Genomic DNA, 46,257 nt, shown 5'->3' on the forward strand with positions numbered 1-46,257 from the left:
GACGGCGAACCCCGCCGCGAACGCCAGCAGCGCGAAGATGAAAGCCGTTGTCTCGTTGACCCCGGCGAAAAAGTGCTTCGCGATGATCGCGGCCAGTGAGCCATACAGGTAAAAATCGTACCACTCGAACACCGTGCCAAGGGAGGAGGCAAAGATAACCTTGCGCTCCTCCTTGGTGATGCTGTGCTTGGGCGCACTGCCCGTGGTGGTGGTGTCGATTGCGGCCATGAGTGTTCTCCGTCTATCTCTTGTTGTAGGCCGGAGTACCTCACTACCCTCGCCGCACCCAGGCCCTGGGGCTGATGTCATCGGATTACGGACTGCGTAAAGCAAGCGAACAGGCTGACGGCCTCGCATCGCTGCAAGGTTTCCTAAGCATAATCAGGATCGCGCAGTTATCCACTCGACAGGCCGCTCAGCGCCGTTGCGATTGCGATAGAACCGCTCTGCATCAGTTATTTATACTCAAATGCCAGCTTAATAATATTTTACCGATACCAGGGTGATCCCTAGTCTTGAGCCCAAGAGATGGCAGGCCATAACCGCCTGAATCCCACATCGAAGGGTAGAGAGATGACCACTGAAAAAATAAAAACAGACACGCTGATTGTGGGCGCCGGTCAGGCTGGCGTGGCGATGAGCGAGCACCTGAGCAAACTCGGCGTGCCGCACCTGGTGCTGGAGCGCAACCGTATTGCCGAGCGTTGGCGCACCGGGCGCTGGGACTCGTTGGTGGCCAACGGTCCGGCGTGGCACGATCGCTTTCCCGGTCTTGAGTTCGACGACCTCAGCCCCGACGGCTTCGCCCCGAAAGAGCGGGTAGCCGATTACTTCGAAGCGTACGCAAAGAAATTCAACGCCCCCATCCGTACCGGCGTGGATGTACTGAAGGTCGAACGTAATGTGGGTCGTCCGGGCTTCACCATCGAAACCTCCGAGGGCGTGATCGAAGCCAACCGTGTCGTCGCGGCCACCGGGCCGTTCCAACGCCCGGTCATCCCGCCGATCGCGCCGAAAGACGTGCCGCTCCAGCAGATCCATTCCGCTGACTACCGTAATCCTGCGCAGTTGCCCGAAGGTGCCGTGCTGGTGGTCGGCGCAGGTTCATCAGGTGTGCAGATCGCCGATGAACTGCAGCGCGCCGGCAAGAAGGTCTACCTGTCTGTGGGCGCACACGACCGCCCTCCTCGCGCTTATCGCAACCGTGATTTCTGCTGGTGGCTGGGTGTACTCGGCGAGTGGGATCAGGCCGCCATGAAGCCGGGTCGGGAACACGTGACCATTGCGGTCAGTGGTGCTCATGGCGGGCGCACCGTGGACTTCCGGGGCCTGGCCCATCGCGGAATGACGCTGGTCGGGCTGACCCAGGCGTTCAATGGCGCCGTGGCGACCTTCCAGCCGAATCTGGCCGATAACCTGGCGCGCGGTGACGAGAATTACCTGGCGCTGCTGAATGCTGCCGACGCCTACATCGAACGCAATGGCCTGGACCTGCCGGAAGAGCCCGAGGCGCGGCACACGTTCCCGGACCCGGAATGCGTCACTCATCCGATCCTGGAACTCGACCTGGCCAAGGCCGGTGTGACGTCGATCATCTGGGCCACCGGTTTTGCCACGGATTACAGCTGGCTGAAGGTGGATGCCTTCGATGACCACGGAAAACCACAGCATCAGCGCGGCGTCGCCAGCGAGCCAGGCATTTATTTCCTCGGCCTGCCGTGGCAATCCCGTCGGGGTTCTTCGTTCATTTGGGGCGTCTGGCACGACGCCAAATACGTGGCCGATCACATCGCCATCCAGCGTTCGTACCTGGACTACCACGATGCCGCTCAACGTCAGGCCGAGCCACTTGCGGTCACGGCTAAAACGCCGGTCAGTGCTTAATTCTTTCTTCAGGAGCCACACATGTCCACGCCAACCCATACCCGTATTCGCATGTTCAACACCAAGGAAACCTACCCGAACCAGAGCCTGGACAACGACCTTTGCCAGGCCGTGCGCGCCGGCAACACGGTGTATGTCCGTGGCCAGGTCGGGACCGATTTCGAGGGCAAACTGATTGGCCTCGGTGACCCGCGTGCACAGACCGAGCAGGCGATGCGCAACGTCAAGCAGTTGCTGGAAGAGGCTGGCAGCGACTTGAGTCACATTGTCAAAACCACGACCTATTTGATCGATCCGCGTTATCGCGAGCCGGTGTATCAGGAAGTCGGGAAGTGGCTCAAAGGTGTGTTTCCGATTTCGACCGGATTGGTGGTGTCGGCGTTGGGGCAGCCGCAATGGTTGATGGAGATTGATGTGATTGCGGTGATTCCTGAGTAGTCGGGAGGCCCGAGTTGCGGTATCGCGAGCAAGCTCGCTCCCACAGGGCAAGTCGTCGTGCACACATTTTGTGGCCGCTGCCCATCCCTGTGGGAGCGGGCTTGCCCGCGATGGCGCCCTTTCAGACACGCACCCGTCAAGGCTAACCAAGGAATCAAACCATGACCTTCTCCATCGCCGCCCGTTGCCCCGAAACCGGCCAGTTCGGCATCGCCATCAGTTCCTCCAGCATCGCCGTCGGCGCCCGCTGCCCGTGGCTGCTGCCCGGTGTCGGCGCGGTCTCGACGCAGAACATCACCCTGCCCTCCCTCGGCCCGGAAACCCTCGCCCTGATGGAGCAAGGCCTGGCGCCTGCCGAGGCGCAGGACAAGGTGCTGACGCGCAATGGTTACAGCCAGTACCGACAGATCATCGCTATCGACCATCTCGGCCGCACCGCGCATTTCAGCGGCAGCGAGACCTTGGGCAATCACAATGCCGTATCCGGTGAGCAGTGCGTCGCGGCGGGAAACATGCTCGCGGACCGCGCCGTCATCGAAGCGATGGTCAACGCGTTCGAGCAGGGCGAAGGTCAACTGGCCGACCGCTTGCTCGCCGCCATGAAAGCCGCTATTGCAGCAGGCGGTGAAGCCGGACCGGTGCATTCCGCCGCGATGGTAGTGGTCGGTGAGCTGACGTGGCCGATCATTAATCTTCGGGTCGACTGGGCTGATGAACACCCGATTGGCGAACTGGAAAAACTCTGGGACGCCTATCGCCCACAGGTACAGGACTACATCGACCGCGCCCTCGCGCCCGACAAATCCCCAGGCTACGGAGTCGCCGGAGACGATCGATGAGCACCAGCCTCGACTTGCTGAAAACCCTGGTGGCGTTTGATACCACCAGCCGCGAATCAAACCTGCAGCTGATCGAGTTCGTGCGCGATTACCTCGCGGGTTTCGATGTGCCCTGTGAACTGATCTACAACGAACAGCGCAGCAAGGCCAATCTGTTCGCGACCATCGGCCCCGCGCAACGGCCGGGCATTGTCTTGTCCGGGCACACCGATGTGGTGCCGGTCGATGGCCAGCCGTGGACCCTGGCGCCCTTCGCGCTGACCGAGCGTGACGGCAAGTTGTACGGGCGTGGCACGGCGGATATGAAAGGCTACATCGCCTGTGTGCTCGCCCTGGTGCCATCGCTGGTGCGGGCCGACCTGAAAAAGCCGGTGCACATTGCGCTGTCGTACGATGAAGAAGTGGGTTGCCTGGGCGTTCGATCGCTGCTGTCGGAACTTGAAAAACGCCCGGTGAAACCGATGCTCTGCATCATTGGCGAGCCGACCGAGTTGAAGCCGGTGCTGGGCCACAAAGGCAAGCTCGCGATGCGCTGCGATGTTCATGGCGAGGCCTGTCATTCCGCGTATGCGCCGCTCGGGGTCAATGCGATTGAATACGCCGCTGAGTTGATCAGTGAACTGGGCCGGATTGGCCATCGCCTCAAGGCGCCCGAGCATCACGACGTTCGTTTCGATCCGCCTTTCAGTACGGTGCAGACCGGTGTCATTTCCGGCGGGAAGGCGCTGAACATCGTGCCCGCCGATTGCCGCTTCGACTTTGAAATTCGCGCCCTGCCTTCCCATGATCCCAGCGAAGTTGCGCAGCAATTGCAGGCCTTTGCCGAACAGCAAGTGCTGCCTCGCATGCGCGCGGTGAGTGAGCAGAGCGACATACGTTTCAGCGAGTTGTCGGCCTATCCCGGCTTGGCAACTGATGCGCACAGTGAAGCGGCTGAGTTGATTGCTGCATTCTCCGGTTCCCGAGAGTTCGGCACCGTGGCGTTCGGGACAGAGGGTGGTCTATTCGACGCGGCAGGCATACCCACCGTCGTCTGCGGCCCCGGCAGCATGGATCAGGGGCATAAACCGGACGAGTTTGTCAGCCTTGAACAATTGAATGGCTGCGACGCGCTGCTGCAACGGATGCTGCGATCGATCAGCTAACCCAATCCCTGTAGCAGCTGGCGACCCGTGGTGAGGGGATTTATCCCCGTTGGGTCGCGCAGCGGCCCCAAAGTCTTTACGACTGCTGCGCAGCCGAACGGTGATAAATCCCCTCACCACGGGTCGCCAGCTGCTACACGTTGAGCGGTGTTTTAACTTCCCGGTAAGACCTGAGTCGCCCGCTCCCACAGGTTTTTCGGCTACCCGCCGAGCCAGTTTTTTTAACGTCTATACCAACAAAACTACTAATTTATCTCTCTTCCCCCACCGCACATCATCACTCCAACAAGAAAAGCGTCGTTCGCGCGGCGCTCACCGAAGTACGTAAACGTACTCACATTGCCTTGGAGTTCGTCATGGTCACCTCCGCAACAACGTCCGCCCCGCTCATCGAAAAACACACGATTGGATACGTGCCGCCCGAAGATCGCCATGGAAAGACAAGGGACCTGTTCACCCTCTGGTTCGGCGGCAACATCGCGCCGCTGCCCATCGTCACCGGCGCCCTCGGCGTGCAGCTGTTCCACCTGAACCTGGTGTGGGGCATCGTCGCTATCCTCGTGGGTCACCTGGTCGGCGGAGTGCTGATGGCGCTGCACTCGGCCCAAGGCCCGCAGATGGGCATCCCGCAAATGATCCAGAGCCGTGCGCAGTTCGGCTCACTCGGCGCGCTGCTGGTGGTGCTGATCGCCGGCATCATGTACATCGGCTTCTTCGCGTCCAACATCGTCCTTGCCGGCAAGTCCCTGCACGGTGTGGTCGATACCATTCCGGTACCGGTGGGCATCGTCATCGGCGCCGTGGGATCGGGCATCATCGGCATCATCGGCTACCGCTTCATCCACGTGCTCAACCGCATCGGTACCTGGGTACTCGGCGCCGGCATCGTGCTGGGTTTTGGCTACATCTTTACCCACGTGCAGACCGCCGACTTCCTTACCCGCGGCAGCTTCAACATCTCAGGCTGGCTGGCCACCGTATCCCTCGCCGCGCTCTGGCAGATCGCCTTCGCGCCCTATGTCAGCGACTACTCGCGCTACCTGCCGGCGGATGTACCCGTCGCCTCGACCTTCTGGACCACTTACCTGGGCACTGTGCTCGGCTCCAGTCTCTCGTTCATTTTCGGCGCCGTCGCGGTCCTCGCCACGCCGGTCGGCATGGACACCATGGACGCCGTCAAACTCGCCACCGGCTCCATCGGCCCGTTGATGCTGGTGCTGTTTCTGCTCAGCGTCATCAGCCACAACGCGCTTAACCTCTACGGCGCCGTGTTGTCGCTGATCACCTTGGTCCAAACGTTCGCCTACCGCTGGATCCCCACCGCCAAAAGCCGTGCCGTCATCTCGATCATCGTCCTCGCCGGCTGCTGCTTCGCCGCCGTCGGTGCCTCGGCGGATTTCATCGGCCACTTCGTCGACATGGTGCTGGTGTTGCTCGTGGTCCTGGTGCCGTGGACCGCGATCAACCTGATCGACTTCTACGCGATTCACAAAGGCAAGTACGACATCAACTCGATCTTTCAGGTCGATGGCGGAATCTATGGCCGATACAACCCCCAGGCGCTGTTGGCCTATGCGATCGGGATTGTGGTGCAGATTCCATTCATGAATACACCGCTGTATGTGGGGCCGATTTCGGAGCACATCAACGGGGCTGACTTGTCCTGGTTGGTGGGTCTGTTGATCACCTCGCCGCTCTACTATTGGCTGGCAAACCGCGACACGGCTTACAAACGTCGCCTGTCGAGCGGGAAACTGGCTAACGCGTTGTAAGGGAGCGCACGTCGTTTTCCGGCGCAAAAAAACCCGCAGGAAGATGCGGGTTTTTTTGTGCTTCCAAACTGGGAGTGTCCCCCATCAAGCCATCAAGTGCGCCCGACGGAACCCGTAACCGGCAGATTGCCCAGCAATTTGAGCCCGGTACTCTTCACGAACGTGGCGTAGTCCATCGGCTTTTCGATACGGGTTTCAGCGTTCGGCAACACGTAGGCCCAGGCACGTTGGGACGATGCGTCGTAAACCAGCTTGAACAGGCGAGTCGGGACCCAGACCTTGTTGTTGCCGATGGTAGCGTGGCCTTGGTCAAACAACGGGCCGGTAAAGACAAACACATTGCCATCGGCACGCTTCGCAAACTTTCTGACGTCCGATTCGACTTTGCTCCAGATCTTCCGATTGTTGGTCGGGTCCTGCGGCACCATGTTCGACAGCGCGAAGGATTGGGCCATGGCATTAGGGCTCGGTGCATCGGCCGCCGGCGATTGGTGCCCACGGTCCACGGCCGGGTGCTGGCTGCGATAGTCGCTCAACTCTGCCCGCCCACTCTTGGGGATGCGCGGGTCCGGGTAGAACTGGTTGGTGCGCTCCTCGCCTTTGGCGTCCTGCAACAGAGCTGAATTGAGGCGTTCGACAACGACCATCGGCGTCTTGCTGGTTTGCGAGTACAGCACCGCGAAGTTGTCGGAACACAGGGCCAGGGGTTTCATGGTGGCAGGCACAGTGGCGAGATTGATCGGTTTCGCCGCCGGAAACAGGTCTGCACAGCCATCAAACGAGGCCTGTTTCTGTTTGCTTGAATAGAGGTCCTGCGCCGAGTTCTTGTTGATCGAACCCGAACGGGGCGTGTGTTGCTGGTGCTCGGCGGGCGGTTTCAGGAGATCAAACAGGCTGCGGGCTTGCGCGCCGTTCGAGAGCAAAACAAGGGCCGACAGCCCTACTGCAATTTTGCGAAGGTTCATGCTTTAAATTCTTTGTATTGAATAGAGGAAAAACGTGCGGCGAGTCCCGATGCACGCAGACTCATTGAGGCAGTGGCTAGTTACATTGCGGCGAGCATCCTTTCACTTTCCTTGATCAAACCATCGAAGTAGAACCGGTCGGCTCCAGGTCGGAGGACCGCTGACGATGTGCGGGAATTATTGACCGTGACAAGTCACTTTAGTGCTGAGGTGCATCTGCACGTTGTTCGCCAAGTTTGACGCTTCACCGTTTCTGGTCCCGCGTGGGTCTTGGGCCAGGAAGCATTGTCATCAATAGCGAAGCGACTGTCGTCGAATGAAAAGCACCCATGATTTATGGGCTCTTTAATGTCAGCAATAAAAAAGCTTCTGGCGATTCAGCCAGCCGCACTTGAACCAACGAACGCGTCTGCTGCATCTGAGTGACGCGTCTGCGAGTGCCCAAGCAAGAGAATAACAATATGAAATTCGTGAAAAGTCTTCTCGCTGCGTCAATGCTTATGACGCTTGCCATCGATGCCCAGGCCTCCGTATCGAGTCAGGAAGCCGCACAACTGGGCACCAACCTCACTTTGGTGGGCGCTGAAAAAGCCGGTAACGCCGACGGCTCCATTCCGCCCTACAGCGGTGGCTTGATCACTGCCCCTTCCAGTTTCAAAGCCGGCGACACCATGCGCCCGGATCCTTACGCCGACGAAAAGCCGCTGCTGGTAATCAATGGCAAGAACGTCGATCAGTACAAGAACCTGCTCTCGGCCACCTCGGTGGCGTTGGCCAAGCGCTTCCCCGGTTACCGCATCGACGTATACCCGACCCACCGCACCGCCGCGCTGCCTCAATCGGTGCTCAACAACAGCCGCCGCAATGCCACCGGCGCCCAATCCCTCGAAGGCGGTTTAGCCATCGACAACGTATTGCCCGGCGTGCCGTTCCCCATCCCGAAATCGGGTGCCGAGGCGATGTGGAATTTCCTGCTGCGCTACCAGGGCGTGAATATCCATTCCAAGTACGACTCCTGGAACGTCGACTCGGCGGGCGTGGCAAGCCTGGCGATCACCGGCGAGGCTTTCATCTCCTTCCCGATTTACGAACACCTGTCGAAGCCCTTCAACAACTCCGACATCTACCATCAGATGAAACTGTCCTATACCGGACCGGCGCGGCGAGCCGGCGAGTCGATCATGCTCAAGAACGCCACCAACCCGTTGCACTTTCCCGGCCGCGCCTGGCAGTACCTGCCGGCCCAGCGCCGCGTCAAACAGATTTCGGTCCTGGCCTACGACACCCCCAACCCCGGCACCGCCCGCGCGCTGGAACTGTATGACTGGACGCTGGTGGGCAAGCAGGAAATGATCGTGCCCTACAACACCTACAAGCTGACCTACGCGCGGGATGCCAAGTCGCTGACCACGCCCAATTACCTCTCGCCGGACTTCGTGCGCTGGGAAAAACACCGCGTCTACGTCGTCGAGGGCAACCTCAAGTCGGGCTCAAAACACATCTACCAGAAACGCCGTTTTTACCTGGATGAAGACAGCTGGGCCGCATTGGCGTCCGATCAGTACGACGCGAGCGGTCAGCTCTACCGTGGCTCCTTCGCGTTCCTTAGCCAAAGCTATGACCAGCAAGTCCCGGATGCCACCCCGTTCATGACCTACGACCTGTCGCGCGGCAGCTACAACATCAATGGCGTGGTTGGCCCGCATGGCGGGATTCGGTATATCGAGCCGCTGTCGACGGCGCAATGGGTGCCGGAGTCGATGGCGGGGGCGGGTGTTCGGTAGGTTTCAGTTGGTGGGAGGATGGCTTTTACTGAAACTGATTCCTCAGTGTTTGCTCAGCCTCTAGGATCAAAGAGCATCAATGCTACAGCAGACAAAAGAAGCATCATCCATGCACTTACCAAGATCCTTTTCAATGGTTTCGGAAAGCTTTTTACCTGATCAACGTCGACTCCGCCTTTCCTGCCCATCAGTTCAGGCATCAGCAACACGAATACAATAAAACCTGTCCTAATTACCTTACCTATAAACCCCAAGCCCGATAATGTGTCTCTATGATATTTAACGAAAGGGCTATTCGATAGGAGAGACTCGATCCGTGAGGTGTACGCGTGCGCGAGATAGAAAACAAAAAACAACGAAAATGCCATTGGTAAAAATATAACTACCAATATCAGACCTGGTTCCTCATGACTCACTGTTCTACTGCCCTGTATAGATACTCACCAAATTTTTCTCCACCGGCCCCGCCTTGTTCGCCACCCACATATCCACCTATCGCCCCACCTACGACAACACAGACTAGAGCCCCCGGCCCTCCAGTAACAATCCCTAATGCCACAAAACAACCCCCAAGAGCAATCGCGCCTCCAATGGAGCCGCCCATAGCGCTCCCCATTAGACCTCCAACTAATGAGCCACCGCTTACATACTTGGCCTTTGTACATTCGTTTTCCCGCCCGGTCATACAGGCATTTCTGATCTCTAGGCCGGAGGAAGCAACCGCTAGTGCAGTGCCGATATAAGTACCGCTTTTAATTAATTTCGCAGCCTTGGCCACGCCGTCGACTTTTTCCGCATAGCCGGCAATCTCCCCGGTATGCAAAAAGCTCTTGGTCGAAATTCCCAGCATTCGTTTTATCGAGCTTTGATAACGAAGTCCTGAGCCATACGACGCTGCTCTGGCAAGCTGCTGATCCAGCTTGCCGAAAACGATCGCGCGTTCGGCTATAAACTTTTTCCTGGCAGCCAATGATTCAGTGCGCAAAAACTCCTTGTGTAGCGCCTCGATCTCTTCCAGGGTTTTCCCTATGGCCGCCATATGCCTGCTCCACCCATCACTGACGACACCCGCGCCAATTGAGCTGTATTTGAGCACCTCTTTCAGCAGCTCGAAGTTATCCAGAAAAAAGTCGTCTGCATCGACCTGATTGATTAACAAACCAATGTGGATGTCCCGTGCCTTTGCCATCAAGTACGCTTCCTGGCTCGTACAAGATGCAGTGGACGAATCGCCGATGATCACGAGCTCGCCAGCCAACACTACAGTGTTGGCAATATGCCCATTGAGTACATCGAATTTGCTGTTAGAGGCCCCCGTCAGTCGCAATTGAGTTTTCAGCGCTTGATAGGTTTGTGTCTGTGAATTGATAAACGCTAGAGGCTCTGCCATTTCAGCCTCACGAGTATTTTTTGTTGCTGATACGATCCCAGCCACCCGCGATGTTGCCGCCACCGGCACCGTCGCTGCGTTTTTGCTGGGTGTAGATGGTTTTGATGCGGCCGTAATTCAGTTGCACGACTTCTACGGGAATGCCGGCAGAGGCATTTTGCGTGTAGTCGGAAATGATGACCTCTTCGAGGATGATCTCGAAGTATTTGACCTTGTCGCCCCCCGCACGGCTCAGCACCAGACTGACCTCCTTCAGATGCTCCCCGGCACAGCTCGCCTCCATCAGTTTGCAGCTGGATTTGTCCAGTAGTTTGGTGAACGTGAAGTTGCTTAACGTCGTCCGGCCAGAGCCTGCACCGCCACTGGAACTGGCCGTTGCGGAAGTGCTTTGATGGGTGCCGAAGCTGTAGCCGTTGACCTCGATCCAGTCGCGGTACTTTTCATCCAGTGCCTCGCCGGGGATCCCTTCGATTTTCACAAATGCGTCAAACGCCATGCTTCCTCTCCTTGATGATGGATTTGCTTTCATCTATTGAGGAGGAAATGTACGGCGCCTCAAACAGGCGATGGGCTTATTGAATGGCTTCAGAAACACAGAATCAGACCGATCCCATCCCGCTTCCGGCCCAGCCTGTAAGACATTTCCTAGAAACCAGACTTGCGACGCAATCTGCTACATTCATGCCCCAATTTCTCAACGAGGAATGTTTGCCCATGAAATTCGGCTATCTGATCATCTACGTCTCCGACGTTCCCGCTTCACTGCAATTCTTCGAAACCGCATTCGGCCTCACCACCCGCTTCCTGCACGAATCCAACACCTACGGCGAACTCGAAACCGGTGAAACCGCCCTGGCCTTCGCCGCCGATGAGCTCGCTGCCATGAATTTTAGTGGCGGTCACGTCGCGGCCCACAGCTCGGTCAAACCACTGGGCATGGAAGTAGGCCTCGTCACCGAAGACGTCACCACCGCTCACGCCAAAGCGCTGAGTGTCGGCGCCACGGAAATATCCGCCCCGCTGGTCAAACCCTGGGGTCAAACCGTGTCCTACGTCCGATGCCCGGATGGCACGCTAGTGGAACTTTGCACACCGATAAAATGAACCCCGCGCGCCGTTGCCCACCTAACGAAAGGACTATCAGGAGGTGGCTAATGCAAATCGAAACGATCTGGATCGTACTCGCGGCAATTCTTGTGCTGGTCGAGTTGTGGGCGATTAATCGGGTGCGTAAAGCCGAGGGGAAATCGAGCAACAAACTGGTATGGATAGTGGTGATCGTGTTTGTACCGCTGTTTGGACTTGTGGCGTGGGCGCTGGCAGGGCCGAAGCACACGGCTCAGAATCCGCATTCGCCGCAGGCCAGGCAGTAGCGCAGGACGGACTGGCCTTAGTACCAGGATTTCAAAATCTTCATAAAACAAAGCCCCGAATTGTCGGGGCTTTGTTGTTTCTGGCGGCCCGATACTTGATATGCGGGCGGTCGTAGGCTGAGTTCTTCTAATTTTCCGTTCTGAAAATCTTGTAGAAAACTGCTCATTGTGGAGAAGGAACTTGCTCCAGCTGGGCGGCGAAGTCGCCCCAAATCCCGTCGAATTGATCAATAACTCGCAAATCTGTCGCAGCGGCGACGCCTGCATTGGCTCCGGGGTCGCTCTCGACCGCTGCGGTCATAAAACGCGGACGTTGCGTATCAGACGAACCGTGTGGCGTGGGTTTACGACTGCTTCGCAGCCGGACGCAGGCTTCGCCAGCTGCTACAGGGGGGAGACTGAGATTAGAAGTTAGCCGGGGTGTTGGCGCTGATGATTTCCGCCTCATCCTGTCCGATGTTGCGAAACCGATGTGGCAGCGTTGTCGGGAAGTAGTAGCCATCACCCGCATTGAGCACGCTGATCTGGCCGTCTACCGTCAACTCCACAGTGCCTCGCGTAACCAGCCCACACTCCTCGCCTTCCGAGTGCACGATCGGCTCTTCCCCAGAGCTCGCCCCAGGCGCGTATTGCTCGCGCAACAATCGCATCTGTCGACTCGGCACCGAAGCTCCAATCAGTAGCAACCGCAGGCCATGGCGGCCGAGGTCCGGCTGTTCGTTGGCGCGGAATACGTACTGATGTTCACGGGGCGGCTGATCGAAGGTGAAGAAGTCCGCCAAAGACATGGGAATGCCTTCGAGCAGTTTTTTCAGGGAACTGACGGAGGGACTGACGCGATTTTGTTCGATCAGGGAGATGGTGGCATTGGTGACGCCGCTACGCCGGGCCAGCTCGCGCTGGGAGAGTTTGTAGCTTTCGCGTACTAGTTTGAGTCGTGAGCCCGTGTCCATGACAGCCTTATGCGAAGAAAACTTAAGGGTTATGGGGGTGGATGGCGGGCGACTTTTGGCCGCGAAAGTACCGCTTCCCTGTCCCGGAAATTTGAAAGTCGGGTATTAAATCACGTTTGGTGGAGTTGCTCAGCAGGTTCGATGAATGGGTGGGTGAAATGGCTGTCACTGGGTGTCAGTCGGGATTGATGGAGGCTGGTATGGCCTCTTCGCGAGCAGGCTCACTCCTACAGTTTGGTCCCGGTTGGCCGTGGATTTTTTGCTCAAACTGGATCTCTGTGGGAGCTAGCCTGCTAGCGATGGCGGTGTGTCAGGCGACATTGTTAGCGACTGACAGGGCCTCATCGCGAGCAGGCTCGCTCCTACAGGGATTGTGTCGCTTAGATCCCGAATCGATCGCGCAGCGCGTAGTACGCGGCGCCCATGGCGGTGAGCGGGGCCTGGAAGGTGCGGCCGCCGATCATTGGCATGTGCGGCAACGATGCGAAAGCATCGAAGCGTTCGGCGTCGCCGCGGATCATTTCGCTGATCAGTTTGCCGGCCAGGTGCGAGCAGGTGACGCCGTGGCCGCTGTAACCTTGCATGTAGTAGGCGTTTTTCTCGATACGGCCGAATTGCGGCATGCGCGACATGGTCAGCAGGAAGTTGCCGGTCCAGCGGTAATCGATTTTCACGTCTTTGAGTTGCGGGAAGGTCTTGAGGATCTTCGGCTTGATCAGTTGTTCGATGTCGTCCGGTTCACGGGCGCCATAGACCACGCCGCCGCCGTACAGCAGGCGGTTGTCGGCGGTGAGGCGGTAGTAGTCGAGCAAGTAGTTGCAGTCTTCGACGCAGTAGTTGTTTTTGATCAGGCTGCGCGCAACCTTTTCGGACAACGGTTCGGTGACGACGATCTGCGAACCGCACGGCATGCTTTTACGCGTGACGCGGCTGTCGAGGTCTTGCGGCAGGTAGGCGTTTCCGGCGATCAGCAGGTATTTGGCGCGGACCACGCCTTTGGCGGTGCGTACGGTAATCGGCTCGCCGTAGGTGATTTCCACTGCGGCCGATTGTTCGTAGATCTTGCCACCCAGGCCGATGATGGCCGAGGCCTCACCGAGGGCCAGGTTCAGCGGATGGATGTGGCCGCCCTGCATGTCGAGCAGGCCGCCGACGTAGTTGTCGCAACCAACTTCGCGCTTGATGTCGGCCGCGTCGAGCATTCTAAGGTTCTTGTTGCCGTAGCGTTCCCAGCTGCTTTTCTGCTCGGCCAGGCCTTTGAGCTGCTTTTTGTTCAGCGCAGCAAAAATGCCACCGGGCTTGTAGTCGCACTGAATGTCGTAGTGCTGTATGCGCTGACGAATGATGTCCGCGCCTTCGAAGATCATGCTGCCGAGTACTTCGGCGGTTTTGTCGCCGTAGCGCTCTTCGATCACATCGACGTCGCGGCTATAGGAGTTGACCAGTTGACCGCCGTTGCGACCGCTGGCACCAAAACCGACTTTGGCGGCTTCGAGTACGGTGACGCTGTAGCCGGCTTCGGCCAGGAACAGGGCCGAGGACAGGCCAGTGTAGCCAGCGCCGATGATGCAGACGTCGCAGTCCACAGCCTGTTCCAGCACCGGAAAATCACCGGTGAAGTTGCGGGTGGCGGCGTAGTAGCTGTTTACATGGGTTTGTTTCATAGGTTTCTCCGAAGGTCGCAGGCACGCCTGCGACCGCCGTTGTAGAAGTATTAGAGCTTGATCCAGGTCGCTTTGAGTTCGGTGTATTTATCGAACGCGTGCAGCGATTTGTCCCGTCCGTTACCCGACTGCTTGTACCCGCCGAACGGCGCGGTCATGTCGCCGCCGTCGTACTGGTTGACCCAGACACTGCCGGCGCGCAAACCACGTGCGAAGGTGTGAGCCTTGCTCAGGTTGCTGGTCCAGACGCCGGCGGCCAGACCGAAGACGCTGTCGTTGGCGATGGTCAGGGCTTCTTCAACCGTGTCGAAGGTGATCAGCGACAACACCGGGCCGAAAATTTCTTCACGGGCGATGGTCATGGCGTTGGTCACACCGTCGAAAATGGCCGGTTCCACGTAAAGGCCGCCGGTGTCTTCGAGGGTTCGGCTGCCGCCCGCGATCAGCTGCGCGCCCTGGTCTTTGCCGACCTGGATATAACGCAACACGTTGTCCAGCTGACGCTGATCGACGACCGCACCGACCGTGGTGTCCGGGTCCAGAGCGTGCCCCGGTTTCCAGGCTTGCAACGCTTCCACCAGAAGCGGAATGAACTGCTCGCGAATCGAACGCTCCACCAGCAAACGCGAGCCGGCGGTACAGACTTCGCCCTGGTTGAAGGCGATGGCGCCGGCTGCGGCTTGTGCCGCCGCGCGCAAATCCGGCGCGTCGGCGAACACCACGTTCGGGCTCTTCCCCCCTGCTTCGAGCCAGACGCGTTTCATGTTGCTTTGGCCGGCGTAGATCAGCAGTTGCTTGGCAATCGCGGTCGAGCCGGTGAACGCCAGTACATCGACGTCCATGTGCAACGCCAGTGCCTTGCCGACGGTGTGACCGAAGCCTGGCAGCACGTTGAATACGCCTCTCGGGATGCCGGCATCCAGCGCAAGCTGGGCGATGCGAATAGCCGTCAGTGGCGACTTTTCCGAAGGCTTGAGGATGAACGAGTTACCGGCCGCCAGGGCAGGAGCGAACTTCCAGCTGGCCATGATCAACGGGAAGTTCCACGGCACGATGGCGGCGACCACACCCGCCGGCTCGCGGGTGATCAGGCCGAGCTGATCGTGGGGCGTGGCGGCGACTTCGTCGTAGATCTTGTCGATGGCTTCGGCGCTCCAGCGGATCGCGTTGGCGGTCGCCGGGATGTCGATGTTCATCGAGTCGTTGATCGGCTTGCCCATGTCGAGGGTTTCGAGCAAGGCGAGTTCTTCCTGGTTGGCCAGGATGAGGTCGGCGAAGCGGATCAGGATGCGCTTGCGTTCGGCCGGGGCGAGATTGGCCCAAATGCCGGATTCGAAGGTGCGGCGTGCGACGGCGACTGCTGCGTTGGCGTCGGCTTCGTCAGTGCTCGCGACGTTGGCCAGGAAACGGCCGTCGACCGGGCTGGTGCATTCGAAAGTGTCACCGCTGAGTGCCGGGCGGTATTGGCCGTCGATGAAGGCGCGGCTTTCTATGGTTAGGGACTGGAAGCGTTGCTCCCAGTCGCTGCGAGTGTTTGTCATTGTTGTGACTCGACGCAGGGGAATAAGTATTTGTTGGATTGAAGCCAGCCAGTGAAGAAGTCTCAGCCGTAGCGCGTTCTTTTGTAGCAGCTGGCGTAGCCTGCGTTCGGCTGCGAAGCAGTCGTGAAATCAGGCAATGCGGTGCTTCAGAAAAGCCCAGCACTCAGGTTTTACGACTGCTGCGCAGCCGAACGCAGGCTGCGCCAGCTGCTACAGATTTCGTTGCCGCCTAGCTGACTGGTGTCAGCCCCGTTAAACGGTGTGCAAGTACCAGTTGTACTCAAGGTCCGAGATGGAGTTCTCGAACTCGGCCAGCTCGCTTTCCTTGCACGCGACGAACACGTCGATGTACAGCGGGTCGATGTATTTGGCCATGACTTCGCTGTCGTCCAGCTCGCGCAGTGCGTCGCGCAGGTTGTTTGGCAGGCTCTGTTCGTTCTGCTCGTAGCTGTTGCCTTCCACCGGTGGGCCCGGCTCGATTTCGTTGGTCAGGCCGTGGTGAATACCGGCCAGGACCGACGCCATCAGCAAGTACGGGTTGGCGTCGGCACCGGCAACGCGGTGTTCGATGCGCACGGCGTCCGGCGAACCGTTTGGCACGCGCACGGCCACGGTCCGGTTATCGATGCCCCAGCTTGGCGAGTTCGGCACGTAGAACTGCGCGCCAAAGCGGCGGTACGAGTTGACGTTCGGGCACAGGAACGCCATCTGCGCCGGCAGGGTCTCGAGCACACCGCCGATCGCGTGTCGCAGCGCGGCGTTCTGCTCGGGATCCTCGCTGGCGAAGATGTTGTTGCCTTCTTTGTCGAGAATCGAAATGTGCACGTGCAGACCATTGCCCGCCTGGCCCGGATACGGCTTGGCCATGAAGGTGGTGTCCATCTCGTGGTCGTAGGCGATGTTCTTCACCAGACGCTTGAGCAACACCGCGTAGTCGCAGGCCTTTATAGGGTCGGAGACGTGGTGCAGGTTCACTTCGAATTGCGCCGGGGCGCTTTCCTTGACGATGGCGTCCGCAGGAATGCCCTGCTCTTTCGCGCCTTCGAGGATGTCTTGCAGGCAGTCGACGTATTCGTCCAGGTCGTCGATCAGGTACACCTGAGTCGACATCGGACGCTTGCCCGACACCGGCGAACGTGGCGATTGCGGACGACCGTTCACATTGTCCTGGTCGATCAGATAGAACTCGAGTTCAAACGCGGCGCAGATGGTCAGGCCCATGTCATCGAACTTGCTCACGACCTGACGCAGTACTTCGCGAGGGTCAGCGAAGAACGGTTGGCCTTCCAGTTCGTGCATGGTCATTAACAGTTGCGCGGTTGGGCGCTTCTGCCAAGGCTCGATGCTGAGGGTATTGGGGATGGGGTAGCAGATTCGATCGGAGTCGCCGATGTCCAGACCCAGGCCGGTGCTTTCCACCGTTGAACCGTTGATGTCCAGGGCGAAGAGCGACGCCGGAAGGTTGATGCCTTTTTCGTAAACCTTATGAAGACTGGTGCGTTCGATGCGCTTGCCGCGCACCACACCGTTCATATCCGCAATCAGAAGGTCGACGTACAAAACCTCAGGATATTTCTTAAGGAATGCGTTTGCTTCGTTGAGTTGAACGGTACGCAGAGGGACCGACATGATGCACCTATTAGCTGTTAATTATTATGTTCACTGCCTTGTTGCGAGCTCAGTCAATCCGAAAGGCAAAGTGAAGTCAATAGCGAACACTTGGCCTTTCAACCTTTATTTTCGGGCCTTTAATGGGGACGAGAGTGCCAAATCAGTCTCGCACACCGCGTAAATCCTAAGGATCGGATACACGGCGTTTAGAATTTTTTACATGAGAGTTGTTAATTAAAATCAACAAGGCTAAGCTCCGGAAAAGCTCGTTCAAGTGTGAAACTTCGAGGTGATAAAAATGGCATTCAAGCCATTGATCGGCGTTACTGCATGCCTCAAACAGATTGGCCTGCACCCCTACCACGTCAGCGGCGACAAGTACTTGCGTGCTGTCAGCGTCGCGGCTTTGGGGTTGCCCGTGGTCATTCCTTCCTTAGGCGAACTGACTGAAATCGAGGATCTGCTCGCACAGCTCGACGGTCTGTTGCTGACCGGCTCACCTTCGAATGTGGAACCTTTCCACTATCAAGGCCCGGCCAGTGCGCCCGGCACGGATCACGATCCGGCCCGGGATGCCACCACCCTCCCCTTATTACGTGCAGCCATCGCGGCAGGCGTTCCGGTGCTCGGCATCTGCCGTGGCTTTCAGGAAATGAACGTCGCGTTTGGTGGCAGCCTGCATCAGAAGGTGCATGAGCTGCCGGGCATGCTCGATCACCGCGAGGCGGATCACCCGGAACTGGCCGTGCAGTACGCACCGGCCCATGCCGTGACGGTTCAGCCTGGGGGTGTATTTGAAGCGCTGAAGTTGCCTGGCGAGTTCATGGTCAATTCGATTCACAGCCAGGGCATCGACCGACTGGGGCCTGGCCTGCGCTGCGAGGCGATTGCGCCGGACGGTTTGATCGAGGCGATTTCGGTGGAGCACAGCCCCACCTTTGCGGTCGGCGTGCAGTGGCACCCGGAATGGCAGGTGCTTTCGAACCCTCCCTATTTGAGTATTTTCCAGGCGTTCGGCGATGCGTGCCGACGACGGGCTGCGCTGCGTAACGCGCGCTGACTTAAACAGCCAATCAACCCGTTTACTGCCCCCGCGAGTCTGGCGGGTGCGCCTTTGCGCATCCGTGACTTGTGAAAACAACACACTGCAATAACAACAAGTACGACCCAGGCAGCCAGGACGGCGGCGCCGCCCCAGCCCAGGCCGGTCGATGCCAGTGCAGCAAACGCAAATCCCCTGTGGGACATAAATGTGGCGAGGGGATTTATCCCCGCTGGACTGCGGAGCAGGCCCAAAATTTTGGGGCGGCTGCGCCACCCAACGGGGATAAATCCCCTCGCCACATTTATGTCCTACAGGGGGTCAGCGCTCTGACTGGCACCGCACGGCTCGCGTTGGCAATTCATTATTAAGTCAGGCCGCGTTGGCCCGACGACTGAAACCTGTTGGGAGTTCCACATGGCAAACGCCTCCAGCATTTACAGGAAGGCTCTTGAAGGTCACCAGGCACCGAAAAAGGTGCTGGTGAAAGTCGATCGCGTCACCAAGAAATTCGACGAAACCGTCGCAGTGGATGATGTCTCGCTTGAGATCCATCAAGGCGAAATCTTCGCCCTGCTCGGCGGTTCCGGCTCCGGTAAATCGACGCTGCTGCGCATGCTCGCAGGGTTCGAGCGCCCCACCGAAGGACGTATCCTGCTCGACGGTGTGGACATCACCGACATGCCGCCGTATGAGCGGCCGATCAACATGATGTTCCAGTCGTACGCCCTGTTCCCGCACATGACCGTGGCGCAGAACATTGCCTTCGGCCTGAAGCAGGATCGGCTGTCCGCCAGTGAAATCGACGCCCGTGTGGAAGAGATGCTGCGACTGGTGCACATGACCCAGTACGCCAAGCGCAAACCTCACCAACTGTCCGGCGGTCAGCGTCAGCGTGTGGCGTTGGCTCGCTCTTTGGCCAAGCGTCCGAAGCTGTTGCTGCTCGACGAGCCGATGGGCGCGCTGGACAAAAAACTGCGTTCGCAGATGCAGCTTGAGCTGGTGGAAATCATCGAGCGCGTCGGCGTGACCTGCGTGATGGTGACCCACGATCAGGAAGAGGCCATGACCATGGCCCAGCGCATCGCGATCATGCACCTGGGCTGGATCGCCCAGATCGGCAGCCCGGTCGACATCTACGAAGCTCCGGTCAGCCGCATGGTCTGCGAGTTCATCGGCAACGTGAACGCCTTCGAAGGCACGGTTGTTGAAGACCTTGAAGGTCACGCGATCATTCACAGCCCGGACCTTGAGCAGAAGATCTACGTCGGTCACGGCGTCAGCACGTCGGTGCAGGACAAGTCGATCACCTACGCGATCCGCCCGGAAAAGATGCTGGTCAGCACCATCAAGCCAGACACCCGCTACAACTGGTCCGTGGGCAAGGTGCATGACATCGCCTACCTCGGCGGCCACTCGGTGTTTTATGTGCAACTGCCAGGCGGCAAAGTCGTGCAGTCGTTCATGGCCAACGCCGAACGCCGCGGCGCACGTCCAACCTGGGACGACCAGGTCTACGTGTGGTGGGAAGACGACAGCGGCGTGGTACTGCGCGCATGAGAACCTTCAATCAGCAATTCCTCAGACTGGTCCCCAGCGGGCGAAAACTGGTCATTGGCATTCCGTTCCTGTGGCTGTGCCTGTTCTTCCTGTTGCCGTTTTTCCTGGTGATGAAGATCAGCTTCTCCGAAGCCGCCCTGGCGATTCCGCCGTACTCGGAGATCTACACCTTCGCCGAGCAGAAATTCAACCTGCTGCTCAACATCGGCAACTACGCGCTGCTGGCCGGGGATGAGTTGTACATCGCCGCCTACCTCGGGTCGTTGAAGGTCGCGTTTTTCAGCACGTTGATGTGCCTGGTGATCGGTTTCCCGATGGCTTACGCGATCACCAAGGCGAGCAAGGAATCGCAGAACGTCTTGCTGCTGCTGATCATGATGCCGACCTGGACCGCGATCCTGATCCGTGTGTATGCGTGGATGGGCATCCTCAGCAACAACGGTTTGCTCAACGCGTTCCTGATGTGGACCGGCCTGACGTCGCACCCGATCGAGATCCTCAACACCAACACCGCCGTCTATATCGGCGTGGTGTATGCGTACCTGCCGTTCATGGTGCTGCCGCTGTACGCCAACCTGGTCAAGCACGATGGCAGCCTGCTGGAAGCGGCGCAGGACCTGGGTTCGAGCAACTTCAACAACTTCTGGAAAATCACCGTGCCGCTGGCCAAGAACGGCATCATCGCCGGTTGCATGCTGGTGTTCATTCCGGTGGTCGGTGAGTTCGTGATTCCCGAGCTGCTCGGTGGCCCGGAGACGCTGATGATCGGTCGCGTGTTGTGGCAAGAGTTCTTCAACAATCGCGATTGGCCGGTGGCGTCTGCCCTGGCGGTGGTGATGCTGTTGATCCTGATTGTGCCGATTCTGCTGTTTAACCGCAGCCAGGCCAAAGAGATGGAGGCACGGGGATGAAACGCTTCGGATTTTCAAAGTTCATGCTGATTTTCGGCTTGTCGTTTATCTACCTGCCGATGCTGATTCTGGTGATCTACTCGTTCAACGCCTCCAAACTGGTGACGGTGTGGGGCGGCTGGTCGTTCAAGTGGTACGCCGGGCTGCTCGACAACACCCAACTGATGGGCTCGGTGGTGCGCTCGCTGGAAATCGCCTGCTACACGGCGGTGGCGGCGGTCGCATTGGGGACGTTGGCAGCGTTCGTGCTGACCCGCGTGACACGCTTCAAGGGCCGCACGTTGTTCGGCGGTTTGGTGACCGCGCCGCTGGTGATGCCGGAAGTGATCACCGGTCTGTCGCTGTTGCTGCTGTTCGTGGCCATGGCGCAGTTGATCGGTTGGCCGATGGAGCGTGGCATCGTCACGATCTGGATCGCCCACACCACGTTTTGTGCCGCCTATGTCGCAGTGGTAGTCTCCGCCCGCCTTCGCGAGCTGGACCTGTCCATCGAAGAAGCGGCCATGGACCTCGGTGCGAAGCCATTCAAGGTGTTTTTCCTGATCACCATTCCGATGATCGCGCCGTCACTGGCGGCGGGCGGCATGATGTCGTTTGCCTTGTCGCTGGATGATCTGGTGCTGGCGAGCTTCGTGTCGGGGCCGGGGTCGACGACCCTGCCGATGGAAGTGTTCTCGGCGGTGCGTCTGGGTGTGAAGCCTGAGATCAACGCGGTTGCCAGCCTGATTTTGTTGGCGGTGTCGATTGTGACGTTCATGGTCTGGTACTTCAGCCGTCGTGCTGAAGCGAGCCGTAAGCGTGCGATTCAGGAAGCGATGGATCAGACGGCCAGTGAGTCGTGGCAGCCTGGTAAGCAAATGGTTGAAGCGACTGTTTGAGGTCGATGAGTCAAATGTGGCGAGGGGATTTATCCCCGTTCGGCTGCGCAGCAGTCGTCAGACCAGTGAACGCGGTGTACGCGGTGTACCTGATGCACCGAGGTTGCAGGTTTGGGGCTGCTTCGCAGCCCAACGGGGATAAATCCCCTCGCCACAGGTTTTGGGTTTACTCCACAGGTTCTGCGTTCACTGCGGTGGTTTGGTGTTCGCTGCACAGGTTCTGATGTGTTGCACCTTTGCTGTGTGATTTTGAATAAAAACAATGGAGTTGTACTCGATGAAAATGCTTGGCAGGACTTTGCTGACACTGTCCTTATTCGGCGCGATCGCCACAGGCGCCCAGGCCAATGACAAGGTACTGCGCGTCTACAACTGGTCGGATTACATCGCCCCGGACACCGTCAAAAAGTTCGAAGACGAGACCGGCATCCGTGTGACCTACGATGTGTTCGATAGCAATGAAACGCTTGAAGCGCGGCTGCTTGCCGGCAAATCCGGCTATGACATCGTCGTGCCGTCCAACAGTTTTCTGGCCAAGCAGATCAAGGCTGGCGTCTATCAGGAACTGGACAAGTCGAAGCTGTCGAACTGGAAAAACCTGAACCCGGTGTTGCTGAAAAACGCCTCTGCCAGCGACCCCGACAACGGTCACGCCTTCCCGTACATGTGGGGCTCGATTGGTATCGGGTTCAATCCGGACAAGGTCAAGGAAGTGCTCGGCGAAAATGCCCCGACCAACTCCTGGGACCTGTTGTTCAAACCGCAAAACGCCGAAAAACTCAAAGCCTGCGGTATCAGCTTCCTTGATTCGCCAACGGAAATGCTGCCGGCTGCCCTGCACTATCTGGGTTATGCGGTGAATTCCCAGGACAAGGCTCAGATCGCTGAAGCCGAAGCGCTGTTCATGAAGATTCGCCCGTCGGTGGCGTATTTCCATTCCTCGAAGTACATCTCCGACCTGGCCAACGGCAACATCTGCGTGGCGGTCGGTTACTCCGGCGACGTGCTGCAGGCCAAGGCCCGCGCCAAGGAAGCCGGCGATAAAGTGAAGATTGACTACAGCATTCCGAAAGAAGGTGCCGGCAGTTTCTATGACATGGTTGCCATCCCCCGCGATGCGGCGAACGTCGAAAACGCTTACCTGTTCATGAACTTCCTGATGCGCCCGGACATCATCGCCGAGATCACCAACAACATTGGCTACAGCAATGCCAACGCGGCGGCGACGCCTTTGGTGGATGAGGCGATTCGTGATGATCCAGGGTCGTATCCGCCGCAAGACGTGATCGCGACGTTGTATGCGATTCCGGATTTGCCGATTGGTATTCAGCGGGTGATGACTCGGGGTTGGACTCGGGTGAAGCTCGGCAAGTGACTCACTTGAGGTAGTGGTTGGGTTTGCGGCCGCCATCGCGGGCAAGCCCGCTCCCACAGGGAATCAAGACGGATCATAGATGAGTGATCGACACCGATACCTGTGGGAGCAAGGCGTGCCCGCGATGAGGCCCTAACTGACAACGCAGGACTCAAACGATTTCCGTTCCCGCAGCGCCTTACCGCCGCTGCCTTTCTCTGATGAAGAACGGCCTCACCTGGCTTCCTCGGTCAAGGTGAATTTTGGCGCCCTCGGGCGCCTTTTTTTGTGGCTGGCGTTACCTAATCAACGGCCACTGCGCGAGTGTCCGATAACGGCCTTTATGGGATTCGAACAGGGCGAAGTGATCGGCGTGCAGGAAAAACTCCGGGGGCGTCGTCGATTCGGGCACCGGTGCCCGGTAGTCGCGCATCAAGGTCAGGTGCGGCCGAAATTCCTTGGACGTCTCCTCGAATCCGAACGGCAGCATCGCCTGCTCCAGCGCATACACCAGACGTAGCAACGCGGGTGGCGCCTGCTCTGATGCCAGCACCAGCGCCCCTGCCCTGCGCCAGGCATCCAGTCGATCCAGCTCGACCCGCAATGGCTCACCGGGCACGCGAACCTTGCCAGCGGCACTGCAGACATCGGCGATCTGCGCCACATCGACCGAGCCGAGAAACAACAACGTCAGGTGGAAATTTTCCGCAGGCACCGGGCGGCCGGTCCTGAGTTGCAGCGCGCTACGCCATTGCGCTATCGCCCGGCGTTGCGCGGGTGCGCAGTCCAGCGCGAAAAACAGCCGTTTCGACGGCTCATGGGATTCGTCGCTCATGCCTGGCAGCTCCTGGTGGGCAAGTTATAGTTCAGACAACCGAATCAACGGGAGGTGACCATGCGAGAGATCATCAGCAAGGAACCGTGGTGGGCAATGCCACCGCGACCTGGTCAGGATGAGTCCGAGCTGGACTGGGGATGGCTGGTTCACTATAGCGAAGGTGAACCGCGTTTCGAATTTATCCGGGAGCGACCCACGGACAGTGAGATCCGCAATCGCAAGAGTTGCAGGATCACCCCGTCATCGGAGTGATCCTGCGACGGGCGTCAGGCTTGCACGATCACGTTGAATCCGCCGAATACCATGCGCTGACCGTCGAAGGGCATCGGGTTGACGTCCGGCTGCATGCGCGGGTCAGACATGAGCTTGTTCATTCCGGCATCGCGGGTGGCCTTGTCGGGCCAGACGATCCAGGAAAACACCACGGTTTCGTCGTCCTTGAGCTTGACCGCCATGGGGAACGAGGTGACCTTGCCGTCGGGCACGTCATCGCCCCAACATTCAACGACGCTCAAGGCACCGTTTTCTTTGAAAATGACGGCGGCCGACTCGGCGTGTTTCTTGAATTTTTCCCGATTGGCGGTGGGGACTGCTGCAATGAAGCCATCAACGTAAGACATGGTCATTCTCCTGCGGGGGGTAGAGGGTCGATCTGCTGGTTAGTCGATTCCGTCGGGCTCCAGTCGACAGACCCGCCCCCCGAACTGACCGACGGTGCTTCGACGGCCCCCGCCAGATTCCCTTCAACTTGCGCCGCCATGTACAACGTCCCGGCCATCACGCCGGTCGTCGGGTTCTGCACCAGCTTCACCCAGGCCTTGTCGAACGTATTGCCCAGGCTGCTGCGAATCAGTGCCTCGCTGTCAGGCCGGTCGCTGGCCTGGATGATCGCGCGAATCCCTGCGACGCCCACGGTAATCAATCCTCCCGCCAGCCTCCCTGCCGCCGCCGCCACCGCACTGGCCGCCCCACGCGGAGCCATTTCGGCTTCCATTCGCTGACTGGCGCGCTTGGCCACGGGCGCCATGGCGGTATCGGTCGAGCCGACGCCCTTGTCGCCGCCCGCGGTGTGGATCTTGTCGATCAGCGCGGAAAACGCCGGGAGCATGTTCAGGTCGGTATGGATGACCTGATAGAGGGAGGCATCCCGGGCAGAGGGCGGGCCCAGCGCGATGGCGGGGATCTTGTTGACGCGGGCATTGAGCTGGTCCATCGGCACGCCGTAGCGCTGGGAGATGACCTGCAGTTGCTGGCCAATGAGCTGCACATAAAACTCGGTGGCCTGATGAAGAATCGCGTCCGGGTCGATTTCCACCGCCACCGGTGCCAGGACGCGTTCCTGGTATTCCTCCAGCAAATACGCCGCCAGACGCTTGGCCGAGGCGTCCTGCTCACCTTTGGCGCTGATGGTGTACCAGCTGACTTTCATCGACATCCATTCCTGGGCCCAATAACTGCTGAACCACGGAATGAAATTCTCTTCGGTCTGTTCGTAAACGCGTGTGCGCCAATGTTCCATGGACCCGCGCGCAAAGACCTTGGCCTGCTCAGTGGCCGATCGTGATGCCGCGACAATGTCCCGGTCCACTTGCTGCCAAGTGGCCTGGGAAACGATGACCGGTGGCGGGGAAACAGGCGCACGCGTTGGCGTGGCGCAACCCGCCACGACCAACAGCACGGCGACGATCAGCGAACGCAGGTTCAAGGTCGCGGCTTCCCGAAAGTGTTACGCCGACCGTAAGGATCGGCGGTCGAAGGGGTACTGGTTTGAGTATAGGTGGAGGTCCGGGTCTGTCCTTGGTCCGGTGTCGAATCTGTAGGCCGCAATCGCGAGCAGGCTCACTCCTACAGGGATCTTTGTCGGCCACAGCATTGGCATGCACCGCCGAAACCTGTAGGAGTGAGCCTGCTCGCGATGGGGCCGTGTCAGGCAATAGCAATGTCGGATTAGACCACTTTGCGCGCATCAAGCACCCGCCAAAGCACCACAACCACTGACCATCATTCCCATCGATAACCACCATCGTCCCGAATGCCTTCCGCAAAAAATCCGTCAGCGTAGGATCAACCTCATCCCGTCAACAAATCCCGCATCGGAGGGGTTCATCATGCTGATTCATCTCCTGACTTGCCTGGCCCTGACCGCCGTCACCCTCACCCTTTTTTCCTGGATCGTTCTGGACGTCGGTCAGACCGAGGAGCAGCCATCATGATTCACCCCGTCACCCTCTCCGTGAGTTTTCCGGTTTTTGGCAATAACTACTATTCCCAGCAGGTTGTTCCGCGCCAGGCGCTTTCACTGGTGTTCGACAAAAATTTCGAAGCGTTGCTGATGCCGGCCGCCGCCAACCATTTCAGTAATGAAGTGGTGGGGTTGAATGATCAGTTTCGGTTTCTGAACGATGTGTTGGTTGAGCACCTATTGGACAAGGAAGGCGCTCTGGATACCACGCGGCGGTTCACGTTTTAGGAGCTGGCGTGGGTTCAGCATCCATCAGTTGACCAATGAGGTATGTCCTTGTCGCCGCCCTTGAACTTGATGACGCCGTAAGTGATTGCCACCGCGTGCAAGTCCGTATTCATTCCTGTCCTGGGCGCTGTCGTGATGTGAATGGTCGAGCCCAAGGCGTCCGTTATGGAAAGCGTTCCCGTCCAGGAAATGGCCATATCAATGGCATTCCCCTCGATGTGTCGTGACCTCAGCGCCGGGGCAACTCTCAGTTTTTTCAGGCCATAGGCATCCACCATTTCGCGGGCGGCGACGATGGATCGCTCGCTACAAAATTCGCCCTTTTCGTCTACGTGGCTCCACTCGATGTTCACGCCGTCGCGGGTCGGGATGGTTTTCGGGTCTGCGTCGGCATTGACGATTTTCCAGGCCCAATGCATCAGGAATGCACGCTGGGCAGGACGCAACGTAGCGGCGATGTTCACGCTCGCACCTGCTGCCTGGAGGGCGCTGATGAAGGAATGGGCAGACGAACCAAAGGCCGGGCTGAGATCGTCAAGACGCGTACTGGTTGGAAACTCCGAAACCCAAGAGCGGCCGCTAAGTTGTTTTAGGGTGTGATCTCCTTCCAAAGCAGCCTGCGCCTGGGAAGGGGTCAATAAATTCAACGGTTTTTCCATGGTGAAGCTCCTCGATTCTGGCTGTTCATCGAGTGTCCAACGGCTTCAACAGGTTCCTGCGAAACACCTTTCCTGGACACTGGTGCACGGGAATTAAGGCGTTCTTGTTAAAACTTATCTGTCAGGCATTTCCTCTTTTTCAGAGAGCAAACGGATCAATTTATCGGGCCACGACTCATGGCGCGCACACCTCTTTAAGACACCCGCGCAACCAGCGATGCACCGGGTCGGCGTCCATTCGCGGATGCCAAAGCATGGCGACGGTGAACGGCGGCAATTCAAAGGGAAGCGCAAAGCTGTACATTCCGACACGCAGGCTTTGCGTGTGGCGCTCTGGAACACAGGTGATCAGGTCGGTGCCCCTGGCGAGCGCCAGAGCGGTCGAGAAACCGGCGACCGTCGTCACGATGTCGCGTGTGAGTTGCAGCGCCGCCAGCGCATCATCAATCGGTCCTTTATCCAACCCCCTTCTGGAAATGCTGATGTGCCCGCCCGCCGCAAAGCGAGCAGGCGTGATGTCGCCTTTGCCGAGTGGATGATCTTCGCGCATAACGCCAATGAAACGGTCGCGAAACAGCCCCTGCGTACGCAGCTCCGGCCCCGCGCCCTTCCCGACCACGCCTGTTTCCAGATCCACGGTGCCATCCCGTAGCGCGGTGCTGTCCTTATCGGGTTTGTGCATGAAGCGCAGTCGCACTCCGGGGGCTTGCGCGGCGATACGTGCTATCAGCGGCGCGCCGAAGTTTTCGACAAAGCCTTCGCTGGTGCGCAGGGTAAAAGTGCGGCTCAGATGCTGCAGATCCGGCTGTTCGGCCGGGCGGAGGACAGCTTCGGCGTCCTGGACCAACTGCCCGACGCGCTCGCGCAATTCGATGGCCCGGGGGGTCGGCACCAAACCGCGCCCTGCCCTGACGAGAAGCGGATCGCCCGTGGTCTCGCGCAAACGGGCCAGCGAACGACTCATCGCCGAGGGGCTGAGCTGCAGGCGTTTGGCGGCGCGGGCGACGCTGCCTTCAGCGAGCAGCACGTCCAGCGTGATCAGCAGATTCAGATCGGGGAAAGGCATGCTTCGCCTCCAGGCAGGTGGGAGATGGCGTCTGGTGCATTGATAAAGTGCAAACCGTGCGTCTTCCGCCATGTTAGGCCTGGGCGTAGATTTCTGACAGCCCCGCTTCGGGAGCGGTCAGAAAGAGGACGCAGATGATGACTACGATTGCCGCCGCTCGGTCGGCTGGCGCCACACGGTGGACGCTCACCAGTCTTTCCCTGTCGATGTTGCTGTCTTCGCTGGGAACCAGCATTGCCAACGTGGGATTGCCGACATTGTCTGAAGCGTTCAACGCGCCCTTTCAGTCGGTGCAATGGGTCGTGATTGCCTATCTTCTCGCCATCACCGCATTGATTGTCAGTGTCGGACGGCTCGGTGATATCACGGGGCGTCGACGTTTACTGCTGATCGGCATCGGTCTGTTTACCCTGGCATCGGCGTTATGCGCAGTGGCGCCGACACTGAATCTGTTGATCACCGCCCGAGCGCTGCAGGGGCTTGGCGCCGCCATCATGATGGCGCTGACCCTGGCGTTTGTCAGCGATGCCGTGCCCAAACCCAGGATCGGCAGGGCCATGGGGATGCTCGGGACGATGTCGGCCATCGGCACCGCGATGGGGCCTACATTGGGTGGTCTTTTGATTTATGGATTCGGTTGGCGGGCGATCTTTTTGATCACTGTTCCACTGGGGCTGCTGACAGGGTGGCTCGCGTATCGCTGGCTCCCTGCCGACAGCGCGAAATCCGGGGCGAGGCGCAGTGGATTCGATGTGCCGGGCACGTTGATGTTAGTGGTCATGTTGACGGCGTACGGGCTGGCGATGACGATCGGGCGCGGCAGTTTCGGATGGCTCAACAGCGCGCTTCTAGTGTTCGCGGGTGTTGCTCTCTGGATGTTTGTGTCCATCGAGAAGCGTGTCGCCTCCCCCTTGATTCACCTGGAAATGTTCCGCGATCCAGACTTGAGCGCCTGCCTGGCGATGAGTGCGCTGGTGACCATGGTGATGATGGCGACGCTGGTGGTCGGGCCTTTTTACTTGTCAGAGGCACTTGAACTGGATGCCGTCGGGGTTGGCCTGGTGATGTCGGTCGGGCCATTGGGCGCCGCGCTGACAGGGGTGCCGGCGGGCCGCGTTGTCGACCGGTTCGGCGCTCGGCGTATGACTGTCTCGGGGCTTGCAGCGATGGTCATTGGGTGTTTCGCATTATCCATAACGCCAGCGGAATTCGGCATCGGCGGCTATGTGGTGGCCGTGGCTGTCATCACATCGGGCTACGCGCTGTTCCAGACAGCCAACAACACAGCGGTGATGGCAGATGTTATAGCGGACCAGCGCGGGGTGATTTCGGGTTTGCTCAATTTGTCGCGCAATCTGGGACTGGTCTCCGGCGCCGCTGCGTTGGGCGCGGTGTTTGCGCTGGCATCAAGGTCTGTCGGAAGCAATCTCGCGCATCCCGATGCGATTGCACACGGGATGCAGACCACGTTTGCCGTAGCGTTGATGTTGATGGGCATGGCGTTGGTCATTGCGCTGCGACGGCTTAAAGCTCATGGGCGATGAAAGCGCAGGCTTCCATGTGGGAGCCGGGCTTGATCCGGGCGGCATTGCGACGATGGGGCCGTGTCAGGCTACATCGATGCTGGATGTGCCGCCGTCATCGCGAGCAAGCTTTGCTCCTACAGTGTCGGGCAACGGCCAGCGCTTAAATGACCTGATTTCGACCGTTGCGCTTGGCCTGATACAACGCGTCATCCGCACGGGTCAACAGACTGTCGAGGGTGTCGTCGGGCACTGCCAGCGCCACACCGAACGAAGCCGTTATGGTGTCCAGCACCTTGCCGTCGCCACGCGCCTTGATTCGCAGCGACTGGATTTTCAGGCGCAGTTGCTCGGCGAATCCACGGGCGCTGGCGAGGTCGGGGCATTGCTCCAGCACCACGCAGAATTCTTCTCCGCCGTAACGCGCGGCATTGGCGTGGTCGGGCAGTGAATGGCGCAAGGTTTGCGCGACATGCTGGAGAACCCGGTCGCCCAAGGGATGGCCATACTGGTCATTGAATTGCTTGAAGTGATCGATATCGAGCATCACCAGAGCGACGCCTCGCGATGGTCTGCCCAGCGCCCGTTCCAGCACGCGGGTGAAGGCGGCGCGATTGAGCAGTTCGGTCAGGCCATCGATCGTCGCGGCCAGTTGCGCGCGCTCGAGTTTGCTGCGCAGGGTCTTGATTTCGTCCTGGGCGGAATGCAGCTGAGAGAGAAAGTGTTCCTGCTGGCTCTGCATGAGCCGGGTGCTTTGTTGCAGTTCGCTCAAAATGTCCGGCAAGCGCTCGTGGGTAGGCGCTTCGAGCATGTCCAGGCAGTGAACGAGACTGGTCTGGAAGTTGCGATTACCTTCGACACTGCGCGAAACGTCCCGCGCCATGTCGTCGACCAGGTTGATCGCCTGTTGCTGGCCGGCGCGCGCATCTTCCAGCTCGTCGCGAATGATGTAGTCGCGAAACAGCTTCGACGCGGACTCGGCAGGAAAGCGATCGAAATCCTTGATTACCTTGTCCAGTTGCCGATTGAGCTCGGGCACCTGGCCCTTGCTGTAGGTGTACCAGAGCGCGTAGTGCACGGGGTTGGGCGGGATGTTATGACGAACCATCAATGGGACGGCTTGCTTGAGCAGGGCCGCCGCCTCGCGGGAATCTTCCGGATACATCTCTAGAACAGTCGCACGCGTCTCGGATTGGCTCATAACATCACTGTGGTTAGTAATCATTGGCAAATGGAAACGCGTGGAGCATAACCGTACGTCTGGAAAACAGATAGCCACTTGCCACCAAATACGGCCCTTTTTATTGAGCGCCGAGGCGAATTCATTGCAAGACCGCACCCTCGTTGCGAAATGCCGTGGGACTCAAGCCGGTCCAGCGCTTGAACGCTCGACGAAAACTGCGCACATCGCTGTAGCCGACTTCTTCGGTAATGCGCTCGATGGACATCTCCGGATTGCCCAGCAGGCTCATGGTGCGCGCCTGGCGTACTTGTTCCAGCAAGGTTTCGAACGTCAACGCGTGCTCGGTGAGCCGTCGCCGCAAGGTACGGCTGCTCATGTTCAAGTCGCCGGCAATTTTTTCGATGTGGCTGCCCTCGGTCAGGTCGCGGGAAATCGCGCGCTCCACCGCCTGGATCAAGTCCATTTTCTGATGAATCTGCGCGGCCTCCAGCTCAAGCAATTTGACCGCCTGACGCAATGCCAGGGAATGATGATTGGGAAGGCACACATCCAGCCAGTGAGCGGCAATGACCATGCGGTTTTGCAGGCAGCCAAACTGCACATCCGGCCCCAGCCAATGGTGGTACTCGGCACGGTAATCCGGCGCCGCGTGCACAAACTCCACCGCCATCGGCTTGAAATCCGCGCCCACCAGCGCTCGGCCGTACACCAGCAAACTGGCGAAAAACTCCTCGACCGCGAACACCTGCACGTCGGCGAACGGCAACCGGCACTCGACGTCGACGAACACCCGGTCCGCCGCTTCTTCGACACTCGATACGGCGATGCCGCCGGAGGTGTGCTGGTGACGAATACCCAGCTCGAACGCATCCCGCAGGGTTTTGCACAGGGACAGCACGTGGCCGAGAAGCCCGAGGGTGCCAAGCACGTTCTGCGCACCGACCCACAGGCCCAAACCGCGGTTAGGCAATGCCTTCAACGCACGCTGAATCATCGCCACGGCCTGGCGGTAGGAAATGCGGTGCGCCGGATCCTGCAGGTCTTCGAGGGCAAAGCCCAGTCCTCGGCAAAGGGTCTCGGGATTGACGCCTTTTTGCTGCGCGACTTCTGTCAGGGTTTGCAGCAGAAACGGCGACACCAGCGCCAGTTCAAAGGTGGGATCGATTACTTTCATCTGCATGGGCGCTATACGTTCCGGATCGTGTCTGGATTCTTATTTTTTGTTACCGGTTATGTCGACGAAAGTTAGCACAGGCATTGAAGGCTGTCCGCAGAAGCCCCCTATCTGGCCGCCAATACCCTGCCCGCGCTCGCCTTAACAGCTTATTTCTATGCCCTGGGGCTCTGGTCACCGGCGTCATGCCACCGGCGCGACCACTAACAATAAGAATGAGTACACACATGAACCTGATCCGGATGAACGTTTCCTTGCGAATGGCCGTCGGCCTGGCGGGTGTCTGCGCCATTCAATTACCGGCGTTGGCCACCGAGGCCGGCGTGGACAACATTGGCCCAGGCACCGACGGCTTTTTCATGTTGCCACTGGACGTGAACAGCCTCCCGGACAACATGCTGGCCTTCAACCTCTACTACAACCACTACAAAGCCACCAAGCTGAACATCAGCTCGCTGGGCGGCAAAGTGCCCAATGTCGAGATTGAATCCACGGCAGTCATTCCGCGTATCGATTACCTGAGCCCGGTACGGGTGTTCGGGGGCCGTCTGGCCGGTTACATTGCGCAGCCTTGGCTGAAACAGGAAGTCTCGGTGTTCGGTTTGCAGGACACTCGCGAAGGCATGGGCGACACCACCATCGCGCCGATCATTCTCTGGGACATGGGCAAGAACCTGACCCTCGGTGCTGCCGTGGAAATCACCGTGCCGACAGGTGAATACAGCGTCGACCGGCTCGCCAACACCAGCAACAACTTCTACACCTACAAACCGCTGTTTTCCTTCACCTGGCTGCCGACGCCGAGAACCGAGTTGTCGATGAAGACGACTTACAGCTTCAACGAGAAGAACAAGGACACCGACTACAAATCGGGGCAGATTTTCCACGTCGATTATTCCGCCAGCTACAAGCTCACCGACAACCTGATGCTCGGCTTGAATGGCTACTATTTGAAGCAGACCACCGACGACAAGCAGTTCGGCAGAACCGTGCAGTTCAATGGCGAAGATGTGAATGACGGTGTGCGCGGGCAGGTGTTCGCCATCGGCCCGGCGTTGCACCTGACCTTCCTCAAATACGCCAGTGCGGAGATTCGCTGGGCCAAGGAATTTGACGTGGAAAACAGGCCCGAGGGGGAAATGTTGTGGGCGAAAGTGAGTATTCCGTATGCGTTTTGAGTGATGCGCAGGTTCCGTGGGCTCCTTAGGGGCCCACGGAATTAGAGGGCTACCGAGCTCAGGAATACACGGGCCAGGTGTCGACAATCTTGCCACCGCGCACCGCGAGCAGATCCCCAAACTGCAACAGCACCGACTCGGTCTGGGTCGGTCTCAAAAACACTTGATCCTCCAACGCCAACCCCACCGCCGCCGAACCATTGACCATCTCCTGGTTGGAACTTCGGCCATACACGCCGTTGCTCTGTAGCCCCTTGGGCGATTCGAACTCGGCCATCCAGTTGCCGCCGTAGATAAAAAAGGTCTCGCGCTGATTGATGTCCCACCACGAAAACAGCTTCGACTTACCATCCAGCGCCGGGATATTTACCGCTCCGGTGCTCTTGAGCACAGGCGTCGCGATGTAAGCCGCCGGAACATGTTTCACCAGCGACGGCAGATCGTAATGCGTGGGCTTGAGCATGGCGGTTCCCACCGACACTTCGGTGCTCAGTTTCTCCTGCTCGTGCAGGCGATAGCTGGGGCTGCCGGCGGTGTTGAGCGTCAGCCCTGAATGCCAAAGACCGGGGTACTCGCGACGGGTAAAGTCGACGTAACGGTTGTAGATCACCATCACCTTGGCGAACAGTTCTTCAGACGAACCCAGAATACCCGGCACGCCCATGCCCACGAACGGGTCATACCCCATGAAACCCGCAAACTCCAGATGCTGCGGGTTAGCGCTGATCAGCGTCAGCATCTGCCCCAGCGCCGTTACATCACCTATGCCGCCGCGATGCAGGCCGACATCCAGCTCGATGTTCACCCGCAATCGCGTGCCCAATCCCTGAGCCAGCGCCAGGTATTCCTGCAAGCGATGCGGCGTATCGATCAGCCACTGCAATTGCTTCGACGGGTCGAATGGACCGGTGTGTGTTTGATAAAACAGCTGCACCGAGCGCACCGGCAACGGCTTGCCCAGCAGGATGTCAGCCTCAGGAAATGTCACGGCGTCATGGTTGAGAAACGGTTGATGAAACGACATCAACCGCTGTGTGCCAGCGCGCTTGGCGATGTATGCCAGCAAACCCGGTGCCGGTAACGACTTTTCCACCAGGCGCAGATGTTTGCCCCCACGCTTGACCGATTGCATCACCACATCGATGTTGTGATCGAGCCGATCCAGGTCAATCAGCATCACCGGCCGCATCGGCCCGTGCACCTTGAGTTCGCGATTGAGCGCACGGAAATAATCGCTGTAGGGCCCACCTCGGTCCCCCGGTCGCAGCCACACGGCGACACCCGCCAGCAGGACTCCGACACCCACCGTTCCCATCACGAAATGACGCCGATTCATGGGTTCACCCCCAGGATGGATGCCAGGTGCGCATTGAGGAATTTGCCGCTGGGGTCGAGGGCCTGGCGGACCTCAATGAACTCCTGCCAGCGCGGATACAGCGGCTGCAGGTTCTTTGCGTTCAGCGTGTGCAATTTGCCCCAGTGCGGCCGGCCGTTGTACTTCCAGAAGATCGGTTCGATGGCGGCGAAAAAGTTGTGATGGTCCATCTGATAATGCTGGTGAACCGAGATCGAGCAACTGTCCCGGCCTTCGAACATGCTCAGCGGAATGTCGTCGGCCTTGACGTAGCGGTACTCGATGGGAAACCAGGTGCGCAGGTCCTTGTCCTGAATCAACTTGAGGATTTCCCGCAGACAAGCCGGGCCGTGTTCTGCCGGGACCGAGTATTCCATTTCGTTGAAGCGCACCGTGCGTACGTTGGCGTAGATATCGAAGGAGTCGCCCACCCGTTCATCGAAACTGGCCAGGTGGCGCAGGTTGTTGAGCATGGTTCGGCGCAGGTCGGGAAAATCGCTGCCGTACTTGTCGATCTTTTCGATCAAGTTCACGAACTCGTTACCGCCCTCCTCGTCTGCCGGGATCGGCGGCGTGGCCGGGTCGGTGGTCTCGTTCAGGGCAATTGACAGGGCATAGTCGGAATGGGTCACCACGAGCATTTCCCAGTGCTGATTTTCACGGGTGTTCTTGTCCAGGTCTTCCAGCAGCTCTTCGGTTTTGGCGATCCATTGACGCTCCCTCAGGCGATAAGCCGGACGGTTTTGCAGGCGGATTCTGGTAGCGACGCCCAATGCACCGAGGGACACCCGGGCGGCGCTGAATACCTCGGGATGGCGCGTGCTGTCGCAGTCGAGAACGTCGCCGCTGGCGGTCACCAGTTGCAGGCCGCAGACATGTGCCGAATAGGATTGAAACTGCTTGCCGGTGCCGTGGGTCGAGGTGGATATGGCGCCGGCGAGGGTTTGATAGTCGATGTCGGCCATGTTCTGCAGCGCCTGCCCGATGTCCTTGAGCGGTGTACCCATGCGCGACATCGGCGTGCCGGCGGCGAACTCGGCCTGATGGGTCTGGGCATCGTGATCGAGCAATCCGGTGAAGTAACTCAGCGACAACAGCGTGCCATCGGTGGGCACGAGCGCGCTGAAGGAATGTGCCGAACCGACCGGACGAATCTTGCCGGGCGCCTGACGGATGACCTGGGTCAATTCATCGAGATGCTTGGGCGCCAGCTGCGCCGCCGGCAGGCAACTCTGGGCGCCGGACCAATTGCGCCAAGGGATCAGCCGCGGTGCGCGCAGCCATTCAGCGAGCGCCGGGCTGCTGCCCAGGGCCGTGAAAGCGCCAATGACGCTTGCCCGCTGCAACAATTGCCGCCGTGTTAAATCCATCGTCATCAAGTGCACCCCGGGTTGTTATTGTTGGAGGGTTTGCCCGGCCATGAAGCTGATCAGCGCGAGGAATTGTTCCTCTGAGCACTCCACGCACTGGCCCATGGGTGGCATGCCGTTGTAGCCGTTAATGGCGTGATCCAGCAGCGTGTCCGCGCCCTGGAGCAGCCGTGGCTCCCAGGCTTTTTTGTCGCCGGTCAACGGCGCTCCGGCCGCCGGATTGGCGTGGCAGAGCTTGCAACTGTTGTCGTAGATCTGCGCCAGCGCGGGATCGCCCGGTTTGGCGGTGGCGGCTTGATTGTGGGTCGCCGGGCTTTTCTTCTCTTCACCACAACCGCTGAGCAGCGTGAAGAAGGCGCACCCCACCAACGCCAAACAAAGGCTAGGCTTTCCCGTGAATTGACGTGCCCGCATGACCGCCCTCTCTTTGGTGCTCCGGTCAGCCGGGTACACCTTTTTATTGTGTTCAAGGAAAGCTCAACACTAAGGCACCCGTGCCGCAGGGTTCAGGGCATTGGGGGCCAACAAGGGGGGCTTCTGAGGCCATGACCGCAAGCGCCAAGGAACCGGCCTGTTCGCCACTGAGACGAAAATGAGTCATGACAAGCGAAGCGCAGGTCTGCTAAAACGATTCATCAGCGAATCAGATCATCAAGATGGGGTAGCGACATGACCACAGCACATATCCTTGGCAACCTGTTTCCTGACGCGGCCAGCGTCCCGGAAAAATACCGCCTCGACGGCCCGACCGAACAGCGCGAGTACCTGGTCGATGGCGAGCTGAAAATCTGGTCGGGGCCGCTCGCTCAAGTCCGCAGCCCGGTGTACCTGACCGGTGAACAAGGTGATGAACAGGTGATCCTCGGCAGCACGCCACTGCTCGACGCCGAGACTGCATTGACTGCCCTCGACGCCGCCGTCCGCGCCTATGACCGAGGCCAGGGCCTGTGGCCGACCATGCGCGTGGCCGAGCGCATTCAGCACGTTGAAACCTTCCTCGGGCGCATGCGCGAACAGCGTGAGGCGGTGGTCAAGTTGCTGATGTGGGAGATCGGCAAGAACCTCAAGGATTCGGAAAAAGAGTTCGACCGCACCTGCGATTACATCGTTGACACCATCAACGCCCTCAAGGAACTCGACCGCCGTTCCAGCCGCTTTGAACTGGAACAGGACACACTCGGGCAGATCCGCCGCGTTCCACTCGGCGTGGCGTTGTGCATGGGGCCTTACAACTACCCGCTGAACGAAACCTTCACCACGCTGATTCCGGCACTGATCATGGGTAACACCGTAGTGTTCAAACCGGCCAAGCTCGGTGTCCTGCTGATCCGTCCGCTGCTGGAAGCTTTCCGCGACAGCTTCCCGGCCGGGGTGATCAACGTGATCTACGGCAGCGGCCGCGAAACCGTCAGTGCGCTGATGGCCAGTGGCAAGATCGATATCTTTGCGTTTATCGGCACCAACAAGGCCGCCAGCGACCTTAAAAAGCTGCACCCCAAGCCACACCGTTTGCGCGCGGCGCTGGGTCTGGACGCGAAGAATCCCGGCATCGTGTTGCCCGAAGTCGATCTGGATAACGCCGTGAACGAAGCCGTCACCGGCTCGTTGTCCTTCAACGGTCAGCGTTGCACTGCGCTGAAAATCCTCTTTGTTCACGAAGACGTGGTCGACGCGTTCATCGAGAAATTCAACGCCAAGCTCGCCACGCTCAAACCGGGCATGCCCTGGGAAAGCGGCGTCGCCCTGACGCCTTTGCCGGAGTCGGGCAAAGTCGATTACCTGCACGCGCTGGTGGCCGATGCCGAGAGCAAAGGTGCGAAGGTGGTCAACCCCAACGGCGGTGAAACCCGCGCCTCGTTCTTCTACCCTGCCGTGCTGTTCCCGGTCACGCCGCAAATGCGTGTCTATCAGGAAGAACAGTTCGGCCCGGTCGTTCCTATCGTGCCGTACCGTCACCTGGATACCGTGATCGATTACGTGCTGGAGTCTGACTTCGGCCAGCAACTGAGCATTTTCGGCACCAATCCGGTGGCAGTCGGCAGGCTGGTCGACACCTTTGCCAACCAGGTCGGCCGGATCAACCTTAACGCCCAGTGTCAGCGCGGCCCGGACACTTACCCGTTCAACGGGCGCAAAAATTCCGCCGAAGGCACGTTGTCGGTACATGATGCGCTGAGGGTTTTTTCGATCCGCACGCTGGTGGCCACCAAGTTCCAGGAAACCAACAAAGAGCTGATCAGCGAGATCATCAGCGGCCGCAGTTCCAGTTTCCTGACCACTGATTACATCTTCTGAGGAGATCAGGTCTGAGCATGATCAAAGCCCATCGACTGCCACTGCTGTTGCGCCGGTTGTTGCGTCCGTTGCTGGATCCGTATCGGCGCTATCAACACGCCAAACTGATCCACGCGGTGCGTGTGTCGCTTGGATTACTGGCTTCGATCATGCTGACCACCGGCATCAACCTGCCCCATGGTGAATGGGCGTCGGTGACGATGCTGGTGGTCATCGGCGGCTTGCAGCATCACGGCAACATTGGCAAAAAAGCCGCCGAGCGGGCCATCGGCACCCTGGTCGGGGCCGGCATCGGGTTGTTGCTGGTGCTGCAACAGACCTGGCTCGGGATGCCGTGGCTGACCTATTTCGTCATGTCGGTGGTGTGCGGGTTTTTCTCGTATCACGCCATCGGCAAAGGGGGGTACACCGCGCTGCTGGCGGGTATCACCGTGTTTATCGTCGCGGGGCATGGCGACAATCCGCTCAGCGACGGTTTGTGGCGCGGGGTGGACATCCTGATCGGGATTGCCCTGGCGCTCGCGTTTTCGTTCGCCCTTCCTCTGTACGCAGTATTTTCCTGGCGCTACAACCTGGCGGATTCGTTGCGCGATTGCGCGACGATTTACGGGCGAATCATCAATGGCCAATCGGTCACCGATGATGAACACCTCAAACTCATGGGCCGGCTGAATACGGTGATGGTGCAATTGCGTTCATTGATGCCGTCGGTGTCCAAGGAGGTGAAGATCTCCATGACCGAACTCGATGCCCTCCAGCGCAACTTGCGGATGTGTGTCAGCACCCTGGAAATACTGGCCAACACCCGGCCGGACGTCAGTGACGCTCAAGCCATGGGTCAACTTCAATCGGTCTTGAAAGCTGAGCATCGGTTGATTCGGGTAAAGCTGGTGGGCATGGCCCGGGCGTTGAAAACCGGTTCCTACCAGCGACTCAATCGGCCCGTGGAGCCGGCGCGGGAGGCGAGCCTCGAAGCACCGGTTTACAGCCCTCTGGATGGCTACCGGTTATTGATTTTGCAACTGGTCGCCAACATTGAAGAAATGCGCCAGCGCCTGGCCAAAACTGCGCCGCGCTGGAGTATTTGATCCTGAGTAGAACCACAGCCTGTAGCCGCTGGAGGCAGGCATCAGGCGGCTACTCGGCGAAATTTCAGGCTCCAGCCCTGCTGCATGCCGGCCGCAGCCAGCAGGATTGCCGCGACACCGAACCACTGCAGGAGCTCCAGGCGATGGCCGAAGGCGAACCAGTCCACAAATATCGCGGCGATCGGGTAGATGAATGACAGCGCGCCGGTCAGCGCTGTCGGCAGTTTCTGGATGGCGCCGTACAACAAGACGTACATCACACCGGTATGGACGATGCCCAGAGTGACCAGGCTGGCCCAGGCGCTTGGCGCTTGTGGCAGCGCCGAAAAGTGTGCGAACGGCGCGAGCAACAGTACGCCGGTGCAGACCTGGATCAGTGCAATCAAATGCGGTGGAGTGCCGGTCAAGCGCTTGATGATCAACGCTGCAATGGCGTAGAGGAACGCAGCGCCCAGCGCCAGTGCGATACCCAACAAGTAGTCATTACCACTCTCGCTCTGCGTGCCGTGCGCACTCACAATGGCCAGCATTCCCAGAAACGAGATGCCCAGCCAGAACAACTTCTGCAGGGTGATTTTCTCGTTGAGGAAAAGCGCGGCCAGCCCCACCAGCATGAACGGCTGGACGTTGTAGACCGCTGTCCCGATGGCTATCGATGCCCGGGAATACGACGCAAACAACAAGACCCAATTGCCGACAATCGCCATACCGCTGAGTACGGCGAGCAGGAACGTGGTTCGGGTCAGGATTTTGCGACGTAAAAAGCCGAATGCCGCACAGATCAGCAGCAAGGTGCCGGCACCGAACACGCAACGCCAGAACACCACGTCCAGCACCGGTTGCCCGGACACCAGCACGAACCAGCCGATGGTCCCGGAAATCAGCATGGCGGCGGTCATCTCAAATGAACCGCGACGGATTGACTTGTCCATCTTCAGACTCCTGTGTTTGAGCCCAAAGTATGCCTATTCGCCCACAGGCTTCTCCAGCGCAAAAAGCAGGCTAGAATTCGAATCTGCCTTTTTTATAAAGGCGGATTTGATCAATTGCCTAAGAGAGCTTTCGCCATGACCGACGATATTGATCAAGTGCTGATAACAGCATTGATGGAGGATTCCCGGCGTTCGCTCAAGGCGCTGGCGAACATCAGTGGGTTGTCTTCGCCTAGTGTCGCCGAACGTTTGCGGCGTCTTGAAGAACGGGGCGTACTCAAAGGCTATACCGTCGAGATCGACCCCAAGTGTTTCGGTTATCAGCTGCAGGCCATCGTGCGTATCCGCCCGCTGCCCGGCCAGCTGCAGGAGGTTGAACGGCAGATCCAGGCGATCCCGCAGTTCACCGAGTGCGACAAGGTCACGGGGGACGACTGCTTTATTGCGCGACTGCATGTGCGGTCCATGGAACAGCTGGATACTCTGCTGGACCGCCTTAACACACATGCGGAAACCAATACTGCGATCGTCAAGAAAACGCCCGTCAAGCGAAGGTTGCCACCAATGGAATGAGTGAAGTTTTGGTTTAAAGTCCGTAGATTGACTATTTCCCAGCTAAGGATTGGCAACATGAAAATTCAGGTAATGGCATTGGCGGCGCTGATGCTGGCGGGTTGCGGTACGGTTCAAACGGTCATGCGAAGCGATGAAGTGGCCGTCAAAAGCCTCAAGGAACAGCAAAGCTATTGCGGCGCTGTCCCGCGAATCTACAGTGGCGTGACCTACGATTTCTGCTATTTGAACGCACCGCTGGAAAAAGGACGGGATGCGGGGGAACACAGTCCTGCGCCGGCTGTTGTGTTGGTCGACATTGTCCTTTCCGGCGCACTCGATACCTTGATGCTGCCCTACACTATTTATCGACAGCAGGCCGACGGCAGCATCATCGTGAACTGACCCCCTGGATTTTCAGGCAATAAAAAACCCGCCTGAGCGGGTTTTTTAGTTATGGCCGACGATTAATCATCGCGGCTCATGATGCCGAACAGCTGCAACAGGCTGACGAACAGGTTGTAGATCGATACATACAGGCTGATGGTCGCCATGATGTAGTTGCGCTCGCCGCCGTGAATGATGGCGCTGGTCTGGAACAGAATGCAGACCGAGGAGAACAGCACGAAACCTGCGCTGATCGCCAACTGCAAACCGCTGATCTGGAAGAAGAAGCTTGCCAGTGTCGCACCCAGCAGCACGAAGAAACCTGCTGTGATGAAACCACCGAGGAAGCTCATGTCCTTACGGGTGATCAGTACGTAGGCCGAAAGGCCACCGAACACCAGTGCGGTCATCGCGAAAGCCGAACTGACGACCTCGGCACCGCCCTGCATGCCCAGGTAACGGTTGAGGATCGGGCCGAGCAGGAAACCCATGAAACCGGTCAAGGCAAAAGCCGACACCAGGCCCCACGCCGAATCACGAAGTTTGTTGGTAAGGAAGAAAAGGCCATAGAAACCGATCAGAACCACGAAAATGTTCGGGTAACCGACACGCATCTGTTGAGCGACAAACGCCATCACGCCGCTGAATGCGAGGGTGAGAGCGAGCAAGCCGTAAGTGTTGCGCAGGACGCGGCTAACCTCTAGCTGCTCAGCCTGCACGCTGTTATTAACTGCGTAATCCTGTTCGCGCATGGCGACACTCCTGTTGGTTTGAAACGTTCAGTCGCAAAGATCATAACAGACACTCTGTAACAAGCTACGCAGAGAGTTTGACAGTGTGTTTCATTCAGGTATTATGGCGCCCGCAACGCAACGGAGGTGTGGCCGAGTGGTTTAAGGCAACGGTCTTGAAAACCGTCGACTGTAACAGGTCCATGAGTTCGAATCCCATCGCCTCCGCCATATTTGTACCGATAAAGCCCTGATTATTCAGGGCTTTGTCGTTTCTGAAGTTCAAGAAGCACACATCCGTGTGCGCAGTTGTGACCACAGCCCCTAGCCTCCGCAGCTGCTGCCATGTCACGACACCCTCGCCTTTCGTTCATTCACAATTCGTCTCGTTTTCGTGCGCGCCTTCCTGTGCGGCTTCATCGTGCGCTAAGGATCAGCGAGATTAGGGTCCATCTAAAAACAGACAGCCGCCGCGAAGCAGTCAATCGTGCTGGCCTCTATCATTAGGTTTCATGGCGCCGCGGTATCAAAAGGGTAGATTTTCCCCCACTCTTTAGCCATATCAACTACCGTCCAGTTCTGCGCCAGGGCTTCGTCCAACGCTTTGTCCAGCTTGCCTATCTTCGACTCCCGGTCGTACGCCCACTCACGCTGCGCGTCGGTGTGGTGCACAAGCCCCATGAAGCGTTTGCCGTCGCCTGCGGCAGTCCATTGCAACATTTGCTGATCGCCATCGGAGTTACCAAAAGCGAAGATCGGTCGTCGGCCTATAACCGCGTCAATACTCACGGGTTTACCCGGGCCATCGTCGTTATGAGCGAGCTTGGGCATGCGCATGATTACCGGCTTGCCGGCGTTATATTGATACTCGGCGGTGAAGGTAGTCCCGATCACCTGCTCCGGTGGAACGCCATATACTTCCTCTGCCCAGGCGCGCATGAACTCCACTTCGCCTCCGGAAACGATGTAGGTTCTGAACCCGTTGGCTCGTAGATAGGCGAGTAATTCCAGCATCGGCTGGTAGACCATTTCGGTGTAGGGTTTATGGGTTTTGGGATGCACGGCCTTGGCGAGCCATTTTCGGACATTGGTCAAAAATTCTTGGGTACTGATCTCTGTATGGGTAGCATCGATGATCTTCATCAAACCCTCCATACCGCTGCCGGCCAACGTTTTCTGGTCGTTTTCCAAGACTGCCTTGAACGGCTGTTGTTGTTGCCATTCAGGATGCTGTGGTGCCAGGCGCTTGACCTCTTCAAGGGCGAACAGCATCTGAAAATACATCGGCTGTTCGCTCCACAGCGTGCCGTCGTTATCGAACACTGCAACGCGTTCAGCAGGTGGCACAAAATCCTTGGAACCATCAGCTGTCACTGCCTGGACGAATTCAACGATGGCATGTTTGGAAGGGCCCTCACGCCAAGAGGGTAAAGGTTCAGCCGCTTGCAAAAGCAGCGGCCACAATAAAAGAAGCCAAAGCCAGCGTATTGCCGGACGAACCAACAAGATGTCTTTCATGGACTACTCCCTTAGAACCGCGCGAGAAGGTGGACCTTTGAAAATCCACCGCCTTATCTTTAAAGCGTGGTGAATACTCGCCAACTTCAATTTGCGAAGTGGCGACCGCTGATGAGGTCGCCAATTTTCGGCTGATTGATCAATTGCCAGCAGGCATCGGCAAGTTGATGCCCTCTTGCTTCAGAGACTCTCGCACGGATTGAAATTTCTGGTACTGCGACAGCGTGACAGGTCCGTCATAACCCATACTTTGCAGTTTGCGCGGTGGGTATTCGACGTAGGTTTTCATCAGTTTCATGATCGCGCCCGTGATCGGTACCATCGTCCAGGTGCGCTCGGTGAAGTTGTTCATGAAGAGGTCATAGCGCTCTTGCGGGTCTTGCCACAAGTCGAAGACTTGCGGAACGGTGGCCACATATTTTTCGGCGCCTTTCCAACCCAGATTGGTGTCCACTGCCAAGCCGCCGGTTTGCGCGCCATCGTCACCGCGCAGGTTGAACACCGCCTTGTAGTTACCGACACGGGCCGCGCCTGGTGACAGTTCGTTCTCGGTAAAGTAGAACCACTCTTTGCGCGGTGAAGGGCCACTGCCGGTGAGCACGGGCGTCATGTCGTAACTGTCGAAGATGATGGGCTGACCTTCGCGATCTTTTTCCGGCAACTTCACTCCCGCCACGGACGCGAACGTTGCCATCAGGTCGAGGCCACCGAGCATTTCGTGGTTTTTGGTGTCGGGCTTGATCTTGTCTGGCCAGACGGCAATCGCCGGTACCCGGTTGCCACCTTCACGCACCGTCCCTTTGGTGCCGCGGAACGGAGTGTAACCAGCGTCCGGATAAACATCCTGCCAGGCCCCGTTGTCGGTGGTGTAGACCACCAGGGTGTTCTTATCCAGGCCGAGCGCCTTGAGCTTGTCCATGATCCGGCCAATGTGGGTGTCCAGTTCGACCACGGAGTCGGCGTACTTGGACTTGGACATGGACTTGTGAACGAACTCCGGTGCCGGCATGTTGGGCTGGTGCACTTTCATGAAGTTGACGTTGATGAAAAACGGCTTGTCCGATTTAGCCGCGGTGTCGAGAAACTCCAGGGCGGCTTTTTCGACGTAGTTATCAAAGTATGGAATGCCGACCACGCCGGGTTTGCCGTCTACGACAGGCGTGTCCACGTACTGGCCGTTGACCTTGAATTCTTCGACCGGTTTTTCCCCCGCCTTGCCGGACAATGCACCCTTGGTGACCCGTTGGAACATCTCACGGGTTTCCGGATCCATGTCCGGGAACCAGGTCGGGTCTGCGTAGGTATAGGCATTGAGGTGGTACAGACCGACGTATTTCATCACGTCGTAACCCTGCGCATTGGGCAGCGCATAATCGGCTTCGCCCAAGTGCCACTTACCTGTGAAATAGGTGTCGTACCCCCCGGTTTTGAGAACCGAGGCCAACGTCCACTCCGCCGCCGGCAATCCACCGCCCTGGCCTTGAAAGGCCACCGTGGTCATGCCGCTACGATTGGGGATACGTCCGGTTTGCATGGCTGCCCGACCAGGCGTGCAGCTTGGCTGAGCATAAAAAGAATAAAAAGTGACCCCCTCTGCCGCCAGCTCATCAATGCTCGGCGTAGGCATTCCTCGACCGACCCCACCACCGTAGGGGCCAAGGTCACCGTAGCCGGTATCGTCGGAGACGATGAACAGGATGTTGGTCTTCTCCGTTTGAGCAGCGAGGGCCAGTCCGTTCAATGACACAAGTGCAGCAAACACAACTGATAGCTTGAAACGATCCAATAGCTGTTCCATACCAGGATTCCTCGTTGATTCATGGTGTTAGCAACCGGTTGATGAGTGCACGTCAACATCGATCCTTAGTGCATTTACCACCGAGTGTTCGCCCAGTTAGTGCGTACAGAATCATTTTTTCTTATAGCTTGAGCCTTGCACGGGTTAAGACGCGAAAAGAGTTTAGTGCGGTTTTTTTGATTAAACCTGTCGCTCGAAATATTTTTGGGAAGTCTTGTAAAGCCAGCTTTACAAACTGTATGTACACCCATTAATAATTCCGATAAACCGGGCTCCATTCATCAAGTAGGGTATTGGCTTTATTTCCAAATGAACTAAACAAACATCATCGGGTTACTTGCGCTATATCGCCGCAGAAAATATCGACGTTGCCATCTTCAGGGGAGGTTCTCACGACAACCGAAAACTGGCCGGAGAGCAGATCTGCCATAGCGATCGGCGCGCTTCTGTAGAAGCTCCAACCACCGGCGCCAGCGGCGGATTGAGTATTGACCTTGTCGTTCATTGCATAAGCAACGGGGCCTGGTTGCTTGCAACTGCCTTTGTTGATGAACGTGTACAGGCGCGGCGGTATGATTGTTCCGAGCGGAACGCCTGTGATGGAAAAGTCAAAGTTGGTTTGATTTCCCACGCCGGTCAGCGTGGCATTGGCAATATGACCCGGGTTTTTGTGGGTCGCTGCCAAAGGAAGGTTCATTGATTGGTTTGATGAGCTGGTGCAGCCAACGAGACTTGCGGTGATCAATAGCGTTGCAAGGGGTGTGCAGAATTTCATTGCCTACCTCCAATAATGGAAGAAGTGCGGTGGGGGGACTATTGGGTATAGCGCATTAATACGGCGTTGCACGCTTGAGTGACTACTTTTTGTAGCCTTAAAAAATCCCGGAAACCTCCGAGTTATCAACAAGACTGGGCGGTTGCAGGAGCTGAGTGCAACACGGTCATTGAATTGAAGCTGGAGCATCATGCCGCATAGCCATGGCCTTCTGCATCACCTCGCCCATAACTTCGATTGGGCATTTGAAGTCGAAGCGCTT

Annotated in this window: 44 protein-coding genes and 1 tRNA gene (1 of these 45 only partly in view); 22 read left to right on the forward strand and 23 right to left on the reverse strand. The window is 58.3% G+C overall.

The annotated features are described in order from the left end of the window. Positions 1 to 228: the 5' end (the start) of an MFS transporter gene (locus H7698_RS26820; protein ID WP_194693357.1), read on the reverse strand. Its footprint begins 1,449 nt before the window's first position; 228 of the gene's 1,677 nt are visible here — the first part of the coding sequence; its start codon is at positions 226 to 228; the stop codon falls past the left edge of the window. Positions 229 to 573: 345 nt separating this feature from the next. Here H7698_RS26820 and H7698_RS26825 point away from each other — a divergent pair, with 345 nt between their 5' ends. The 5 genes from H7698_RS26825 to H7698_RS26845 all read left to right on the forward strand — a co-directional run bounded on the left by H7698_RS26825 (position 574) and on the right by H7698_RS26845 (position 6,078). Then, positions 574 to 1,884: a flavin-containing monooxygenase gene (locus H7698_RS26825; RefSeq protein ID WP_194693358.1), complete on the forward strand. Its 1,311-nt coding sequence runs from the start codon at positions 574 to 576 to the stop codon at positions 1,882 to 1,884. 21 nt (positions 1,885 to 1,905) lie between these two features. Further along, positions 1,906 to 2,322 carry a RidA family protein gene (locus H7698_RS26830; RefSeq protein WP_162438487.1) on the forward strand — a complete coding sequence of 139 codons (417 nt, stop codon included), beginning with the start codon at positions 1,906 to 1,908 and terminating at the stop codon, positions 2,320 to 2,322. A gap of 161 nt (positions 2,323 to 2,483) precedes the next feature. Next, positions 2,484 to 3,161 (forward strand): DUF1028 domain-containing protein, encoded by a 678-nt coding sequence (locus H7698_RS26835; protein WP_194693359.1) that lies wholly within the window; start codon positions 2,484 to 2,486, stop codon positions 3,159 to 3,161. After that, complete coding sequence (gene argE / locus H7698_RS26840) at positions 3,158 to 4,306, forward strand: acetylornithine deacetylase (protein WP_194693360.1); 1,149 nt, start codon at positions 3,158 to 3,160, stop codon at positions 4,304 to 4,306. Before H7698_RS26835 ends, argE begins: the two co-directional genes overlap by 4 nt. 356 nt (positions 4,307 to 4,662) lie before the next feature. Then, positions 4,663 to 6,078 carry a purine-cytosine permease family protein gene (locus tag H7698_RS26845; RefSeq protein ID WP_194693361.1) on the forward strand — a complete coding sequence of 472 codons (1,416 nt, stop codon included), beginning with the start codon at positions 4,663 to 4,665 and terminating at the stop codon, positions 6,076 to 6,078. Between the two features lie 92 nt (positions 6,079 to 6,170). On the opposite strand, the gene H7698_RS26850 is transcribed toward H7698_RS26845, so the two are convergent. Then, entirely contained in the window at positions 6,171 to 7,043 is an 873-nt protein-coding gene (locus H7698_RS26850) for a DNA/RNA non-specific endonuclease (RefSeq protein ID WP_194693362.1), read from the reverse strand. 461 nt (positions 7,044 to 7,504) lie between these two features. Between H7698_RS26850 and H7698_RS26855 the strand changes: the two genes are divergently transcribed. Beyond that, the gene (locus tag H7698_RS26855; RefSeq protein WP_194693363.1) at positions 7,505 to 8,827 is read left to right on the forward strand and encodes a DUF1329 domain-containing protein; all 1,323 of its coding nucleotides are present in this window, start codon (positions 7,505 to 7,507) and stop codon (positions 8,825 to 8,827) included. Positions 8,828 to 9,239: 412 nt separating this feature from the next. Here the strand turns inward: H7698_RS26855 and H7698_RS26860 are convergent, their stop codons facing one another. After that, the gene (locus H7698_RS26860; protein WP_194693364.1) at positions 9,240 to 10,217 is read right to left on the reverse strand and encodes a hypothetical protein; all 978 of its coding nucleotides are present in this window, start codon (positions 10,215 to 10,217) and stop codon (positions 9,240 to 9,242) included. 7 nt (positions 10,218 to 10,224) lie between these two features. Further along, a complete protein-coding gene (locus H7698_RS26865) occupies positions 10,225 to 10,713 on the reverse strand; it encodes an Hcp family type VI secretion system effector (protein ID WP_194693365.1) in 489 nt (162 codons plus the stop codon). A 218-nt stretch (positions 10,714 to 10,931) separates the two neighbouring features. Between H7698_RS26865 and H7698_RS26870 the strand changes: the two genes are divergently transcribed. After that, positions 10,932 to 11,321: a VOC family protein gene (locus H7698_RS26870; RefSeq protein WP_194693366.1), complete on the forward strand. Its 390-nt coding sequence runs from the start codon at positions 10,932 to 10,934 to the stop codon at positions 11,319 to 11,321. Between the two features lie 50 nt (positions 11,322 to 11,371). Beyond that, complete coding sequence (locus tag H7698_RS26875; protein WP_162438480.1) at positions 11,372 to 11,590, forward strand: PLD nuclease N-terminal domain-containing protein; 219 nt, start codon at positions 11,372 to 11,374, stop codon at positions 11,588 to 11,590. 404 nt (positions 11,591 to 11,994) lie between these two features. Here the strand turns inward: H7698_RS26875 and H7698_RS26880 are convergent, their stop codons facing one another. The 4 genes from H7698_RS26880 to H7698_RS26895 form a co-directional block, all read right to left on the reverse strand. Next, positions 11,995 to 12,543, reverse strand: a complete 549-nt coding sequence (locus H7698_RS26880; protein ID WP_028623608.1) for a cupin domain-containing protein — start codon at positions 12,541 to 12,543, stop codon at positions 11,995 to 11,997. Between the two features lie 380 nt (positions 12,544 to 12,923). After that, positions 12,924 to 14,207 (reverse strand): NAD(P)/FAD-dependent oxidoreductase, encoded by a 1,284-nt coding sequence (locus H7698_RS26885; RefSeq protein ID WP_162438479.1) that lies wholly within the window; start codon positions 14,205 to 14,207, stop codon positions 12,924 to 12,926. Positions 14,208 to 14,257: 50 nt separating this feature from the next. After that, on the reverse strand, positions 14,258 to 15,748 hold the full coding sequence (locus H7698_RS26890; protein ID WP_194693367.1) for an aldehyde dehydrogenase: 1,491 nt from the start codon (positions 15,746 to 15,748) through the stop codon (positions 14,258 to 14,260). Positions 15,749 to 16,000: 252 nt separating this feature from the next. Next, positions 16,001 to 17,377, reverse strand: a complete 1,377-nt coding sequence (locus H7698_RS26895) for a glutamine synthetase family protein (RefSeq protein WP_162438477.1) — start codon at positions 17,375 to 17,377, stop codon at positions 16,001 to 16,003. Between the two features lie 280 nt (positions 17,378 to 17,657). On the opposite strand from H7698_RS26895, the gene H7698_RS26900 reads away from it, so the two are divergent. The 5 genes from H7698_RS26900 (at position 17,658) to H7698_RS26920 (ending at position 23,125) form a co-directional block, all read left to right on the forward strand. Then, positions 17,658 to 18,419, forward strand: coding sequence for a gamma-glutamyl-gamma-aminobutyrate hydrolase family protein (locus H7698_RS26900; protein ID WP_194693368.1), 762 nt, complete (start codon positions 17,658 to 17,660; stop codon positions 18,417 to 18,419). Positions 18,420 to 18,818: 399 nt separating this feature from the next. Beyond that, positions 18,819 to 19,961, forward strand: coding sequence for a polyamine ABC transporter ATP-binding protein (potA, locus tag H7698_RS26905; RefSeq protein ID WP_194693369.1), 1,143 nt, complete (start codon positions 18,819 to 18,821; stop codon positions 19,959 to 19,961). Beyond that, positions 19,958 to 20,872 carry an ABC transporter permease subunit gene (locus H7698_RS26910; protein WP_162438474.1) on the forward strand — a complete coding sequence of 305 codons (915 nt, stop codon included), beginning with the start codon at positions 19,958 to 19,960 and terminating at the stop codon, positions 20,870 to 20,872. Before potA ends, H7698_RS26910 begins: the two co-directional genes overlap by 4 nt. Continuing rightward, positions 20,869 to 21,750, forward strand: coding sequence for an ABC transporter permease subunit (locus H7698_RS26915; protein ID WP_194693370.1), 882 nt, complete (start codon positions 20,869 to 20,871; stop codon positions 21,748 to 21,750). Before H7698_RS26910 ends, H7698_RS26915 begins: the two co-directional genes overlap by 4 nt. A gap of 277 nt (positions 21,751 to 22,027) precedes the next feature. After that, positions 22,028 to 23,125 (forward strand): polyamine ABC transporter substrate-binding protein, encoded by a 1,098-nt coding sequence (locus H7698_RS26920; RefSeq protein ID WP_162438472.1) that lies wholly within the window; start codon positions 22,028 to 22,030, stop codon positions 23,123 to 23,125. Positions 23,126 to 23,402: 277 nt separating this feature from the next. Here H7698_RS26920 and thpR read toward each other — a convergent pair whose 3' ends face one another. Further along, positions 23,403 to 23,939 (reverse strand): RNA 2',3'-cyclic phosphodiesterase, encoded by a 537-nt coding sequence (thpR, locus tag H7698_RS26925; RefSeq protein ID WP_194693371.1) that lies wholly within the window; start codon positions 23,937 to 23,939, stop codon positions 23,403 to 23,405. Positions 23,940 to 23,999: 60 nt separating this feature from the next. On the opposite strand from thpR, the gene H7698_RS26930 reads away from it, so the two are divergent. Continuing rightward, complete coding sequence (locus H7698_RS26930) at positions 24,000 to 24,194, forward strand: hypothetical protein (RefSeq protein WP_194693372.1); 195 nt, start codon at positions 24,000 to 24,002, stop codon at positions 24,192 to 24,194. A gap of 14 nt (positions 24,195 to 24,208) precedes the next feature. Here the strand turns inward: H7698_RS26930 and H7698_RS26935 are convergent, their stop codons facing one another. Both H7698_RS26935 and H7698_RS26940 read right to left on the reverse strand, forming a co-directional pair. Beyond that, positions 24,209 to 24,562: a DUF1428 domain-containing protein gene (locus tag H7698_RS26935; RefSeq protein ID WP_194693373.1), complete on the reverse strand. Its 354-nt coding sequence runs from the start codon at positions 24,560 to 24,562 to the stop codon at positions 24,209 to 24,211. Between the two features lie 2 nt (positions 24,563 to 24,564). Further along, the gene (locus tag H7698_RS26940) at positions 24,565 to 25,647 is read right to left on the reverse strand and encodes a hypothetical protein (protein ID WP_162438468.1); all 1,083 of its coding nucleotides are present in this window, start codon (positions 25,645 to 25,647) and stop codon (positions 24,565 to 24,567) included. 504 nt (positions 25,648 to 26,151) lie between these two features. Between H7698_RS26940 and H7698_RS26945 the strand changes: the two genes are divergently transcribed. Further along, on the forward strand, positions 26,152 to 26,412 hold the full coding sequence (locus H7698_RS26945) for a hypothetical protein (RefSeq protein ID WP_194693374.1): 261 nt from the start codon (positions 26,152 to 26,154) through the stop codon (positions 26,410 to 26,412). 14 nt (positions 26,413 to 26,426) lie between these two features. On the opposite strand, the gene H7698_RS31480 is transcribed toward H7698_RS26945, so the two are convergent. Both H7698_RS31480 and H7698_RS26955 read right to left on the reverse strand, forming a co-directional pair. Then, on the reverse strand, positions 26,427 to 27,071 hold the full coding sequence (locus H7698_RS31480; RefSeq protein WP_235992957.1) for a peptidoglycan-binding domain-containing protein: 645 nt from the start codon (positions 27,069 to 27,071) through the stop codon (positions 26,427 to 26,429). 175 nt (positions 27,072 to 27,246) lie between these two features. Beyond that, a complete protein-coding gene (locus H7698_RS26955) occupies positions 27,247 to 28,137 on the reverse strand; it encodes a LysR family transcriptional regulator (protein ID WP_194693375.1) in 891 nt (296 codons plus the stop codon). A 134-nt stretch (positions 28,138 to 28,271) separates the two neighbouring features. On the opposite strand from H7698_RS26955, the gene H7698_RS26960 reads away from it, so the two are divergent. Next, positions 28,272 to 29,681 carry an MFS transporter gene (locus H7698_RS26960; RefSeq protein WP_442966331.1) on the forward strand — a complete coding sequence of 470 codons (1,410 nt, stop codon included), beginning with the start codon at positions 28,272 to 28,274 and terminating at the stop codon, positions 29,679 to 29,681. 142 nt (positions 29,682 to 29,823) lie between these two features. Here the strand turns inward: H7698_RS26960 and H7698_RS26965 are convergent, their stop codons facing one another. Both H7698_RS26965 and H7698_RS26970 read right to left on the reverse strand, forming a co-directional pair. Next, positions 29,824 to 30,861: a GGDEF domain-containing protein gene (locus H7698_RS26965; protein WP_235992958.1), complete on the reverse strand. Its 1,038-nt coding sequence runs from the start codon at positions 30,859 to 30,861 to the stop codon at positions 29,824 to 29,826. Between the two features lie 121 nt (positions 30,862 to 30,982). Continuing rightward, positions 30,983 to 32,023 (reverse strand): AraC family transcriptional regulator, encoded by a 1,041-nt coding sequence (locus H7698_RS26970; protein ID WP_194693376.1) that lies wholly within the window; start codon positions 32,021 to 32,023, stop codon positions 30,983 to 30,985. A gap of 221 nt (positions 32,024 to 32,244) precedes the next feature. Here H7698_RS26970 and H7698_RS26975 point away from each other — a divergent pair, with 221 nt between their 5' ends. Further along, the gene (locus H7698_RS26975; RefSeq protein ID WP_194693377.1) at positions 32,245 to 33,195 is read left to right on the forward strand and encodes a SphA family protein; all 951 of its coding nucleotides are present in this window, start codon (positions 32,245 to 32,247) and stop codon (positions 33,193 to 33,195) included. Between the two features lie 58 nt (positions 33,196 to 33,253). Here the strand turns inward: H7698_RS26975 and H7698_RS26980 are convergent, their stop codons facing one another. The 3 genes from H7698_RS26980 to H7698_RS26990 all read right to left on the reverse strand — a co-directional run bounded on the left by H7698_RS26980 (position 33,254) and on the right by H7698_RS26990 (position 36,333). Then, positions 33,254 to 34,462 carry a DSD1 family PLP-dependent enzyme gene (locus H7698_RS26980; protein WP_194693397.1) on the reverse strand — a complete coding sequence of 403 codons (1,209 nt, stop codon included), beginning with the start codon at positions 34,460 to 34,462 and terminating at the stop codon, positions 33,254 to 33,256. Between the two features lie 65 nt (positions 34,463 to 34,527). Then, on the reverse strand, positions 34,528 to 35,859 hold the full coding sequence (locus H7698_RS26985; protein ID WP_194693398.1) for a D-arabinono-1,4-lactone oxidase: 1,332 nt from the start codon (positions 35,857 to 35,859) through the stop codon (positions 34,528 to 34,530). A gap of 84 nt (positions 35,860 to 35,943) precedes the next feature. Further along, the gene (locus H7698_RS26990) at positions 35,944 to 36,333 is read right to left on the reverse strand and encodes a c-type cytochrome (RefSeq protein WP_194693378.1); all 390 of its coding nucleotides are present in this window, start codon (positions 36,331 to 36,333) and stop codon (positions 35,944 to 35,946) included. 255 nt (positions 36,334 to 36,588) lie between these two features. Here H7698_RS26990 and H7698_RS26995 point away from each other — a divergent pair, with 255 nt between their 5' ends. Together H7698_RS26995 and H7698_RS27000 are read left to right on the forward strand one after the other, a co-directional pair. Further along, positions 36,589 to 38,214: an NADP-dependent glyceraldehyde-3-phosphate dehydrogenase gene (locus tag H7698_RS26995; protein ID WP_194693379.1), complete on the forward strand. Its 1,626-nt coding sequence runs from the start codon at positions 36,589 to 36,591 to the stop codon at positions 38,212 to 38,214. Positions 38,215 to 38,231: 17 nt separating this feature from the next. Further along, positions 38,232 to 39,302 (forward strand): FUSC family protein, encoded by a 1,071-nt coding sequence (locus H7698_RS27000; RefSeq protein ID WP_235992959.1) that lies wholly within the window; start codon positions 38,232 to 38,234, stop codon positions 39,300 to 39,302. Positions 39,303 to 39,343: 41 nt separating this feature from the next. Here the strand turns inward: H7698_RS27000 and H7698_RS27005 are convergent, their stop codons facing one another. Further along, positions 39,344 to 40,234, reverse strand: a complete 891-nt coding sequence (locus tag H7698_RS27005; RefSeq protein ID WP_194693380.1) for a DMT family transporter — start codon at positions 40,232 to 40,234, stop codon at positions 39,344 to 39,346. Between the two features lie 135 nt (positions 40,235 to 40,369). Between H7698_RS27005 and H7698_RS27010 the strand changes: the two genes are divergently transcribed. Next, on the forward strand, positions 40,370 to 40,807 hold the full coding sequence (locus H7698_RS27010) for an Lrp/AsnC family transcriptional regulator (protein ID WP_162438459.1): 438 nt from the start codon (positions 40,370 to 40,372) through the stop codon (positions 40,805 to 40,807). A 57-nt stretch (positions 40,808 to 40,864) separates the two neighbouring features. Then, entirely contained in the window at positions 40,865 to 41,191 is a 327-nt protein-coding gene (locus H7698_RS27015) for a YceK/YidQ family lipoprotein (protein WP_162438458.1), read from the forward strand. 62 nt (positions 41,192 to 41,253) lie between these two features. Here H7698_RS27015 and H7698_RS27020 read toward each other — a convergent pair whose 3' ends face one another. Beyond that, positions 41,254 to 41,925, reverse strand: a complete 672-nt coding sequence (locus H7698_RS27020; RefSeq protein WP_008006561.1) for a Bax inhibitor-1/YccA family protein — start codon at positions 41,923 to 41,925, stop codon at positions 41,254 to 41,256. A 122-nt stretch (positions 41,926 to 42,047) separates the two neighbouring features. On the opposite strand from H7698_RS27020, the gene H7698_RS27025 reads away from it, so the two are divergent. Beyond that, positions 42,048 to 42,135 (forward strand) — tRNA-Ser (locus H7698_RS27025). A gap of 279 nt (positions 42,136 to 42,414) precedes the next feature. Here H7698_RS27025 and H7698_RS27030 read toward each other — a convergent pair. The 3 genes from H7698_RS27030 to H7698_RS27040 form a co-directional block, all read right to left on the reverse strand. Beyond that, positions 42,415 to 43,422 carry an HAD family hydrolase gene (locus tag H7698_RS27030; protein ID WP_162438457.1) on the reverse strand — a complete coding sequence of 336 codons (1,008 nt, stop codon included), beginning with the start codon at positions 43,420 to 43,422 and terminating at the stop codon, positions 42,415 to 42,417. A 139-nt stretch (positions 43,423 to 43,561) separates the two neighbouring features. Further along, positions 43,562 to 45,220: an arylsulfatase gene (locus H7698_RS27035; RefSeq protein WP_194693381.1), complete on the reverse strand. Its 1,659-nt coding sequence runs from the start codon at positions 45,218 to 45,220 to the stop codon at positions 43,562 to 43,564. Between the two features lie 325 nt (positions 45,221 to 45,545). Next, positions 45,546 to 45,995, reverse strand: a complete 450-nt coding sequence (locus H7698_RS27040) for a hypothetical protein (protein WP_194693382.1) — start codon at positions 45,993 to 45,995, stop codon at positions 45,546 to 45,548. Positions 45,996 to 46,257: the final 262 nt, after the last annotated feature.

It is taken from the genome of Pseudomonas sp. p50(2008), from assembly GCF_015351605.1.
GTDB lineage: Bacteria > Pseudomonadota > Gammaproteobacteria > Pseudomonadales > Pseudomonadaceae > Aquipseudomonas.

What these genes read in the sequence shown, in the direction of transcription:
- H7698_RS26825 (WP_194693358.1), top strand. Translation starts at nt 574, where the DNA reads ATGACCACTGAAAAAATAAAAACAGACACGCTGATTGTGGGCGCCGGT.
- H7698_RS26830 (WP_162438487.1), top strand. Translation starts at nt 1,906, where the DNA reads ATGTCCACGCCAACCCATACCCGTATTCGCATGTTCAACACCAAGGAA.
- H7698_RS26835 (WP_194693359.1), top strand. Translation starts at nt 2,484, where the DNA reads ATGACCTTCTCCATCGCCGCCCGTTGCCCCGAAACCGGCCAGTTCGGC.
- argE (WP_194693360.1), top strand. Translation starts at nt 3,158, where the DNA reads ATGAGCACCAGCCTCGACTTGCTGAAAACCCTGGTGGCGTTTGATACC.
- H7698_RS26845 (WP_194693361.1), top strand. Translation starts at nt 4,663, where the DNA reads ATGGTCACCTCCGCAACAACGTCCGCCCCGCTCATCGAAAAACACACG.
- H7698_RS26850 (WP_194693362.1), bottom strand. Translation starts at nt 7,043, where the DNA reads ATGAACCTTCGCAAAATTGCAGTAGGGCTGTCGGCCCTTGTTTTGCTC.
- H7698_RS26855 (WP_194693363.1), top strand. Translation starts at nt 7,505, where the DNA reads ATGAAATTCGTGAAAAGTCTTCTCGCTGCGTCAATGCTTATGACGCTT.
- H7698_RS26860 (WP_194693364.1), bottom strand. Translation starts at nt 10,217, where the DNA reads ATGGCAGAGCCTCTAGCGTTTATCAATTCACAGACACAAACCTATCAA.
- H7698_RS26865 (WP_194693365.1), bottom strand. Translation starts at nt 10,713, where the DNA reads ATGGCGTTTGACGCATTTGTGAAAATCGAAGGGATCCCCGGCGAGGCA.
- H7698_RS26870 (WP_194693366.1), top strand. Translation starts at nt 10,932, where the DNA reads ATGAAATTCGGCTATCTGATCATCTACGTCTCCGACGTTCCCGCTTCA.
- H7698_RS26875 (WP_162438480.1), top strand. Translation starts at nt 11,372, where the DNA reads ATGCAAATCGAAACGATCTGGATCGTACTCGCGGCAATTCTTGTGCTG.
- H7698_RS26880 (WP_028623608.1), bottom strand. Translation starts at nt 12,543, where the DNA reads ATGGACACGGGCTCACGACTCAAACTAGTACGCGAAAGCTACAAACTC.
- H7698_RS26885 (WP_162438479.1), bottom strand. Translation starts at nt 14,207, where the DNA reads ATGAAACAAACCCATGTAAACAGCTACTACGCCGCCACCCGCAACTTC.
- H7698_RS26890 (WP_194693367.1), bottom strand. Translation starts at nt 15,748, where the DNA reads ATGACAAACACTCGCAGCGACTGGGAGCAACGCTTCCAGTCCCTAACC.
- H7698_RS26895 (WP_162438477.1), bottom strand. Translation starts at nt 17,377, where the DNA reads ATGTCGGTCCCTCTGCGTACCGTTCAACTCAACGAAGCAAACGCATTC.
- H7698_RS26900 (WP_194693368.1), top strand. Translation starts at nt 17,658, where the DNA reads ATGGCATTCAAGCCATTGATCGGCGTTACTGCATGCCTCAAACAGATT.
- potA (WP_194693369.1), top strand. Translation starts at nt 18,819, where the DNA reads ATGGCAAACGCCTCCAGCATTTACAGGAAGGCTCTTGAAGGTCACCAG.
- H7698_RS26910 (WP_162438474.1), top strand. Translation starts at nt 19,958, where the DNA reads ATGAGAACCTTCAATCAGCAATTCCTCAGACTGGTCCCCAGCGGGCGA.
- H7698_RS26915 (WP_194693370.1), top strand. Translation starts at nt 20,869, where the DNA reads ATGAAACGCTTCGGATTTTCAAAGTTCATGCTGATTTTCGGCTTGTCG.
- H7698_RS26920 (WP_162438472.1), top strand. Translation starts at nt 22,028, where the DNA reads ATGAAAATGCTTGGCAGGACTTTGCTGACACTGTCCTTATTCGGCGCG.
- thpR (WP_194693371.1), bottom strand. Translation starts at nt 23,939, where the DNA reads ATGAGCGACGAATCCCATGAGCCGTCGAAACGGCTGTTTTTCGCGCTG.
- H7698_RS26930 (WP_194693372.1), top strand. Translation starts at nt 24,000, where the DNA reads ATGCGAGAGATCATCAGCAAGGAACCGTGGTGGGCAATGCCACCGCGA.
- H7698_RS26935 (WP_194693373.1), bottom strand. Translation starts at nt 24,562, where the DNA reads ATGTCTTACGTTGATGGCTTCATTGCAGCAGTCCCCACCGCCAATCGG.
- H7698_RS26945 (WP_194693374.1), top strand. Translation starts at nt 26,152, where the DNA reads ATGATTCACCCCGTCACCCTCTCCGTGAGTTTTCCGGTTTTTGGCAAT.
- H7698_RS31480 (WP_235992957.1), bottom strand. Translation starts at nt 27,071, where the DNA reads ATGGAAAAACCGTTGAATTTATTGACCCCTTCCCAGGCGCAGGCTGCT.
- H7698_RS26955 (WP_194693375.1), bottom strand. Translation starts at nt 28,137, where the DNA reads ATGCCTTTCCCCGATCTGAATCTGCTGATCACGCTGGACGTGCTGCTC.
- H7698_RS26960 (WP_442966331.1), top strand. Translation starts at nt 28,272, where the DNA reads ATGATGACTACGATTGCCGCCGCTCGGTCGGCTGGCGCCACACGGTGG.
- H7698_RS26965 (WP_235992958.1), bottom strand. Translation starts at nt 30,861, where the DNA reads ATGAGCCAATCCGAGACGCGTGCGACTGTTCTAGAGATGTATCCGGAA.
- H7698_RS26970 (WP_194693376.1), bottom strand. Translation starts at nt 32,023, where the DNA reads ATGCAGATGAAAGTAATCGATCCCACCTTTGAACTGGCGCTGGTGTCG.
- H7698_RS26975 (WP_194693377.1), top strand. Translation starts at nt 32,245, where the DNA reads ATGAACCTGATCCGGATGAACGTTTCCTTGCGAATGGCCGTCGGCCTG.
- H7698_RS26990 (WP_194693378.1), bottom strand. Translation starts at nt 36,333, where the DNA reads ATGCGGGCACGTCAATTCACGGGAAAGCCTAGCCTTTGTTTGGCGTTG.
- H7698_RS26995 (WP_194693379.1), top strand. Translation starts at nt 36,589, where the DNA reads ATGACCACAGCACATATCCTTGGCAACCTGTTTCCTGACGCGGCCAGC.
- H7698_RS27000 (WP_235992959.1), top strand. Translation starts at nt 38,232, where the DNA reads ATGATCAAAGCCCATCGACTGCCACTGCTGTTGCGCCGGTTGTTGCGT.
- H7698_RS27005 (WP_194693380.1), bottom strand. Translation starts at nt 40,234, where the DNA reads ATGGACAAGTCAATCCGTCGCGGTTCATTTGAGATGACCGCCGCCATG.
- H7698_RS27010 (WP_162438459.1), top strand. Translation starts at nt 40,370, where the DNA reads ATGACCGACGATATTGATCAAGTGCTGATAACAGCATTGATGGAGGAT.
- H7698_RS27015 (WP_162438458.1), top strand. Translation starts at nt 40,865, where the DNA reads ATGAAAATTCAGGTAATGGCATTGGCGGCGCTGATGCTGGCGGGTTGC.
- H7698_RS27020 (WP_008006561.1), bottom strand. Translation starts at nt 41,925, where the DNA reads ATGCGCGAACAGGATTACGCAGTTAATAACAGCGTGCAGGCTGAGCAG.
- H7698_RS27030 (WP_162438457.1), bottom strand. Translation starts at nt 43,422, where the DNA reads ATGAAAGACATCTTGTTGGTTCGTCCGGCAATACGCTGGCTTTGGCTT.
- H7698_RS27035 (WP_194693381.1), bottom strand. Translation starts at nt 45,220, where the DNA reads ATGGAACAGCTATTGGATCGTTTCAAGCTATCAGTTGTGTTTGCTGCA.
- H7698_RS27040 (WP_194693382.1), bottom strand. Translation starts at nt 45,995, where the DNA reads ATGAAATTCTGCACACCCCTTGCAACGCTATTGATCACCGCAAGTCTC.